Origin of the sequence: Dactylosporangium sp. NPDC050688 (assembly GCF_040654515.1) — a bacterium.
Taxonomy (GTDB): Bacteria; Actinomycetota; Actinomycetes; order Mycobacteriales; family Micromonosporaceae; genus Dactylosporangium.
Genome location: NZ_JBFAIC010000002.1, coordinates 159,055 through 216,725, shown reverse-complemented (window position 1 = coordinate 216,725; position 57,671 = coordinate 159,055). Strand labels below are relative to the sequence as shown.

The 57,671-nt window shown below is 72.9% G+C and carries 48 protein-coding genes and 2 pseudogenes (1 of these 50 running past the window's edge); 33 read left to right on the top strand and 17 right to left on the bottom strand.

Annotated features, from left to right (window positions below; all coding sequences use genetic code 11):
* Positions 1 to 2,083 carry the 5' portion of a nitrite reductase large subunit NirB gene (nirB, locus tag AB0H83_RS03375; protein ID WP_360086083.1) on the bottom strand. Its footprint begins 368 nt before the window's first position, so only the first 2,083 of its 2,451 coding nucleotides appear in the window; the start codon lies at positions 2,081 to 2,083; the stop codon falls past the left edge of the window.
* A gap of 379 nt (positions 2,084 to 2,462) precedes the next feature.
* Between nirB and AB0H83_RS03370 the strand changes: the two genes are divergently transcribed.
* From AB0H83_RS03370 to tsaE, 10 genes are all read left to right on the top strand, one after another.
* Positions 2,463 to 3,164, top strand: coding sequence for a hypothetical protein (locus tag AB0H83_RS03370; protein WP_360086081.1), 702 nt, complete (start codon positions 2,463 to 2,465; stop codon positions 3,162 to 3,164).
* Between the two features lie 189 nt (positions 3,165 to 3,353).
* Positions 3,354 to 4,703 (top strand): MFS transporter, encoded by a 1,350-nt coding sequence (locus tag AB0H83_RS03365; RefSeq protein WP_360086078.1) that lies wholly within the window; start codon positions 3,354 to 3,356, stop codon positions 4,701 to 4,703.
* Between the two features lie 161 nt (positions 4,704 to 4,864).
* The gene (gene rplM / locus AB0H83_RS03360; protein ID WP_327008163.1) at positions 4,865 to 5,308 is read left to right on the top strand and encodes a 50S ribosomal protein L13; all 444 of its coding nucleotides are present in this window, start codon (positions 4,865 to 4,867) and stop codon (positions 5,306 to 5,308) included.
* Between the two features lie 32 nt (positions 5,309 to 5,340).
* Positions 5,341 to 5,829 (top strand): 30S ribosomal protein S9, encoded by a 489-nt coding sequence (gene rpsI, locus AB0H83_RS03355; protein ID WP_360086493.1) that lies wholly within the window; start codon positions 5,341 to 5,343, stop codon positions 5,827 to 5,829.
* 83 nt (positions 5,830 to 5,912) lie between these two features.
* Positions 5,913 to 7,259 (top strand): phosphoglucosamine mutase, encoded by a 1,347-nt coding sequence (glmM, locus tag AB0H83_RS03350; protein WP_360086073.1) that lies wholly within the window; start codon positions 5,913 to 5,915, stop codon positions 7,257 to 7,259.
* A 13-nt stretch (positions 7,260 to 7,272) separates the two neighbouring features.
* Positions 7,273 to 8,031 carry an SDR family oxidoreductase gene (locus tag AB0H83_RS03345; protein ID WP_360086070.1) on the top strand — a complete coding sequence of 253 codons (759 nt, stop codon included), beginning with the start codon at positions 7,273 to 7,275 and terminating at the stop codon, positions 8,029 to 8,031.
* Between the two features lie 62 nt (positions 8,032 to 8,093).
* Positions 8,094 to 9,527 (top strand): NAD(P)H-hydrate dehydratase, encoded by a 1,434-nt coding sequence (locus tag AB0H83_RS03340; RefSeq protein ID WP_360086068.1) that lies wholly within the window; start codon positions 8,094 to 8,096, stop codon positions 9,525 to 9,527.
* Between the two features lie 75 nt (positions 9,528 to 9,602).
* A complete protein-coding gene (gene alr, locus AB0H83_RS03335; protein WP_360086065.1) occupies positions 9,603 to 10,727 on the top strand; it encodes an alanine racemase in 1,125 nt (374 codons plus the stop codon).
* Positions 10,724 to 11,815, top strand: a complete 1,092-nt coding sequence (locus tag AB0H83_RS03330) for an alpha/beta hydrolase (RefSeq protein WP_360086062.1) — start codon at positions 10,724 to 10,726, stop codon at positions 11,813 to 11,815. Before alr ends, AB0H83_RS03330 begins: the two co-directional genes overlap by 4 nt.
* A gap of 29 nt (positions 11,816 to 11,844) precedes the next feature.
* Entirely contained in the window at positions 11,845 to 12,333 is a 489-nt protein-coding gene (tsaE, locus tag AB0H83_RS03325) for a tRNA (adenosine(37)-N6)-threonylcarbamoyltransferase complex ATPase subunit type 1 TsaE (protein ID WP_360086059.1), read from the top strand.
* Here the strand turns inward: tsaE and AB0H83_RS03320 are convergent.
* Positions 12,298 to 14,367: an Hsp70 family protein gene (locus tag AB0H83_RS03320; RefSeq protein ID WP_360086056.1), complete on the bottom strand. Its 2,070-nt coding sequence runs from the start codon at positions 14,365 to 14,367 to the stop codon at positions 12,298 to 12,300. The genes tsaE and AB0H83_RS03320 overlap by 36 nt on opposite strands.
* A gap of 128 nt (positions 14,368 to 14,495) precedes the next feature.
* Between AB0H83_RS03320 and tsaB the strand changes: the two genes are divergently transcribed.
* The 6 genes from tsaB to AB0H83_RS03290 are packed head-to-tail and all read left to right on the top strand — an operon-like array spanning position 14,496 to position 20,525.
* Entirely contained in the window at positions 14,496 to 15,164 is a 669-nt protein-coding gene (gene tsaB / locus AB0H83_RS03315) for a tRNA (adenosine(37)-N6)-threonylcarbamoyltransferase complex dimerization subunit type 1 TsaB (protein WP_360086053.1), read from the top strand.
* Complete coding sequence (gene rimI, locus AB0H83_RS03310; RefSeq protein ID WP_360086050.1) at positions 15,161 to 15,604, top strand: ribosomal protein S18-alanine N-acetyltransferase; 444 nt, start codon at positions 15,161 to 15,163, stop codon at positions 15,602 to 15,604. The genes tsaB and rimI overlap by 4 nt, the downstream gene beginning before the upstream one ends.
* Complete coding sequence (gene tsaD, locus AB0H83_RS03305; protein ID WP_360086047.1) at positions 15,594 to 16,643, top strand: tRNA (adenosine(37)-N6)-threonylcarbamoyltransferase complex transferase subunit TsaD; 1,050 nt, start codon at positions 15,594 to 15,596, stop codon at positions 16,641 to 16,643. Before rimI ends, tsaD begins: the two co-directional genes overlap by 11 nt.
* A gap of 54 nt (positions 16,644 to 16,697) precedes the next feature.
* The gene (locus AB0H83_RS03300) at positions 16,698 to 16,955 is read left to right on the top strand and encodes a hypothetical protein (protein ID WP_033357626.1); all 258 of its coding nucleotides are present in this window, start codon (positions 16,698 to 16,700) and stop codon (positions 16,953 to 16,955) included.
* A gap of 58 nt (positions 16,956 to 17,013) precedes the next feature.
* On the top strand, positions 17,014 to 18,705 hold the full coding sequence (locus AB0H83_RS03295) for an ABC transporter ATP-binding protein (protein WP_360086044.1): 1,692 nt from the start codon (positions 17,014 to 17,016) through the stop codon (positions 18,703 to 18,705).
* The gene (locus AB0H83_RS03290) at positions 18,705 to 20,525 is read left to right on the top strand and encodes an ABC transporter ATP-binding protein (protein ID WP_360086041.1); all 1,821 of its coding nucleotides are present in this window, start codon (positions 18,705 to 18,707) and stop codon (positions 20,523 to 20,525) included. The genes AB0H83_RS03295 and AB0H83_RS03290 overlap by 1 nt, the downstream gene beginning before the upstream one ends.
* 28 nt (positions 20,526 to 20,553) lie before the next feature.
* Here the strand turns inward: AB0H83_RS03290 and AB0H83_RS03285 are convergent, their stop codons facing one another.
* Together AB0H83_RS03285 and ybaK are read right to left on the bottom strand one after the other, a co-directional pair.
* Positions 20,554 to 20,850: a DUF1707 domain-containing protein gene (locus AB0H83_RS03285; protein WP_360086038.1), complete on the bottom strand. Its 297-nt coding sequence runs from the start codon at positions 20,848 to 20,850 to the stop codon at positions 20,554 to 20,556.
* 5 nt (positions 20,851 to 20,855) lie between these two features.
* Complete coding sequence (gene ybaK, locus AB0H83_RS03280) at positions 20,856 to 21,335, bottom strand: Cys-tRNA(Pro) deacylase (protein ID WP_360086035.1); 480 nt, start codon at positions 21,333 to 21,335, stop codon at positions 20,856 to 20,858.
* Positions 21,336 to 21,352: 17 nt separating this feature from the next.
* On the opposite strand from ybaK, the gene AB0H83_RS03275 reads away from it, so the two are divergent.
* Positions 21,353 to 22,099 carry a hypothetical protein gene (locus AB0H83_RS03275; protein ID WP_033357622.1) on the top strand — a complete coding sequence of 249 codons (747 nt, stop codon included), beginning with the start codon at positions 21,353 to 21,355 and terminating at the stop codon, positions 22,097 to 22,099.
* Here the strand turns inward: AB0H83_RS03275 and AB0H83_RS03270 are convergent.
* Positions 22,059 to 23,276, bottom strand: a complete 1,218-nt coding sequence (locus tag AB0H83_RS03270; protein WP_360086030.1) for a methyltransferase domain-containing protein — start codon at positions 23,274 to 23,276, stop codon at positions 22,059 to 22,061. The two genes, AB0H83_RS03275 and AB0H83_RS03270, sit on opposite strands and share 41 nt — an antisense overlap.
* A 3-nt stretch (positions 23,277 to 23,279) precedes the next feature.
* The gene (locus AB0H83_RS03265; protein ID WP_360086027.1) at positions 23,280 to 24,044 is read right to left on the bottom strand and encodes a hypothetical protein; all 765 of its coding nucleotides are present in this window, start codon (positions 24,042 to 24,044) and stop codon (positions 23,280 to 23,282) included.
* 231 nt (positions 24,045 to 24,275) lie between these two features.
* On the opposite strand from AB0H83_RS03265, the gene groES reads away from it, so the two are divergent.
* From groES to AB0H83_RS03250, 3 genes are all read left to right on the top strand, one after another.
* The gene (gene groES / locus AB0H83_RS03260) at positions 24,276 to 24,590 is read left to right on the top strand and encodes a co-chaperone GroES (RefSeq protein WP_063745435.1); all 315 of its coding nucleotides are present in this window, start codon (positions 24,276 to 24,278) and stop codon (positions 24,588 to 24,590) included.
* A gap of 92 nt (positions 24,591 to 24,682) precedes the next feature.
* On the top strand, positions 24,683 to 26,332 hold the full coding sequence (gene groL, locus AB0H83_RS03255; protein ID WP_360086024.1) for a chaperonin GroEL: 1,650 nt from the start codon (positions 24,683 to 24,685) through the stop codon (positions 26,330 to 26,332).
* 110 nt (positions 26,333 to 26,442) lie between these two features.
* A complete protein-coding gene (locus tag AB0H83_RS03250) occupies positions 26,443 to 27,942 on the top strand; it encodes a molybdopterin-dependent oxidoreductase (protein ID WP_360086021.1) in 1,500 nt (499 codons plus the stop codon).
* A gap of 140 nt (positions 27,943 to 28,082) precedes the next feature.
* Here the strand turns inward: AB0H83_RS03250 and AB0H83_RS03245 are convergent.
* Positions 28,083 to 28,430: pseudogene (locus AB0H83_RS03245) on the bottom strand (WhiB family transcriptional regulator); the annotation flags it as partial.
* Positions 28,431 to 28,610: 180 nt separating this feature from the next.
* Here AB0H83_RS03245 and AB0H83_RS03240 point away from each other — a divergent pair.
* On the top strand, positions 28,611 to 29,369 hold the full coding sequence (locus AB0H83_RS03240; RefSeq protein ID WP_360086018.1) for a LuxR C-terminal-related transcriptional regulator: 759 nt from the start codon (positions 28,611 to 28,613) through the stop codon (positions 29,367 to 29,369).
* A 64-nt stretch (positions 29,370 to 29,433) separates the two neighbouring features.
* Here AB0H83_RS03240 and AB0H83_RS03235 read toward each other — a convergent pair whose 3' ends face one another.
* Entirely contained in the window at positions 29,434 to 29,826 is a 393-nt protein-coding gene (locus AB0H83_RS03235; protein WP_033357617.1) for a DUF5319 domain-containing protein, read from the bottom strand.
* 178 nt (positions 29,827 to 30,004) lie between these two features.
* On the opposite strand from AB0H83_RS03235, the gene guaB reads away from it, so the two are divergent.
* Together guaB and AB0H83_RS03225 are read left to right on the top strand one after the other, a co-directional pair.
* Positions 30,005 to 31,507, top strand: a complete 1,503-nt coding sequence (gene guaB, locus AB0H83_RS03230; RefSeq protein ID WP_360086013.1) for an IMP dehydrogenase — start codon at positions 30,005 to 30,007, stop codon at positions 31,505 to 31,507.
* 45 nt (positions 31,508 to 31,552) lie between these two features.
* Positions 31,553 to 32,671: a GuaB3 family IMP dehydrogenase-related protein gene (locus tag AB0H83_RS03225; protein WP_360086010.1), complete on the top strand. Its 1,119-nt coding sequence runs from the start codon at positions 31,553 to 31,555 to the stop codon at positions 32,669 to 32,671.
* Between the two features lie 182 nt (positions 32,672 to 32,853).
* Here the strand turns inward: AB0H83_RS03225 and AB0H83_RS03220 are convergent, their stop codons facing one another.
* Positions 32,854 to 33,267 (bottom strand): roadblock/LC7 domain-containing protein, encoded by a 414-nt coding sequence (locus tag AB0H83_RS03220; RefSeq protein WP_203845159.1) that lies wholly within the window; start codon positions 33,265 to 33,267, stop codon positions 32,854 to 32,856.
* Positions 33,268 to 33,269: 2 nt separating this feature from the next.
* The gene (locus tag AB0H83_RS03215) at positions 33,270 to 36,395 is read right to left on the bottom strand and encodes a nitrate- and nitrite sensing domain-containing protein (protein ID WP_360086007.1); all 3,126 of its coding nucleotides are present in this window, start codon (positions 36,393 to 36,395) and stop codon (positions 33,270 to 33,272) included.
* A 201-nt stretch (positions 36,396 to 36,596) separates the two neighbouring features.
* Between AB0H83_RS03215 and AB0H83_RS03210 the strand changes: the two genes are divergently transcribed.
* Positions 36,597 to 37,853: an ABC transporter substrate-binding protein gene (locus AB0H83_RS03210; protein WP_360086004.1), complete on the top strand. Its 1,257-nt coding sequence runs from the start codon at positions 36,597 to 36,599 to the stop codon at positions 37,851 to 37,853.
* Here the strand turns inward: AB0H83_RS03210 and AB0H83_RS03205 are convergent.
* Complete coding sequence (locus AB0H83_RS03205; RefSeq protein ID WP_360086001.1) at positions 37,843 to 39,186, bottom strand: hypothetical protein; 1,344 nt, start codon at positions 39,184 to 39,186, stop codon at positions 37,843 to 37,845. The two genes, AB0H83_RS03210 and AB0H83_RS03205, sit on opposite strands and share 11 nt — an antisense overlap.
* A 116-nt stretch (positions 39,187 to 39,302) precedes the next feature.
* Here AB0H83_RS03205 and AB0H83_RS03200 point away from each other — a divergent pair, with 116 nt between their 5' ends.
* From AB0H83_RS03200 to AB0H83_RS03180, 5 genes and pseudogenes are all read left to right on the top strand, one after another.
* A complete protein-coding gene (locus AB0H83_RS03200) occupies positions 39,303 to 40,985 on the top strand; it encodes a GMC family oxidoreductase (protein WP_360085998.1) in 1,683 nt (560 codons plus the stop codon).
* A 38-nt stretch (positions 40,986 to 41,023) separates the two neighbouring features.
* Positions 41,024 to 42,577 carry a glutamine-hydrolyzing GMP synthase gene (guaA, locus tag AB0H83_RS03195; RefSeq protein WP_360085995.1) on the top strand — a complete coding sequence of 518 codons (1,554 nt, stop codon included), beginning with the start codon at positions 41,024 to 41,026 and terminating at the stop codon, positions 42,575 to 42,577.
* A 61-nt stretch (positions 42,578 to 42,638) separates the two neighbouring features.
* Complete coding sequence (locus AB0H83_RS03190) at positions 42,639 to 43,574, top strand: NUDIX domain-containing protein (protein ID WP_360085992.1); 936 nt, start codon at positions 42,639 to 42,641, stop codon at positions 43,572 to 43,574.
* A 265-nt stretch (positions 43,575 to 43,839) separates the two neighbouring features.
* Positions 43,840 to 44,307, top strand: a pseudogene (locus AB0H83_RS03185) (NUDIX domain-containing protein); the annotation flags it as partial.
* A 290-nt stretch (positions 44,308 to 44,597) separates the two neighbouring features.
* Positions 44,598 to 45,557 (top strand): CDP-alcohol phosphatidyltransferase family protein, encoded by a 960-nt coding sequence (locus AB0H83_RS03180; RefSeq protein WP_360086490.1) that lies wholly within the window; start codon positions 44,598 to 44,600, stop codon positions 45,555 to 45,557.
* A gap of 1,015 nt (positions 45,558 to 46,572) precedes the next feature.
* Here AB0H83_RS03180 and AB0H83_RS03175 read toward each other — a convergent pair.
* The 3 genes from AB0H83_RS03175 to AB0H83_RS03165 form a co-directional block, all read right to left on the bottom strand.
* Entirely contained in the window at positions 46,573 to 47,877 is a 1,305-nt protein-coding gene (locus AB0H83_RS03175; protein ID WP_360085989.1) for a phosphatidylserine decarboxylase, read from the bottom strand.
* Between the two features lie 99 nt (positions 47,878 to 47,976).
* Positions 47,977 to 48,228 carry a hypothetical protein gene (locus AB0H83_RS03170; protein ID WP_360085986.1) on the bottom strand — a complete coding sequence of 84 codons (252 nt, stop codon included), beginning with the start codon at positions 48,226 to 48,228 and terminating at the stop codon, positions 47,977 to 47,979.
* Positions 48,225 to 50,144, bottom strand: coding sequence for a PspC domain-containing protein (locus AB0H83_RS03165; protein ID WP_360085983.1), 1,920 nt, complete (start codon positions 50,142 to 50,144; stop codon positions 48,225 to 48,227). Before AB0H83_RS03165 ends, AB0H83_RS03170 begins: the two co-directional genes overlap by 4 nt.
* Before the next feature lie 174 nt (positions 50,145 to 50,318).
* On the opposite strand from AB0H83_RS03165, the gene AB0H83_RS03160 reads away from it, so the two are divergent.
* The 3 genes from AB0H83_RS03160 (at position 50,319) to AB0H83_RS03150 (ending at position 53,434) form a co-directional block, all read left to right on the top strand.
* Positions 50,319 to 51,545: a PspC domain-containing protein gene (locus tag AB0H83_RS03160; protein WP_360085980.1), complete on the top strand. Its 1,227-nt coding sequence runs from the start codon at positions 50,319 to 50,321 to the stop codon at positions 51,543 to 51,545.
* A complete protein-coding gene (locus tag AB0H83_RS03155; protein WP_211273446.1) occupies positions 51,545 to 52,198 on the top strand; it encodes a response regulator transcription factor in 654 nt (217 codons plus the stop codon). The genes AB0H83_RS03160 and AB0H83_RS03155 overlap by 1 nt, the downstream gene beginning before the upstream one ends.
* A gap of 132 nt (positions 52,199 to 52,330) precedes the next feature.
* Positions 52,331 to 53,434, top strand: coding sequence for a thioester domain-containing protein (locus AB0H83_RS03150; protein ID WP_360085977.1), 1,104 nt, complete (start codon positions 52,331 to 52,333; stop codon positions 53,432 to 53,434).
* Positions 53,435 to 53,543: 109 nt separating this feature from the next.
* Here AB0H83_RS03150 and AB0H83_RS03145 read toward each other — a convergent pair whose 3' ends face one another.
* Positions 53,544 to 54,272, bottom strand: coding sequence for a PIG-L deacetylase family protein (locus AB0H83_RS03145; RefSeq protein ID WP_360085974.1), 729 nt, complete (start codon positions 54,270 to 54,272; stop codon positions 53,544 to 53,546).
* 135 nt (positions 54,273 to 54,407) lie between these two features.
* A complete protein-coding gene (locus AB0H83_RS03140) occupies positions 54,408 to 54,773 on the bottom strand; it encodes a chorismate mutase (protein WP_279327157.1) in 366 nt (121 codons plus the stop codon).
* A 190-nt stretch (positions 54,774 to 54,963) separates the two neighbouring features.
* Here AB0H83_RS03140 and pcrA point away from each other — a divergent pair, with 190 nt between their 5' ends.
* Positions 54,964 to 57,372 carry a DNA helicase PcrA gene (gene pcrA, locus AB0H83_RS03135; RefSeq protein ID WP_360085971.1) on the top strand — a complete coding sequence of 803 codons (2,409 nt, stop codon included), beginning with the start codon at positions 54,964 to 54,966 and terminating at the stop codon, positions 57,370 to 57,372.
* An 83-nt stretch (positions 57,373 to 57,455) separates the two neighbouring features.
* Here pcrA and AB0H83_RS03130 read toward each other — a convergent pair.
* Positions 57,456 to 57,671 (bottom strand): hypothetical protein (locus tag AB0H83_RS03130; RefSeq protein ID WP_360085968.1); only part of this gene is annotated, 216 nt, incomplete at its 5' end.

The following is a 57,671-nucleotide window of genomic DNA, read 5'->3' as shown; positions in this document are numbered from 1 at the left end:
CGGCGTGGCGGGGCCGGAAGCCGCCGTTGCCGCCGACGTACAGGTTCCACCCGTTGTCGGTGGCGATGATGCCGAAGTCCTTGCCCTTGGCCTCGGCGCACTCGCGGGCGCAACCGGACACCGCCGACTTGAGCTTGTGCGGCGCGCGCAGCCCCCGGTACCGCAGCTCCAGCTCGACGGCGAGCCCGACGGAGTCCTGCACACCGTAGCGGCACCAGGTGGACCCGACGCAGGACTTCACCGTGCGCAGTGCCTTGCCGTACGCGTGCCCGGACTCGAACCCGGCCTCGACGAGCCGGTGCCAGATCGCCGGCAGCTGCTCGACCCGGGCGCCGAGCAGGTCGATGCGCTGCCCACCGGTGATCTTGGTGTAGAGGTTGAAGTCGCGGGCGACCTCGCCGATGACGATCAGCTTCTCGGGCGTGATCTCGCCGCCGGGGATGCGCGGGACGACCGAGTAGGTGCCGTTGCGCTGGATGTTGGCCAGGAAGTGGTCGTTGGTGTCCTGCAGCGCGGCCTGCTCGCCGTCGAGCACGTAGTCGTTGTGCAGCGACGCGAGGATCGAGGCGACCGTCGGCTTGCAGACGTCGCAGCCGCGGCCCGTGCCGTGCTCGGCGACCAGCTGCGAGAACGTGCGGATGCCGCGGACCCGGATGATGTCGAACAGCTCCGCCCGCGACTGGCTGAAGTGCTCGCACAGCGCCTTGCCGGCCACCACGCCGCCCTCGGCGAGCAACTGCTTGAGCAGCGGTACGCAGGAGCCGCAGCTGGTGCCGGCGCGGGTGCACGCCTTGAGCGCGGCCACGTCGGTGCAGCCCTGCTCGTGGATGGCCGCGGTGATCTGGCCCTTGGTGACGGCGTTGCACGAGCAGATCTGGGCGTCCTCGGACAGCGCGGCCCGGGGCGCGTCGCCGGCCAGCAGCGCCAGGGGGCTCGCCGGCAGGGGGCCGCCGACGCTGGCCCGCAGCGCGGGGTAGGCACTGGCGTCGCCGACGAGGATGCCGCCGAGCAGGGTCTGCGCGTCGTCGGACAGGACCAGCTTCGCGTACGTGCCGCTGGCCGGGTCGAGGTAGACCACGTCGAGCAGGTCGGTGCGCAGCGCGTCGCCGAAGCTCGCGACGTCGACGCCGAGCAGCTTCAGCTTCGTGGACGTGTCCGCGCCCGGGAACGACGCGTCGCCGCCGAGCAGCCGGTCCGCGACGACCTCCGCCATCGCGTACCCGGGCGCGACCAGCCCGTAGCAGCGGCCGTCGATCTCCGCGCACTCGCCGATCGCGTACACCGCCGGGTCCTCGGTGCGGCAGCCCGCGTCGACGACCACCCCACCGCGCGCCCCCGTGGTCAGCCCCATCGTGCGGGCCAGCTCGTCGCGCGGCCGGATGCCGGCGGCCACCACGACGATGTCGGCCGGGATGTGCGCGCCGTCGGACAGGGTCAGCGCGAGGGTCGCGTTGACGGACTGGCTCGGGCGGATCGCGGTCGTCGCGGCGCCCAGGTGCACCCGGACGCCGAGGTCCTCGACGTACTTGCGCAGGACCGCGCCGCCGGCCTCGTCGACCTGCACCGGCATCAGCCGCGGCGCGAACTCGATCACGTGCGTGCGCAGGCCGAGCAGGCGCAGCGCGTTGGCCGCCTCCAGGCCGAGCAGGCCGCCGCCGATGACCGCGCCGACCTCCCGGCCCGCGGCGTGCGCCCGGATCGCCTCCAGGTCGTCCAGGGTGCGGTAGACGAACACGCCGGGTTGGTCGACGCCGCTGATCGGCGGCACGAACGCGGACGAGCCGGTGGCCAGCACGAGGGCGTCGTACTCGTACATGCCGTGGGCGGTGGTGACCTTCCGCGCCGCCCGGTCGATCGCCAGGGCCGGCTCGCCGAGGTGCAGGTCGACCCCGTCGGGCACGTCGTAGGTCAGGTCCTGCGCGGTCGCGCCGTCGAAGAACGCCGACAGCCGAACCCGGTCGTACGCCGGACGGCTCTCCTCCGCCAGGACGGTGATCTCCCACCGGTCGTCGGTGTCGCGGGCGCGCAACGCCTCCACGAACCGGTGCCCGACCATGCCGTGGCCGACGACGACGACCTTCATCGGACATCACCGAGATCGACGGCGGCCGTTGCGACCGGTCGTGCCTGTGGGTGACGCGGATGTGGCCGCACGGTTTCGGCGTTGTTACCGGCGGCGGCCGGCATGACGCCGGGACGCGAGCTGGGGATGGCGACCGCTTCGGACATGGCCAAAAGGCTGCCGCTGAGCGGTTTCGCTCCAAAGTCCCGAATGTTTCGCGCCTGCTAAGAGCGCCTCACACGACCCTTGAGCAGGAAGTTACCGTCACGGGCCGGCACGGCGTCGACGGTGATCGATCGATCTGGCCCGGTCGCGGGCGGGCCAGATCCTCCCACGATAGGGTTCGACGATCTGCTCGCGGGGGTAGATGGAGACAGACCCCGATATGAGGAGGAACCAGATGCGCTCGACCGCCAAGGTCACCATCGTGGCCATAACGGCGCTGGGCATCGGACTCGCCGGCTGCAGCAACGGCACCGGCACCCCGGGCGCCGCCGGCAGCGGCACGACCTCGGCCGGCGCCTCGGCGGCGACCTCGGGCGGCGCCTCGTCCGGTGCGCCCGGCGGCACGACCGGGACCGGCTCCGCCGCGCCCTGCCTGGTCGGCACCTGGAAGGCGACCGGCCTGTCCGGCAAGCTCAGCGGCCCCGTCACGGGCACCTTCACCGGCGGCGGCGGCACCACGCTGACCGTCGACGCGGCCGGCAAGACCCAGGTCGACTTCGGCCCGATGCAGCCGGTGACCTTCGCGTTCACCGTCTCCGGCGGCGACGTCAAGGGCAGCTTCAGCTACGGCGGCAAGGTCAACGGCACCATCAAGACCGCCACCGCGGCGACCGGCACCTGGGAGCCGACCGGCACCGTCGACTTCAGCACCCTCACCGTCACGGTCGACCTGACCAGCCCCGCCGCGGTCCGGGTCGCCGACAAGTCCTCGATCGCCGACTTCGCCGGCACCGGCACCGCCGACACCGGCGGCGCGGTCGACGCCCAGCCCGTGCTGAAGAAGAGCAGCTACGACTGCTCCGGCGGCACCACCCTGAAGCTCGGCCCGCCGCAGGGCGGCCCCGACACCGGCACCTGGACCTTCACCAAGGCATAGCCGGCCCGCCCGTCCCCGTCACCTCGGCGGTTCGCACAGCGGTTCTCACAATCACGGAACCGACGGTTCTCACAATCACGGAACCGACGGTTCTCACAATCACGGAACCGCCGAGGTGGGGGAAACGTTTCGGCGAGGACAAGTGACGGTGCGCGCGATCGAAACCTGCCGCACCTAGCTTTCAGCACCATGACTCTCGCCGTGGAAACCACCGAGCCGGGCGCGCACCCCCCGCGCCCTCGCCGCGGCCGCTGGATCACCGACTGGCGGCCGGAAGATCGCACCTTCTGGGAGGACCGCGGCGCGAAGATCGCCCGCCGGAACCTCATCGTCTCCATCCTGTCGGAGCACATCGGCTTCTCCATCTGGAGCCTCTGGTCGGTCTTCGTGCTGTTCCTCGGCCCGAAGTACGGCTTCGACCCGGCGCAGAAGTTCCTGCTCACCACCGCGCCCACGCTCGTCGGCGCGGTGCTGCGGCTGCCCTACACCTTCGCCGTGGCCACCTTCGGCGGCCGCAACTGGACCATCTTCAGCGCCCTCATGCTGCTGGTGCCGAGCATCCTCGCCGGCATCGTGCTCGAGCCCGGCGTCTCCTTCACCACCCTGCTGATCGTGGCCTCGGTCGCCGGCGTCGGCGGCGGCAACTTCGCCTCGTCGATGGCCAACATCAACGCCTTCTACCCGCAGCGGCTCAAGGGCTGGGCCCTCGGGATCAACGCCGGCGGCGGCAACATCGGCGTCCCCGCCGTGCAGCTCGTCGGCCTGCTCGTGCTGGCCACGGCCGGCGCCGCGCACCCGCGCCTGATCATTCTGATCTACCTGCCGCTCATCGTCGTCGCGGCGGCCCTCGCGGCCATCTATATGGACAATCTCACGCACGCCTCCAACGACCGGCGCGCGATGCGCGACGTCATCAAGGACCGGCACGCCTGGATCATGTCGCTGCTGTACATCGGCACGTTCGGCTCGTTCATCGGCTTCGGCTTCGCGTTCGGCCAGGTGCTGCTGGTGCAGTTCAAGTCCGACTTCGACACCCCGGTCAAGGCGGCCTACCTCACGTTCCTCGGCCCGCTGCTCGGCTCGCTCATCCGCCCGGTCGGCGGCGCCCTCGCCGACAGGTTCGGCGGCGCCAGGATCACCTTCTGGAACTTCGTCGGCATGGCCCTCGGCGCCGCCCTGGTGCTCGCCGCGTCCCGGCAGCACTCCCTGCCGCTGTTCCTGACCGGCTTCATCGCCCTGTTCATCTTCAGCGGGATCGGCAACGGCTCGACCTACAAGATGATCCCGGCGATCTTCCGGGCGAAGTACCCGGCCGACGAGAACCAGGCCCGCAGGCTCGCCACGGCGCTCATCGGCGTCGCCGGGGCGGTCGGCGCGGCCGGCGGCGTGCTGGTCAACCTCGCCTTCCGGCAGTCGTTCCTGGCGTACAAGACCGGCGACGGCGCCTATATCGCCTTCCTCGCCTTCTACGCCGTCTGCTTCGCCGTCACCTGGTTCGTCTACCTGCGCAACTCACCCCGCCGGCTGGAAGGGGTCTGAGGGGCCGTTTTGACCGCACAACAGCGGCCCGGTATCGTGGACCGCTGTTGTGCGATGACAAGGCGTCCCCACTGTTCGGGTACGCTAGGTGGTCGTGCGCCCCTTAGCGCCGCCATGAGAGCGCACCCCAGAACCGACGACGTGGAAGACAAGGTAGACCTGTGGGTACGTACAGCCCGAAGCCGGGTGAAATCGAGCGCGTGTGGCACGTCATCGACGCGTCGGACGTCGTGCTCGGCCGTCTGGCCACGCACGCCGCCACGTTGCTGCGCGGTAAGCACAAGCCGACGTTCGCCCCGCACGTGGACACCGGCGACTTCGTCATCGTGATCAACGCCGGCAAGGTGGCGCTGACCGGCAACAAGCGGCAGACCAAGGTCGCCTACCGCCACTCGGGCTACCCGGGCGGCCTCAAGGCGGTCGGCTACGAGGAGCTGCTGACCAAGAACCCGGAGCGGGCGATCGAGCTGGCCGTCAAGGGCATGCTCCCGCACAACCGCCTCGGTGCCCGGCAGATCCGGAAGCTGAAGGTCTACGCGGGCGCCGAGCACCCGCACGCCGCCCAGCTGCCCCAGCCGTTCGAGATCAAGCAGATCGCGCAGTGAGCGCGGACGAAGGACTGAGCGTGACCGACGAGATCATCGACGTGAAGGCCGAGCCGGCCGACGTCGCCACCGTTGTCGAGACCCCCGCGCCCGTCACCGCGACGGCGTCGGCCCCGACTCGTTCCCGCCGCGCCGGCCAGCCGATCCAGACCGTTGGCCGCCGCAAGGAGGCCATCGTCCGGGTCCGCCTGGTGCCCGGCACCGGCAAGTTCCTGCTCAACGGCCGCGAGCTGGAGAACTACTTCCCCAGCAAGGTGCACCAGCAGTCCGTCAAGGAGCCGCTGGTCATCGTCGAGAAGCTCGAGCAGTTCGACGTCTTCGCCAACCTGCGTGGCGGCGGCACCACCGGCCAGGCCGGCGGCCTGCGCCTCGCGATCGCCCGGGCCCTCGTCGAGAACGACCCCGACGACCGTCCCGCGCTGAAGAAGGCCGGCTTCCTCACCCGTGACGCCCGCGCCACCGAGCGCAAGAAGTACGGTCTGAAGAAGGCCCGCAAGGCCCCGCAGTACTCGAAGCGCTAACCCAGCTTCTCGGCCGGGTGCACCCTGGAGGTGTACCCGGCCGAATTGCGTTCGCGGCCGTACAGCTCAACGGAGGTATCGCAGTGGGGCGACTCTTCGGCACCGACGGCGTCCGTGGACGCGCCAATGCCGACCTGACTCCCGAGCTGGCAATGGCCGTGGCCATCGCCGCCGCACAGGCACTGTTCGAGCGCGACCACTCCCACGCGCCCCTCGCCGTGGTCGGCCGCGACCCGCGGGCCAGCGGCGAGATGCTGGAGGCGGCCGTCGTCGCCGGGCTCACCAGCGCCGGCGCCAACGTCGTGCGGGTCGGCGTCCTGCCCACCCCGGCCGTGGCATACCTCACCGGCGTGCTGTCCGCCGACATCGGCGTGATGCTGTCCGCCTCGCACAACCCGATGCCCGACAACGGGATCAAACTCTTCGCCGCCGGCGGTCACAAGATCCCCGACGACGTCGAGGACGAGATCGAGCGGCTCATCACCGAGGGCACCAAGATCCGTCCCACCGGCGCCGGGGTCGGCCGGGTCACCGACCTCGCCGACGGCGAGGACCGCTACGTGCGGCACCTGCTCACGTCGCTGCCCGCCCCGCTTGTCGAGCTGACGGTCGTCGTCGACTGCGCCAACGGCGCCGCGTCGTCCGCCGCCCCCGAGGCGTACCGCCGCGCCGGCGCCCACGTCATCGCGATCAACGCCGACCCCGACGGCCTCAACATCAACGAGGACTGCGGCTCCAACCACCTCGAGCAGCTGCGCGCCGCCGTCGTGGAGCACGGCGCCGACCTCGGCATCGCCCACGACGGCGACGCCGACCGCTGCCTCGCCGTCACCGCCGACGGCGCCGAGGTCGACGGCGACCAGATCATGGCCGTCCTCGCCCTCGCGATGCGCGACGCCGGGCAGCTCACCGGCGACACCCTCGTCGCCACCGTGATGAGCAACCTCGGGCTGAAGATCGCCATGGCCGACGCCGGCATCCGCCTGCTCGAGACGCGCGTCGGCGACCGGTACGTCCTGGAGGAGATCCGCGCGAAGGGCCTCGCCCTCGGCGGCGAGCAGAGCGGCCACATCGTGATGCCCGCGTTCGCGACCACCGGCGACGGCGTCCTCACCGCCCTGCACCTCATGGGCCGCATGACCGGCACCGGCCGCAGCCTCGCCGACCTCGCCTCCGTCGTGCACCGGCTGCCGCAGGTGCTGATCAACGTGCCCGTCGGCGACCGCGCCGCCGCGGCCAAGGCCGCCCAGGTCCTCGACGCCGCCAAGCAGGTCGAGGCCGAGCTCGGCGGCACCGGCCGGGTCCTGCTGCGCCCCTCCGGCACCGAGCAGCTCGTCCGGGTCATGGTCGAGGCGGCCACCCTGGAGATCGCCCGCGAGGCCGCCGAGCGCATCGCCGCCATCGTCCGCACGGTGTCGCCTACCCGGTAGTAACGTGCGGCCCATGACTGACGCCCGCACCGTTCTCGTCACCGGCGCCTCCCGCGGCATCGGCAAGGCGACCGCCGTCGCCTTCGCCGCGCAGGGTTGCAACGTCGTGCTCACCTCGCGCGACCAGGAGGCCCTCGACGCCGTCGCGGAGGAGATCCGCGCCGCCCACCCGTCGGCCGGGGTGCTCGCCCACGCCGCCCACGCCGCCGAGCCCGACCAGGCCGGCGCGGCCGTCGACGCCGCCATGTCCCGCTTCGGCGCGATCGACGTCCTGGTCAACAACGCCGGCACCAACCCCTACTTCGGCCCGCTCATGGACATCGACCCGGTCCGCGCCGAGAAGACCACCCGCCTCAACCAGTTCGGCCCCGTCCTGTGGAGCCAGCTGGCGTGGAAGGCGTCGATGTCGGCCCGCGGCGGCGCGATCGTCAACGTCGCCTCCGTCGGCGGCCTGCTCACCGAGCCCGGCATCGGCTACTACAACGCCACGAAGGCCGCGCTCATCCACCTCACCCGCCAACTCGCCGCGGAGCTCGCCCCCGGGGTCCGGGTCAACGGCGTCGCCCCGGGCATCGTGCGCACCAAGCTCGCCCGCGGCCTGTGGGAGAACAACGAGCAGTACCTCAGCGACCACCTGCCGCTCGGCCGCATCGGCGAACCCGACGACATCGCCGACGTGATCACGTTCCTCGGCGGGCCCGCGTCCCGGTGGATGACCGGCCAGACCCTCGTCATCGACGGCGGTGCGCAGATCCGGTCCTCCCTCGCCTGATCGCCCTCCGGCGGGTATGACAGGGTTACCCGTGTGACCCGGATCGCAGCAGGGAGCCGACTGTGAGAGCCGCATGGCGGGTGGCGCAGGTCCGCGCCGCCGAAGAGGCCCTGATGAAGACGCTGCCGGGCGGTGCGCTCATGCAGCGTGCCGCCGCCGGCCTCGCCAGGCGCTGCGCGCAGAGCCTGCCCAGGGTGTACGGCAGCCGCGTGCTGCTCCTCGTCGGCCCCGGCAACAACGGCGGGGACGCCCTCTACGCCGGTGCCATGCTCGCCGGCCGCGGCGCGCACGTCGAGGCGCTGCTGATGGACGCCGAGCGGGTCCACCGCGGGGCGGCCGCCGCGCTGCTCGCCGCCGGCGGCAGCGTGACCAGGACCGTCCCGGCCCGCGTCGACCTGGTCGTCGACGGCATCCTCGGCATCGGGGGCCGGGGCGGACTGCGCGAGCCGGCCGCGAGCCGGGTCGCCGAGGTCTCCAGCGCGCTGCGCGGCGCCCCGGTGATCGCGGTCGATGTGCCCTCCGGCGTCGACGCCGACACCGGCGCCGTCGCCGGCATGGCCGTGCGCGCCGACGTCACCGTCACGTTCGGCGCCCTGAAGCCCGGGCTGCTCGTCGGCGCCGGCGCCGTCCACAGCGGCCTCGTCGAGCTGGTCGACATCGGCCTGGAGCCGCACCTGGACGGCGACCCCGCCTGCTACGTGCCCGACGCCGGTGACGTCGCCGCCTGGTGGCCCCGGCCCGCCGCCAACGACAACAAGTACTCCCGCGGCGTCGTCGGCGTCGCCACCGGCTCGGCGCAGTACCCGGGCGCGGCCGTGCTGTCCGTCGCCGGCGCCCTCGCGGGCCCGGCCGGGCTCGTGCGCTACGCGGGCGCCGCCGCCGACGCCGTGCGCTTCCACCACCCGCCGGTCATCGCCTCGGACCGGGTCGCCGACGCCGGCCGGGTCCAGGCCTGGACCTGCGGCAGCGGCCTGGGCACCGACGAGCGCGCGTACGCCGAGCTGCGCACCGTCCTCGGCGCGCCCGTCCCCGCCTGCCTCGACGCCGGCGCCCTGACGCTGCTGGTCGATGCCCGGATGGCCGACTGGCTGCGCGACCGGGACGCCCCGACGGTCGTCACCCCCCACGACGGGGAGTTCCAGCGGCTCGCCGGCGGCGCACCCGGCGAGGACCGAGTCGCCGCGGCCGTGCACCTCGCCGAGCGGATGGACTCGGTCGTGCTGCTCAAGGGCGACCGGACGATCATCGCCACGCCCGACGGCCGGGTCTTCGTCAACCCGACCGGCACCGCGGCCCTCGCCACCGGCGGCACCGGCGACGTCCTCGCCGGGCTGCTCGGCTCGCTGCTCGCCGCGGGCCTGCCGGCGGAGCACGCCGCGGCCGCCGCCGCGTTCGTGCACGGCCTCGCCGGCCGGATCGCCGCGGAACGCGGCCCGGTCACCGCCGCCGACGTCGCCACCCACCTCCCCGAGGCCGTCGCGACCCTGCGCCGCTGACGGCCGGTGAGGTCATGATCGCACCCGGGACCGGGCCCAGGCCCGGCCCCGGGAGCACCGCTTACCCTTAGACGCATGTGGCAGGCTCAGGTCCGGATCGACCTCGACGCGATCCGGCACAACGTGGCGACCCTGCTCGGGCTGCTGCGACCCGGGACCGCCCTGATGAGCGTCGTCAAGGCCGACGCCTACGGCCACGGCCTGCTCCCCGCCGCCACCGCCGCCGTGCGGGCCGGCGCGACCTGGCTCGGCACCGCCACCCTGGAGGAGGCGCTCGCCCTGCGCGAGCACGGCGTCACCGTCCGTATCCTGTCATGGCTGCACAGCCCCGGCCGGCCGCTGCACGACGCGGTCGCCGCCGGCATCGACCTGTCCGCAGCGTCACCGGACGCCCTCGCCGAGATCGCGCGGGCCGCCCGGCAGGCGCGGCGACCCGCGGCGGTCCACCTGAAGATCGACACCGGCATGTCCCGCAACGGCGCCACCCGCGCCGACTGGCCGGCGCTGCTCACCGCCGCCGCGAAGGCCCAGGCCGACGGCGACGTCGAGATCGCCGCCGTGTGGAGCCACTTCGCCTGCGCCGACGAGCCCGGCCACCCGTCGATCCTGCGCCAGCAGCTCGCGTTCGACGATGCCCTCGACGAGGCCGCCCGGCTCGGCGTCGAGCCGCCGCTGCGGCACCTCGCCAACTCCGCCGCCACCCTCACCCTGCCGGAGAGCCACTTCGACCTGGTGCGGGCCGGCCTGGCCACCTATGGCCTGTCGCCGATCCCGGGCGCCGCGCCCGACCTGCACCCCGCGATGAGCGTCCACGCGAAGGTCGCGCTGGTGAAGGCCGTGCAGGCCGGTGAGGGCGTCTCCTACGGGCACACGTACAAGATCCTCAAGGACACCACGCTGGCCCTGGTGCCGGTCGGGTACGCCGACGGCGTGCCCCGCTCCGCGAGCAGCCGCGGGCTGGTCGAGATCGGTGGCAAGGCCCGCCGCGTGGTCGGCCGGGTCTGCATGGACCAGATCGTCGTGGACTGCGGCGACGACGACGTGCGCCCCGGCGACGAGGCGGTGCTCTTCGGCGCCGGCACCCGCGGCGAGCCGACCGCCGACGACTGGGCGGCCGCCGCCGGCACCATCAGCTACGAGATCGTCGCGCGCATGGGCAGCAACCGCACGCCCAGGGTCTACGTGGGGGAGGACGCATGACGGGCACCGACGTGGAGGTCAAGGGCAACCGCCGGCGCACGGTTGGCATCATCGGCGCGATCCTCGGGGTCGCCGCCGCCGGTGTCGCGGCCGGCGTCGCCACCGAGCGCTACATCGTCAACCGGTCGAAGCGCGCCGACGACGTCTACGCCGAGGAGGAGTTCGGCGTCTGGGACTTCGACGAGGAGCTCACCGTCACCACCGACGACGGCATCGACCTGCACGTCGAGATCGTCAACGGCCCGGCCGGCGAGCCGGACGAGCAGCGGCCCACGCTGGTGTTCGTGCACGGGTTCTGCCTCGACATGGGCACGTTCCACTTCCAGCGCAAGGCGCTGCAGGGCAAGCACCGCATGGTCTTCTACGACCAGCCCGGCCACGGCCGCTCCGGCCGGCTGCGCAAGGGTGAGTACACCCTCGACGCGCTCGGCGCCGGCCTGCGCGCGGTGCTGCAGGCGACCGCCCCGACCGGGCCCGTCGTCCTCGTCGGCCACTCGATGGGCGGCATGACGATCATGGCGCTCGCCGAGCAGGTCCCCGAGCTGTTCGAGTCCCGCGTCCAGGCGGTCGTGTTGATCTCGACCTCGGCCGGCAAGCTCGACCAGGTCAACTTCGGCCTGCCCGAGGTCGTCGCGAAGTTCCGCCGCCCGCTGCTGCCCGTCGTCGGCATCGCCGGCCCGCTCAGCTCCGGCGTCGTCGACCGGGCCCGCCAGGCCTCCACCGACCTCGCGTGGCTGCTCACCCGGCGCTACGGCTTCGGCACCGCCCGCCCCAGCCCCGCCCTGGTCTCCTACGTCGAGAAGATGAACACCACCACCTCGACCGACGTCATCGCCCGGTACCTGCGGACCCTCTACATGCACGCCCGGCTGCTCGTCCTCGGGCCGCTGCGCCGCGTGCCGGTGCTGCTGATCTGCGGCGACCGGGACGTGCTGACACCGCTCACCCACACCCGCGAGATCGCCGCCGTACTGCCCGAGGCGGAGCTCGTCGTCATCCCCGACGGCGGCCACGTCGTCATGCTCGAGCACGCCGACGAGGTCAACGAGGCGATCGAGGCGTTCCTCAAGCGGGTCATCGCCCCGTGAGCGGTCCGGAGCGTAGCGGAGGTGATGGCGTGAGCCGCACCCTGCCGACCGCCGCCGACACGCACGCCTTCGGCCGCCGGCTCGCCACGATCCTGCGCGCCGGCGACCTCGTCCTGCTCACCGGGCCCCTCGGCGCCGGCAAGACCGCCCTCGCCCAGGGCATCGGCGCCGGCCTGCGGGTGCAGGGCGCGGTGACCTCACCGACGTTCGTAATCGCCCGCGTCCACCGGCCCGCCACCGCCGGCGGCGTCACCATGGTCCACGTCGACGCCTACCGCCTCGGCGACGTCAAGGACCCCCTCGGCGAGATCGACGCGCTCGACCTCGACGCCACCCTCGAGGAGTCGGTGACCCTCGTCGAATGGGGCGAGGGCCTCGTCGAGCGGCTCGCCGACGACCACCTCGAGCTGCGGCTGACCCGCCACGACGACGACACCCGCACCGTCACCGTCGTGCCGCACGGCGCCGGCTGGTCGCAGCGGCTACGCGGGCTGCAGGACCTCCCAGACGTCGACTGACGTGCCCTCGTCGTCGGTGCAGCGGGCCAGCAGGTGCCGGCCGTCGTGGGCGAACGCGGTGCGGATCTGCCGCGCCGGGGACAGGTCGGCGCGGAACACCTCCGACTCGGTCTCGACATCCTGGACCCGGACCGTGCCGTCCTGGACGGCGGCGCGCAACCGGCCGTCCGGCGTCGACATCTCCGTCGCGAACGCGTCCGCCCGGCTGGAGCCCGTGTAACCGGCGAACCGCCGGGTCAGGTCCTCACCGACGATCCGTTCGAGGCGGGCACCGGTCGCGAGGTCCCACACGGTCGCCACGTCCCGCCGGTACCGCCCGACGGTCGCCGCGCCCTCACCGGTGGCGACGAGCCGCCACTCGCCCTCGTTGACCAGGACCGCGTCGGGGCGGTGCGCGTCGGAGAAGCTGCTGGTCATCCGCCCTGACAGCACGTCCCACACGCAGAAGTGGCCCTCGGCGTCCCAGGTGACCAGCGACAGCTGCTGGTTCGGGCCCAGCGCGACCTGCCCGTGCTGCGGCCGGCCGGCGCCGCGGCCCGGGCGCAGCTCCGTGACGAGGGCGCCGCTGTCGACCGACCGGACCTTCACGTACTCGCCCGTGCGGGAGCACTCCACGAGCGTGCGCCGGTCCGGCATCAGCAGCCAGTCGCCGCTGACCCGCAGATGGTGGCGTTTCGCCAGCTGGAACCGCTCCACCGCCGGCGACAGCCGCACGTGCGCGGCGGCGACCCCGGACACGACCATGCCGCCCGCCGGCACCCGCTGCTCCAGCAGGATCCCGTCGGCGCGGCCCGCGGTCAGGTCGTACACCCGGTCTTCGGCGGTGCGCACCTGGGCCAGCGGCGCACCCTGCGGATACGGCTCGCCCTCCTTCACCAGCCAACGCACCAGCCGGCCGCGCCCGCCCGGCACCGTCCACGCGAGCGGCTCCACCCGCCACGGCGCCGGGTCCGCCGGCAGCGCCCGGTCCTCGCGGCCGCCGGCCAGCCGGGCCGCGCCCCGCAGCACCGCCAGCTCCGGCTCCGGCGGCCGGGTCACCAGCCGGCCCAGCCCCTGCCGCAGCGCCGGCCCGACGCTCGGCAGGTGCGCGCTGCCGCCGACCAGCAGCACCGCCGCGACGTCTGCCGGCACGATCCCGGCCCGCGCGATCACCGCCCGGCAGCTGGCCACCAGCCACCGGTTCGCCGGCTCGGTCAGCTGATCCAGCAGGTCCCGGTCGATCGTGTACGGCGGGACGCCCGGCTCGACCTGGTCCGTCGCCTCCGGCGCCTGGCTGAGCTGATGCTTGAGCCGGCGCACGATGTCCAGCGCGTGGAACCCGGCCCGCACGCTGACGTCACCACCGGCCGTGAACGCCGGCTCCACCCACTGCGACAGCCGCGCGCGCAGGTCCGCGGCGAGCACCACGTCCAGGTCGCGGCCGCTGCCGGAGCTCTCCTGGCTCACCGGCACCGGCACCCCGTGCTGCAGCTGCGTCAGCGTCGCGCTCCACGTCGCGCCCAGGTCGCACACCAGCAGGTAGGTGCCGTCTGGGACCTCCAGCGCCGCCAGGGGGTCCGCGACCGCCGCCGCCGGGTCGTGGATCAGCTCGACGTCGGGGAACCCGACGACCGCCGCCGCCGACACCAGCGTCTCGCGCCGCGGGTCGTGCGTCCGGTACGCCGCCGGCACCGTCACCACCAGCCGCCCGATCCTGCCGTGCAGCCGCCCGGCCTCCGCCACGATCGCGTCCAGCGCGGCCGCCACCAGCTCCGCACCGGTGACGAGCTGGTCACCGAGCCACACCGGCGCGTTCGCGTCGACCGCCCGGCGCACCCCGTCGACGTAATGCCTGGGACGCTCGTCACGCAGCCGCTCCGCCGCGCCGCCGACCGACAGCCGCGGACGGCCCGGCGCGGGGTCGAGGCTCGCCCCAGCGGGCCAGCGGGTTCCTCCGCTCACGGGCTCACGGACAAGATGCAGCTGATCGTGCACGAGCACGGCGGCGGACATGGCCCAGGAACCCATGTCCACGACGAGCACAGGCTCAGTCATCGGCTCTCCTGACGCGAAAATCCGCGTAGATGTCGGCCGATGCTAGGCCCGGCTCGTTGCGAATCGGTAAACTGATCGAGGTTGTGACCGCGGACGTGCGTCACACGGCGGTCGGTAGAGTTGGCGCCGTGCTGGTGATGGTGGTGGACTCCTCGACGCCCGCGGTGACGGCCGCGCTCGTCCGCGTCGGCGACGACGCGGACGAGCCGCAGGTCACCGTCGTCGCTGAGCGGGTCACCGTTGACGCCCGCGCGCACGGCGAGCTGCTCGCCCCGCAGATTCAGGCGGTCCTCGCCGACGGCGGTGCGGCCCCCGGCGACCTGGCCGCCGTCGTCGCCGGCACCGGCCCCGGCCCGTTCACCGGCCTGCGCGCCGGCATGGTCACCGCCGCCGCCCTCGGCCATGCTCTTGACATCCCCGTCTACGGGGTCTGCTCCCTCGACGGCATCGGCCACGGCCGGCCCGGGCGGCTGCTCGTCGCCACCGACGCCCGCCGCAAGGAGATCTACTGGGCGGTGTATGACGACGGCGCCCGCGTCGAAGGACCCGCCGTCGACAAGCCCGCCGACGTCGCCGCACAGGTCCACGCGGCGGCCGCGGCCGGTGACGGCGCCGACCGGTATGCCGCGGTGCTCGGCCTGCCCGTGCTGCCGCCGCTGTACCCGTCCGCGCGCGCCCTCGCCGAGCTCGCCGCCGACCGCGTGCGCGCCAAGGCCCCCGGCGAGACCCTCACCCCCCGCTACCTGCGCCGCCCCGACGCGGTCGCCCCCGGCGCGCGCAAACCGGCGCTGCCGTGACCGTCGAGCTGGCCGAGCTGCGCTGGTTTCACATCGAGGCGCTGCTGCCGATCGAGGACGAGCTGTTCGGCGAGGAGCACTGGTCCGCCGGCATGTTCTGGAACGAGCTCGCCGGCGGCCACCACTACCTCGTCGCCCTCGACGGCGGCGACGTCCTCGGCTACGCCGGGCTCGCCCTCGCCCCGCCCGACGAGGCCTGGATCCAGAACATCGGCGTGCGCAAGGACGCCCAGCGGCGCGGCATCGGCCGGCGCCTCCTGGAGGCCCTCCTCGCCGAGGCGCGGCGGCACGGCACCCGCCAGGTGCTGCTCGAGGTCGCCGTCGACAACCTGCCCGCGCAGCGGCTCTACGCCGGCTACGGCTTCGAGGGCGTCGGCGTCCGCAAGGGGTACTACCAGCCGAGCAACACGGATGCACTGGTGATGATGCGTGAAGACTGAACCCCTCGTCCTGGGCATCGAGACGTCCTGCGACGAGACCGGCGTCGGCATCGTGCGCGGGCACACCCTGCTCGCCGACGAGGTCGCCTCCAGCGTCGAGGAGCACGCCCGCTTCGGCGGCGTCGTGCCCGAGGTCGCCAGCCGCGCCCACTACGAGGCGATGGTCCCGACCGTCCAGCGGGCCCTCGACACCGCCGGGATCACCCTCGCCGACGTCGACGCGATCGCCGTCACCGCCGGCCCCGGCCTCGCCGGCGCGCTGCTGGTCGGGGTCGCCGCGGCCAAGGCGTACGCCCTCGCCGCCGGCAAACCGATCTACGGCGTCAACCATCTCGCCGCCCACGTCGCCGTCGACACCCTCGAACACGGCCCGCTGCCCGAGCCCGCGATCGCGCTGCTCGTCTCCGGCGGCCACTCCTCCCTGCTCAAGGTCGACGACCTGGCCGGCCGGGTCGAGCCGCTCGGCGCCACCATCGACGACGCCGCCGGCGAGGCGTTCGACAAGGTCGCCCGGCTGCTCGGCCTGCCGTTCCCGGGCGGGCCGCCGATCGACCGGGCCGCCCGGGACGGCCAGATCGTCATCCCGTTCCCGCGCGGGCTCACCGCCGCCCGGGACCTCGCCGAGCACCGCTTCGACTTCTCCTTCTCCGGGCTGAAGACCGCCGTGGCCCGGTGGGTCGAGGCCCGGCAGCGCGCCGGCGAGCCCGTCCCCGTCAACGACGTCGCGGCCAGCTTCCAGGAAGCGGTCTGCGACGTCCTGACGAACAAGGCCGTCGACGCGTGCCTCGACCGCGGCGTGCGGACCCTCGTCATCGGCGGCGGCGTCGCCGCCAACTCCCGCATCCGGGCCCTCGCCCAGGAGCGCTGCGACCGGCACGGCATCACGCTGCGCGTGCCGCGGCCCAAGCTGTGCACCGACAACGGCGCCATGGTCGCCGCGCTCGGCGCCCACCTCGTCGCCGCCGGCGCCGCACCCGGCCGGCTGGGCCTGCCCACCGACTCGGCCATGCCGATCACCCTCGTCACGGCGGGACAGTGATATGAGCGGGACAGTGATGGGGGCGGGACCGTCATGGGAGTAGAGTCCAGCGCCGTGATCGTGCGCATGTGGGAGGTCCGGGCCCACCCGGAGGCGTTCGACGAGCTGCTGTCCTGGGTGTGCGAGGCGATGCTGCCCAAGGTGGAGGTCCACCCGATGCACATCTCCAGCGAGGTGTTCTCCTCCACCGACCACCGTCTCGTCGTCATCGCCAAGTGGCGGGGCAGCACCCCCGAGGAGTTCGCCGACCCGCCGTCGCACCTCGTCTCCCGCCGCCCGCAGGCCTGGGACTTCACCCAGGTCGACCGGTGACCACCAGCCGGAAAATGTAAGGCGCCGATCTGGCCCGCCGGGTTACCGTCGGCGGGCCATGAAACGGTTGCCGCTGCCCGAGCCCGGTGAACCCGACAGCAGATCCGCCGCCCGCTACCTGCTGTGGATCCTGCGTAACCAGCTCCCGACGATCCTGGCCGGCATCGCGCTGGGCATCGTGTGGATGGTCAGCCAGGCCCTCGTCCCGGCCGCCGTCGGCGCCGGCGTCGACGCCCTCACCACCCACGACCGCACCGCCCTGCTCGGCGCCGGCGGCGTCCTGCTCGGCCTCGGCACCGTGACCGCCGTCAGCGGCATCATGCGGCACCGCTTCGCGGTCACCAACTTCCTCAGCGCCGGCTTCCGCACCATGCAGGTCACCGCCCGGCACGCGGCCCGCCTCGGCGCCACCCTGCCGAAGAAGGTCGCCACCGGCGAGGTCGTCAGCATCGGCACCACCGACTTCGACCACATCGCCTACGCGATGGACGTCAGCGCCCGCGCCAGCGGCGCCGTCGTCGCGATCGTCGTCGTCGCCGTCCTGCTGCTCGACGTCTCCGTGCCCCTCGGCCTCGTCGTCGTCATCGGCGTGCCGCTGCTCGTCGCCGTCGTCGGCCTGCTCCTCAAACCCCTCCACCAGCGCCGCCGCGCCCAGCGCGAGCTCGCCGGCGCCCTCACCGGCCGCGCCGCCGACATCGTCTCCGGCCTGCGGATCCTGCGCGGCGTCGGCGGCGAGGACGTCGTGTCCGCCCGGTACCGGGCCGAGTCCCAGCAGGTCCGCGCCGCGGGCGTGCGCGTCGCCAAGGTCGAGAGCCTCCTCGAAGGCGCGCAGATCCTGCTCCCCGGCCTCTTCGTCGCCCTCGTCACCTGGCTCGGCGCCCGCTTCGCCGTCGCCGGCAAGATCACCCCCGGCGAGCTCGTCGCCTTCTACGCCTACGCCGCGTTCCTCGTCGGCCCGCTGCGGACCCTCACCGAATTCGCCGAGAAGCTCACCCGCGGCCTCGTCGCCGCCGGCCGCGTCGTGACCCTCCTGCGCGTCGAGCCCGAGTTCCACGACCCCGCCGCCCCCAGCCCCGTCACCGGCGGCGACCTCGACGACCCCGGCTCCGGCTTCGTCGCCGCCGAGGGCCGCCTCACCGCCATCGCCGCCGCCCGGCCCGAGGACGCCGCCGCCATCGCCGACCGCATCGGCCTGCTCGACCCGGCGTCGCAGGCGCGGCTGCTGGGCGTACCGCTGCGGCAGCACGCGACCGAGGAGATCCGGGCGCACATCGTCGTCGCCGACAACGACGACCGCCTCTTCCGCGGGCGCCTGCAGGACGAGCTCGGCGCCCGGCCCGCCGCCGTCCTCGCCGCGCTCGACGCCGCCGCCGCACGGGACATCGTCGACGCGCTGCCCGGCGGGCTCGACACCGAGATCGCCGAACGCGGCCGCGACTTCTCCGGCGGCCAGCAGCAGCGGCTCCGCCTCGCCCGCGCCCTCGCCCTCGACCCGCCCGTCCTCGTCCTGGTCGAGCCGACCAGCGCCGTGGACACCCACACCGAGGCCCTCATCGCCCGCAACCTGCCCGCCGCGCGCGCCGGCCGTACCACCGTCGTGTGCACCACCAGCCCGCTGCTGCTCGACCGGGCCGACACCGTCGCGTTCGTCGACACCGCCGGCCGGGTCGCCGCCACCGGCACCCACCGCGAGCTGCTCGCCACCTGCCCCGCCTACGCCGCGACCGTCACCAGGGAGGAGGACGGCTGATGCTGCTGCCCATCGCCACCGGCGCCGAGGTCCGCGCCTACCTGCGCCGCGTGGTGAAGGTCCACCCGCGGATGCTCGCCCTCGTGGTGACCCTGCACGTCAGCGCCGCCGTCGCCGGCCTGGTCACCCCGCGCCTGCTGGGTGACCTCGTCGAGCAGACCTCCGCCGGCACCACCACCTGGACCGTCGACCGCATCGCCCTCACCATCACCGGGTTCGTCGTGGTCGTGTCGGTGCTGGTCCGCTACGCCCGCCTCGCCTCCGCCCGCCTCGGCGAGCAGGTCCTCGCCACGCTCCGCGAGGAGTTCGTCGACCGGGTCCTCGCCGTGCCACCGTCCATCGTGGAGCGCGCCGGCACCGGCGACCTGCTCACCCGGGCCTCCCGCGACGTCGAGGGCACCTCCGACACGGTGCGCTTCGCGCTGCCCGAGGTCGTCGTCGGCGTCCTGCAGGTGGTCCTCACCATCGGCGCCGTCGCTCTCGTCTCGCCGCTGCTGTTGCTGCCCGCCCTCGTCGCCGTGCCCGTGCTGTGGTTCAGCTCCCGCTGGTACTTCCGCCGCGCCCCGGCCGGCTACCTCGCCGCCAGTGCCGCCTTCGCCCAGCTCACCGACGGCCTCGCCGAGACCGTCGAGGGCGCCCGCACCGTTGACGTGCTGCGCCTGCGCCGGCGGCGCGTCGCGCGGACGCAGGAGCACCTGCACGGCCTGTACGGCGCCAACATGTACACGCTGAAGCTGCGCACCGTCTGGTTCCCGCTCACCGAGTTCGGCTACGTCCTGCCCGGCGCCGTCACCCTCGTCGCGGGCGGCTGGTTCGTCGCCTCCGGGTGGGCCACCGTCGGCCAGGTCACCGCCGCCGTCCTGTACTTCCTCGCCCTCATCGACCCGCTCGACCGGGTGCTGTCCTGGTTCGACCACCTGCAGGTCGGGATCGCGTCCTTCGCCCGCATCGTCGGCATCCGGTCGGTGGCCGTCCCCGCCCCCGCCGCCGCGGCGGACCCGGCCGGCGAGCGGATCGTGGCACGTGGGGTGCGGTACGCGTACGTCGGCGGCCGCGACGTCCTGCACGGCATCGACCTGGAGATCCGGCCCGGCGAACGCCTGGCGGTCGTCGGCCCTTCCGGCGCAGGCAAGTCCACCCTCGGCCGGCTGCTCGCCGGCATCCACGCCCCGGGCGCCGGCACCGTCACCGTCGGCGGCGTGCCCCTCGCCGATCTGCCGCTGTCGCAGCTGCGCCGGCACGTCGCCCTCGTCACCCAGGAGCACCACGTCTTCCTCGGCACCGTCCGCGACAACCTGGCCCTCGCCCGCCCCGACGCCGGCACCGAGGAGCTGCGCCGCGCCCTCGCCACCGTCGACGCCCTCGACTGGGTCGACGCCCTGCCCGACGGCCTGGACACCACCCTCGGCGAGCCGCCGCTGTCCCCGGCACAGGCGCAGCAGCTCGCGCTGGCCCGGCTTGTCCTGGCCGATCCGCACACCCTCGTCCTGGACGAGGCGACCTCCCTCATCGACCCGCGCGCCGCCCGCCACCTGGAGCGCTCCCTTGCCGGGGCGCTGCACGGCCGCACCGTCATCGCCATCGCCCACCGGCTCTTCTCGGCCCACGACGCCGACCGGGTCGCGGTCGTCGAGGGCGGCCGGATCACCGAGCTCGGCAGCCACGACGAGCTGGTCGCCGCCGGCGGCGCCTATGCCGCCCTGTGGCGCTCGTGGCACGGCACCGACCGCGGCCCCACCGCCGACGGCCCGCCGACCGTCGCCGCCCCCACCGCCGACGGCCCACTGAGCGTCGCCGCCCCCACCGCAGACGCCCATTGAGCTTCGCCGGCCCATCCGGCGGCGGGCGTCAGTGGAACGCGGCGTAGACCAGGCCGAGCAGGATCGCCGCGATCAGGGCGACCGCGAACACCAGCAGCACGTGCCGGTCGTTGCCCCCGGTGCCCGCGGCATCAGCGGCGGGGGAGGCGGGGGAGGCGGGCAGCTCGGGGAGGTCGTGGGTTGCGGCGCGCAGGTCGTCGAGGGTCTTCGCGGCGAGCACCGTGTCGCAGCGGTCGGCGAACTCGTCCAGGGTGAGCCGGCCGACCTGGGTGTGGTGCTGCAGCGCCTCGATGACGCGTCGGCGGTCGTCGTCGGAGGCGCGCATGGGGGTCAGCGGGCCGCGATGTCGGCGAGGACGGCGCCCGTGACCTGGACGAGGTCGTCGGGGGCGAGCTCGATCTGCAGGCCGCGCCGGCCGCCCGAGACGTACATCGTGGACAGTGCCGAGGCGGAGGCGTCGATGACGATCGGCAGGCGGGACCGCTGGCCGACCGGGGATATGCCGCCTGTCACGTAGCCGGTGGCGCGTTCGGCGGCGGCAGGCTCGGCCATCGTGGCGCGTTTGCCCCCGACGGCGGCGGCCAGGGCCTTGAGGTCCAGGGACGCGGAGACGGGCACGACACCGACCGTGAGCTGGCCGTCGATGCTGGTGACGAGGGTCTTGAACAGGCGGGAGGGGTCGACGCCGAGGGCTGCGGCGGCCGCCTCGCCGTAGGAGCCCGCCCGGGGGTCGACCTCGTAGGTGTGCGGAGTGAACGCAATCTTCTGCCGCGCCAACAGTGCGGTCGCGGGGGTGCCCTTGCTCGCCACTGGCCCACAATAGCGAGATGCAGATCGGTGCCGTCCAGATGTACCTGGGCTATGGGCACATCTTCCTGGGCGCCACCAGCGGCCGTGACATGTCCGTCTTCGACGGTGACGGGCCGGTCACCGCGACCGACCGACACGTACGGGTCGCGGCGCGCCCGCAGGTCGGGCTGGTCAGGGTGCGGCTGTGGCAGGGGGCCGGGCCGCGGGTCGGCCGGCTGGTGTTCGACGGGGTGCTGGACCTGCCCGACGCCCGGTTCTGTGTGGAGGAGGCGACGGGGCTGTCGCGGTTCGTGACGAAGGTCAGCTCGGTGGAGCCGCGGGTGCTCGTCGCCGTCGACGACCCTGGGCACGCGTCGCGGATCGACGTGGTGCTGGAGCCGGAGTTCGTGCCGCGCAGCGCGCAGGTGTGGACGTCGGGCGACCCGCCGTTCCCGAAGCTGACGGTCGCGCCGACGGCGCCGCGGCACCGGGCCGACGTGTTCGCCGACGCCCTGGCCGGCCACGACTTCCCGCGCCGGCGGCTGGCCGCGGCGCTGACGGTGATGGGGGAGGAGCGGCGGGTCCGCGGCTCGGAGCAGATCGTCGCGTTCTTCATCAACGACGTCGTGGAGTGGCTGCGCTGGCTGCACGAACGGGTGACGTGGGACATGTGCCGCGAATCGGGCCGGATGCTGGCGGATCAGCTGGGCCGCCGGCCACCGGAGGAGCTGGCCGACGACGTGCTCATCGACCTGCAGCGCCGTCTGGGCCAGCAGTTGTACTGAGGCCCGTGTCGGCAACTGTACTGAGCCCCGTGTTGGCGACCCTGTCCAGCAGCAGCACGGCGGGTGCGCCGGCGACCCGGGTCAGCGCGATCACCGCCGCCCGGGTGCCGGACAGGCGCAGCGACCTGCGCAGCTCCTCCACGTCCAGCGCCGAGCCGCGTTTCAGGATCGTGAGCGAGCCGACGTCCAGCGACCGCAGGGCGCCCCGCAACCGCTTGACCGCCACCGGCAGCTGGTCGAGCACCTCGTAGCAGCGTCCGTACGGGCTGGGCACGGCCGCCGCCGTGTGCACGTACGCGATCGTCGGGTCGGCGAGGGTGCCGTCGACCGTGGCCGCGAACTCGGCGACCAGATGCGACCGGACCACCGCCCCATCGGGGTCATAGACGAAATTTCCGACAGGTCCGACGGGGGCGGACGCCAGGCCGGTGCCCGTCAGCGAAACGACCCCGGATCCCTGGAACAGCGTCGCCCGGCGCGGCGCGGTCGCCAGCGGGCCGCACCACGCCGCCGCCTCCACCACGTCACCGTCGACCGAGACCCACTCACCCTCGGCGCCGGCCGGCAGCAGCGCGTGGTCGATCCCGGGCGCGAGTTTCAGCACCGTCATCGGTACCCGCGCCGCCAGCCCGACCACGAAGTCCCACGGCGGCGAGTAGGCGCGCGGGTCGAACACCCGCCGGCCGCCGGACGTGCGCCGCGCCGGGTCGCAGAACACGGCGTCGACCCCGTCCAGCGCGACCTCGGTCGCGTCGCGGGTCTCCACGCATACCCCAGCGGCCAGACCCAGCGCGAGCACGTTCGCCGCCGCCGCCTGCGCCGCCTCGGCCGACGCGTCGACCGCGTGCACCCGCAGGCCGGCCCGGGCGAACGCGATGGTGTCCGCGCCGATGCCGCAGCCCAGGTCGGCCACGTGGGTGGCGCCCGCGGCGGCGAGCCGGGCCGCCCGCCGGGCCGCGACCGGACCTCGGGTGGCCTGCTCCAGCCCGGCGCGGGTGAACTGCATCACGGCCGCATCGGGGCCGAACTTGGCCGCCGCCTTGCGCCGCAGCGCCACCTGCGTCAGGGCCGCCGCGGCGAGGTCCGGCGGGAAGCCGGCCGCCCGCAGCGCCGACGCGGCCGCGAGCGGATCCCCGTCGGGCAGGGCCGCCGCGGCCTGGAGCGCCTGTTCGAGCATGCGTTATGAGATCCCTAGGATGCCGTTTGCCTTGCCGAGACTTTTCTTGACCTTGAACGTATAGCTGTCGCCGGCGTTCGACGAGCCCCGCACCAGCCAGTGGTCGCCCTTGTCCTCCTTGGGCTGGCTCTCCGTCCAGTTCGGCGGCGCCTTCTTGCCGCCGTAGGAGCTCGCGATCGAGTGGCTGGAGTAGGTCGCCATGCGTTGCGTGTTGCCGTTGTACCAGGCGTTGATGAAGTTGTTCACGTAGCTGGACGGGTCCGACGGGTACTCGGTCTTCTCGATCACGACGTCGGTGACGGCCTGCGGCTTGCCCAGGTTGTGCTCGTCGAGTGTGACCTGGAGCTGGTCGCCGTGGTCGTTGCGCAGGATGCAGTCGGAGCCGTCCTTCTTCACGTACTTCCAGTTGGCGTCGGCGCCCTTCTCGATGTACTGGAAGTTGGACACCGCACCGCTCGCGGCGAGCTGCTTGATGCGGCCGGAGTCGTTCTTGGTCCAGGCGGAGACGACGGCCTGGCAGTAGCCCTTGGCGTCGCCGGGGTAGGTGGGTGCCGCGGGGCTCTTGTCCGCCGCCGGCGGCTCGGAGGTGCTGGCGGAGGGGTTGGCCGGCTGGCCGCTGCCGCCGGGGCCCTCGCCGAACGCGGCGGAGTCGGTGGGTCCGGTGCCGGCGGCGGCCCCGGGCGTGCCGCCGCCGTCCTTCTTGCCGCAGGCGGCCACGGACCCCACGGTCAGGATGGCGACGATCAACGCGCCGAACAGCCTCTTCATACCGCCGAGGGTAGATCTCGGCGAGGTGTCCGGCCGCTGTGCGTCGCCTAGCCGACGGCGGGGTGATTTCGTGGCGTGTTTGGCACTCTCCTTGACGGAGTGCTAGCCAGCGACATAACCTCCGATTAGCACTCTCGTGTCGAGGGTGCCAGCCAACCGGCTGGAGCCGGCACCCGCGACGACGGCTTCACCGGGCACTCGATAGCGTAAGAATTGATACCCCAGGAGGGTATGCCCGTGACTACCGCGACGAAGGTTGCGATCAAGCCGCTCGAGGACCGCATCCTGGTCCAGGCCAACGAGGCTGAGACGACCACCGCCTCGGGCATCGTCATCCCGGACACGGCCAAGGAGAAGCCCCAGGAGGGCACCGTCCAGGCTGTGGGCCCCGGTCGTGTCGACGACAAGGGCAACCGGGTCCCGATCGACGTCAAGGTCGGCGACACCGTCATCTACTCGAAGTACGGCGGCACCGAGGTCAAGTACGGCGGCCAGGAGTACCTCGTGCTCTCCGCCCGTGACGTCCTCGCGGTCATCGAGAAGTGACCCAGACCAAGTAGAGCAGTGGCCACCGCCCCGGACCCGTGCGCGCAGCGCTGGCAGCCGGGGCGGTGTCGCTTTGAAGGGACATCACACGCATGGCGAAGATCCTGAGCTTCTCCGACGAGGCGCGCCACCTGCTGGAGCACGGCGTCAACCACCTGGCCGACACGGTCAAGGTCACCCTCGGCCCGCGCGGCCGCAACGTCGTGCTGGACAAGAAGTTCGGTGCACCGACCATCACCAACGACGGCGTGACGATCGCGAAAGAGATCGAGCTCGCCAACCCCTATGAGAACCTCGGCGCCCAGCTGGTCAAAGAGGTCGCCACCAAGACCAACGACGTCGCCGGCGACGGCACCACCACCGCCACGGTGCTGGCCCAGGCGCTGGTCAAGGAGGGGCTGCGCAACGTGACCGCCGGCACCAACCCGGCGGGCATCAAGCGCGGCATCGACCAGGCGGCCGCGGCGGTCGTCAAGGCGCTCAAGGACAAGGCGACCCCGGTCGCCAGCCACACCGAGATCGCCCAGGTCGCCACCATCTCCGCGCAGGACGCCACCATCGGCGACCTGATCGCCTCCGCGATGGAGCGGGTCGGCCGCGACGGCGTCATCACGGTCGAGGAGGGCTCCACCCTCACGACCGAGCTCGAGGTCACCGAGGGCATGCAGTTCGACAAGGGCTACATCTCCCCGCACTTCGTCACCGACGCGGAGTCGCAGGAGGCGGTGCTCGAGGACGCCTACGTCCTGGTCACCACCCAGAAGATCGCCTCCATCGAGGAGCTGCTGCCGCTGCTGGAGCAGATCGTCAAGGACAACAAGCCGCTGCTGATCATCGCCGAGGACGTCGAGGGCCAGGCCCTGTCGACCCTGGTGGTCAACGCCATCCGCAAGACCTTCAAGGTCGTCGCGGTCAAGGCGCCCGGCTTCGGTGACCGCCGCAAGGCGATGCTCCAGGACATCTCGATCCTCACCGGCGCCGAGCTGGTCGCCCCCGAGCTCGGCTACAAGCTCGAGTCGGTCGGCACCGAGGTCCTCGGCAAAGCCCGGCGCATCGTCGTGGGCAAGGAGCTCACCACGATCGTCGACGGCGCCGGCGACCAGAGCGAGGTCACCGCGCGGGTCGAGCAGCTGCGCAAGGAGATCGAGGCCTCCGACTCCGACTGGGACAAGGAGAAGCTCAACGAGCGGGTCGCCAAGCTCGCCGGTGGGGTCGCGGTCATCAAGGCCGGCGCCGCCACCGAGGTCGAGATGAAGGAGCGCAAGCACCGCATCGAGGACGCGATCTCCGCGACCAAGGCGGCGGTCCAGGAGGGCATCGTCCCCGGCGGCGGCGCCGCCCTGGTCCAGGTGCTCCCGGTCCTCGACGGCGACCTCGGCCTGACCGGTGACGAGAAGGTCGGCGTCTCGATCGTGCGCAAGGCGCTCGTCGAGCCGCTGCGCTGGATCGCGCAGAACGCCGGCTTCGACGGCTACGTCGTGGTCGGCAAGGTCGCCGCGCTCGACTTCGGCCACGGCCTCGACGCCGCCACCGGCGACTACGTCGACCTGGTCAAGTCCGGCATCGTCGACCCGGTGAAGGTGACCCACAGCGCGGTCTCCAACGCCGCGTCGATCGCGGGTCTGCTGCTCACGACCGAGAGCCTGGTCGTGGAGAAGCCGGCCGCACCGGAGCCCGCCGCCGCCGGCGGCGGCCACGGCCACGGGCACGGCCACGGCCACTCGCACGGCCCCGGCTTCTGATCCCGGCTGCTGATCCCAGTGCGGGGCCCGGTGGACCACCGGGCCCCGCACTGTATTAGGGATTGATTACCGCCCTTGGAGGGCGTTGGTCCACGGCGCAGACTGGAGCCGTGCAGACTCCCAGGTTCGCGGCGTTCGCCGGTCTGGCCGCAGCCGCGGTGGCGCTCGGCGTCGCCGAAGTCGTCGCGATCCTCACCGGCGCGGCCACCTCCCCGCTCGTCTCCGTCGGCGGGGTCGTGATCGACGCGGTGCCGGCGTCCGTCAAGGACTTCGCCGTGGCCGTGTTCTACACCTACGACAAGCTCGCGCTGCAGGTCGGCACGCTGCTGATCCTCGCCGTGTTCGCCGCCGCCGTCGGCGTCCTCGCCACCCGCCGGATCGCGTACGGGTACGCCGGCATCGGGCTGTTCGCGCTCGTCGGCGCCGCCGCCGCGCTGACCCGCCACGACGCGCCCTGGTACGCGTTCGTGCCCACCCTCGCCGGTGCCGCCGCCGGCGCCGGGGTGCTGCGGTGGCTGCTGGTCCGGCCGCCGGTGCAGACCCTCGACGAGCGCCGCTTCTTCCTGCGGGCCGCAGGCGGGACCCTCGCCGCCGCGTTCGTCGCCGGTCTCACCGCCCGCTGGTGGGCGACCCGCCGCGGCGTGCAGGCCGACCGGGCCGCCGTGCAGATCCCCACCGTGCCGGACACGGCCGCGCCGCTGCCGCCGCAGGCCGACGCGGGCCTGCCCGACCTGGCCCCGTTCGTGACGCCGAACAAGGACTTCTACCTGATCGACACGACCCTCGTCGTGCCGCAGGTGTCACCCGACGACTGGACCCTGCGCATCCACGGCCGGGTCGAGAAGCCGCTCACCCTCACCTTCAAGGAGCTGCTCGCGCGGCCCATGATCGAGCGGTACGTGACGCTCGCCTGCGTCTCCAACGACGTCGGCGGCGGGCTGGTCGGCAACGCGAAGTGGCAGGGCGTGCGGATCGCCGACCTGCTCGACGAGGTCCGCCCGAAGGCCGGCGCCGACCAGGTGGTCAGCAGGTCCGTCGACGGGTTCACCGCCGGCACCCCGACCGCGCTGCTGCGCGACGGCCGCGACGCGATGCTCGCCATCGCGATGAACGGCGAGCCGCTGCCGATCGAGCACGGATTTCCGGTCCGCATGGTGGTGCCGGGCCTGTACGGATATGTGTCGGCCACGAAATGGCTCGCCGAGCTGGAACTGACGTCGTTCGCCGATTTCGACGCGTACTGGATCAAACGCGGATGGGCGCGGAAGGGGCCGATCAAGACGCAGTCGCGGATCGACACCCCCCGCGACGGCAGCAACCCCGCCGCCGGGCCGGTCACGATCGCCGGGGTCGCGTGGGCGCAGCACCGCGGGATCTCCAAGGTCGAGGTCCGCGTCGACGACGGGCCCTGGCAGGAGGCGACGCTCGGCGCGGTGCCGTCGATCGACACGTGGCGGCAGTGGACGCTGCGGTGGACGGCGACCTCCGGCAAGCACCGGCTCACCGTGCGCGCCACCGACAACGGCGGTGACACGCAGACAGAAGCGGTGGCGCCGCCGGATCCCGACGGCGCCACCGGGTGGCATTCGGTGCAGGTGGACGTGCGCTGACCGGCCCGTGGGGGCCGGTCCGGCGCGACCCGCTACCTGGCTGCTGGGCGGGCGCGGTCCGTGCCGGCGCGGCGGCGCTGGGCCGGCACGTTGGGCGCGGGGTGGGTGCGCACCGTGCGCAGGGGCACCAGCGGCGGCGTCGGGCGCAGCCCCAGCTTCGCCTCCAGGCGTGACACGTCGACGGTGGTGCGGCCGCGGTCGGCGCAGTCCTCCCAGCCGACGGCCAGCAGCCGCAGGCGCTCGCTCTCGCTGAAGCCGCCCCACACGCCGTAGGGCTCGCGGGTCGCCAGGGCCTGCGCGGCGCACTGCGCCCGGACCGGGCACGCGCGGCAAACGTTCTTCGCCGCGGCCTCCCGTCGGCCGCGTGACGCGCCGCGCTCGCCGTCCGGGTGGAAGAACTGCGCGCTGTCCCTGCCACGGCACAGACCCAGGCGCTGCCAGTCCCACACGTCCGCGATCGGGCCGGGCAGTCGAGTCACATTCGTCATTCGCCCCTCCTTCCTAGCTTGCGGGCTGGAATTCGCGGGTCGCACAAGCTTTGTACAACGCGCGAGACCGCCGCAGGTAACGGGATGTCGCCGGTCAATTTCTCGTAGGCCAATCGCGGCGAAACCACGTCTAGATCTCGCCATTTCGTGTTTCTCTCTTTGAGAGAGAGGAGCACGACGGTGCGTACGATTTTGGTGTGTGTGCGAACACAGGTCGCGGCACAGACGGTCGCCGCAGCCGCGGCCAGGCTCGGGGTGGCACACGCGGTGCGGACCGCCGTCACGATGGTCGAGGCCCTGGCCCGGCTCAGTGAGCAGCCCGCCGACCTGGTGCTGGCCGACCCGACCCTCGCCCGGCCCGACAGTGCGGAGTTCTCCCGCCGGGTCCTGGCGGTGTCGCCGGCCTCGACGGTGGTGTTCTTCGGCACCGAGGAGCCGCGCGCGGCTGCCGCCGCGATCGCCGCCGGCGCCAGGGCGGTCATCCGGGTCGACACGGCGGACCCGGTGACCACGCTCGCGAAGGCGGTGCTGCTGGTGCTGAGCCAGGTCGGCCGCAGCAACGGCGAGCCCGTGCTGCCCGCGCGGGTCGGCACGCAGGCCCAGCCCGCCGGCGGTGTCATCCCGGCCGGCCGGGGGCTGTCCGCCGCGGCGCGGACCGCCGTGGGGATGCCCAACGCGCGCGTCGCGGGCGCGGGCGTGCCGCAGCAGCGCGGCGACGTGCCCGGCGAGCCGCCGCGGCGCCGCGTCGAGCTGACCGAGCGCGAGCTGCAGGTGCTGCGTGGCATGGCCGACGGCAAGAGCAACGCCGAGATCGGTCGGGAGTTGTTCGTCTCCGAGGACACGGTCAAGACACACGCTCGCCGGCTGTTCCGGAAACTGGGAGCACGCGACCGGGCACACGCCGTCGCGGCGGCCTTCCGTGCCGGGCTGGTGAGCTAGCGTCGCATGCCATGCCGCGTCGGTACCCCGCGCGCGGCAAACCTAAACGAGGGCGGCCGGCGGCTCAGCCGTCGTTGTCGTCCGTCGCACTCGCGAGTGCGTCATGGACCCCGTCAGCGTAACCCCGCGCGTACTCCCACGTGACGTAATGGTCCGGATCGGGATCGAACGCCGGCTCGTGCACCCGCGGCCGGCCCGACGTGAGCAGGTGCTTCAGGTTGCCCCGCAGCAGGTCCCAGTCGAAATAGTGTGGCTCGTGGCAGTCCTCACACTCGATGACGAGCCCACGGACGCCGATCGCCGTGAGCAGCGCCTGGTAGATCTCGAGGTCGGCAAGGTCCTCGAGAACATCCTGGCGCTCGGCGGCGGTCAACGGGTCGTCGGCGCCGCTGTCGTCGAGCTCGGCCGAAGGATCGGCCGGGTCACCGGCGAACGGGTCGATGGGCTCTTCGTGCACGCCTCAACGGTAGCCCCAATACCCGCGCGTGTGGGGCTCGGCGTGCAGAGCGCTGCCCGGTGCCACCCCCGGCGCAGGCCGGGGCGAGTAACCCAGGGCACGTCCGGCTATGGCGGAGGGGTGCGCCGCCGGGGCGGAAGTACGATGAGACGCACCCGCCGGACGACCGAGAGCTGGGATGCGCTTCATGGATTTCTCGCCGCGACCTGACGTTCTGCCGTTGGGCCTGACCTTCGACGACGTGCTGCTGCTGCCGGGTGAGTCCGACGTCGTGCCCAGCGCCGTCGACACCTCCAGCCGCGTCACCCGCAACATCACCCTGCGGATCCCGTTGGTCTCCAGCGCGATGGACACGGTGACCGAGGCGCGGATGGCGATCGCGATGGCCCGGCAGGGCGGCATCGGCACGTTGCACCGCAACCTGTCGATCGAGGACCAGGCACAGCAGGTCGACCTGGTGAAGCGGTCCGAGGCCGGGATGGTCACCAACCCGGTGACGTGCTCACCCGACGACACCCTCGGCGAGGTCGACAGGCTCTGCGGGCGGTATCGCATCTCCGGCGTCCCGGTCGTCGACGACGCCGGCCAGCTCGTCGGCATCGTCACCAACCGCGACATGCGGTTCGTCTCCGACCCGTCCACGCCCGTCCGCGAGATCATGACCGTCGCGCCGCTCTACACCGCGCTCGTCGGGGTCAGCAAGGACGAGGCCCGCGCGCTGCTGCGCAAGCACAAGGTCGAGAAGCTGCCGATCGTCGACAACTCCGGCAAGCTGCGCGGCCTGATCACCGTCAAGGACTTCTCCAAGAGCGAGAAGTTCCCGCACGCCACGAAGGACGAAGCCGGCCGGCTGCGGGTGGCCGCCGCCGTCGGGGTCGGCGAGGATGCCTACAAGCGCGCCCGCACCCTCATCGACGCCGGCCTCGACATCGTCATGGTCGACACCGCGCACGGGCACAACCGGCAGGTCGTCGAGATGGTCAGCCGGCTCAAGAAGGAGACCTCCGTCGACGTGGTCGGCGGCAACGTGGCCACCTACGCCGGCGCCAAGGCCCTCGCCGAGGCGGGCGCCGACGCGGTCAAGGTCGGCGTCGGGCCCGGCTCGATCTGCACCACCCGCGTCGTCGCCGGCGTCGGCGTGCCGCAGATCACCGCGATCATGGAGGCGTCCCGTGCCTGCACGCCGCTGGGTGTGCCGGTCATCGGCGACGGCGGCATGCAGTATTCCGGCGACATCGCGAAGGCGATCGTGGCCGGCGCCAGCACCGTGATGCTCGGCAGCCTCCTCGCCGGCTGCGAGGAGAGCCCCGGCGACCTGATCTTCATCAACGGCAAGCAGTTCAAGTCCTACCGGGGGATGGGCTCGCTCGGCGCGATGCAGTCCCGCGGGCAGGCCAGGTCGTACTCGAAGGACCGCTACTTCCAGGACGACGTGCTGTCCGACGACAAGCTGGTGCCCGAGGGCATCGAGGGTCAGGTCCCCTACCGCGGCCCCCTCGCCGCGGTGGCCCACCAGCTCGTCGGCGGTCTGCGCTCCGGCATGGGCTTCGTCGGCGCCGCCACCGTGGCCGACATGCACGAGCGGGGCCAGCTCATCCGGATCACCGCGGCCGGGCTCAAGGAGAGCCACCCGCACGACATCCAGATGACCGTCGAGGCACCCAACTACCACTCGCGGTAGCACACTCCCAGTAGGCCCCAACACAGAGCAAGGGCAGGAGCCGAAATGCGTGACGTGGTCGAGATCGGGCTGAGCAAGAGCGCCCGGCGTGGCTACCACCTGGACGACATCGCCATCGTCCCGACACGGCGCACCCGTGACGTCGACGACGTGTCGACCAACTGGCAGCTCGACGCGTACCCGTTCAAGATCCCGTGCGTGGCGCACCCGTCCGACGCCATCATGAGCCCGGCGACCGCGGTCGAGCTCGGCCGGCTCGGCGGCCTCGGCGTGCTCAACGTCGAGGGCCTCTGGACCCGCTACGCCGACCCGGCCAAGATCCTCGAGGAGCTGTCCGGCCTCGACGACGACTCGCACGCCACCAAGCGCCTCCAGGAGGTGTACGCCGAGCCGATCAAGCCGGAGCTCATCGGCGAGCGGGTCAAGGAGATCCGCGACGGCGGGGTCACCGTCGCCGTGCGCGTCTCGCCGCAGCACACCCTGGCCCTCGCCCCGGTGATCCTCGACGCCGGCGTGGACCTGCTGGTCATCCAGGGCACCCTCGTCTCCGCCGAGCACGTGTCGACGACCGACGAGCCGCTGAACCTCAAGGAGTTCATCGCCGACCTGGACCTGCCGGTCATCGTCGGCGGCTGCACCAACTACCAGACGGCGCTGCACCTGATGCGCACCGGCGCGGCCGGTGTCATCGTCGGCATCGGCGCCGACGAGTGGTCCACGACCGACCGGGTCCTCGGCATCCGGGTGCCGATGGCCACCGCGATCGCCGACGCCGCCGACGCCCGCCGCGACTACCTCGACGAGACCGGCGGCCGCTACGTCCACATCATCGCCGACGGCAACCTGCAGACGTCCGGCGACATCGCCAAGGCCCTCGGCTGCGGCGCCGACGCCGTCATGGTCGGCGAGCCGCTGTCGCGCAGCGAGTCCGCCCCGGCCGGCGGCGCCTGGTGGCACTCCGCCGCCAGCCACCCGAAGCTGCCCCGCGGCTCGTTCGGCGCCGCGGAGGAGTCCCTCGGCTCGCTCGACAAGGTCCTGTACGGCCCCTCCGAGGACCCCGACGGCGTGCTCAACCTCTTCGGCGGCCTGCGGCGCGCGATGGCCAAGTGCGGCTACCGCGACCTGAAGGAGTTCCAGAAGGTCGGCCTGGTCCTCGACCGCTGACCGACCCGCACCACGCCGCAGCGGCCCGGACCGATCATCGGTCCGGGCCGTTTCGCGTGCCGGTTCGCCTGCCAGTGCGGTCCGCCACACCGGGCGGCGGTGCCGGCCGAGCGGCGGGTCGCGCAACGCTCAGAGCGCAGAGCTCAGAGCTCAGAGCGCGGTCAGCGGTCCGCGGTCAGCGGTCAGCGGGGGAGGGCCTGCTGCAGCTCGGCGCGCAGCGCGGGGGTGAGCATCTCGCCGGCCTGCTTCGCCAGGCGGGCCATCTCGTAGCCGACGACGCCGATGTCGGCCTCGCGGCCGGCGAGGGTGGCGAGGATCGAGCCGTCGCGGATCGTCATGACCAGGAAGAAGCCCTGGCCCATCTCGACCACGGTCTGCTTGACCTCGTCGCCGTCGAAGATGCGGGCGGCCCCGCTGGTGACACTCACCAGGCCTGAGGTCACGGCGGCCAGCTGGTCTGCGCTGTCGCGGGGCAGATGGTCCGAGACCGCGACCAGCAGGCCGTCGGACGACACCACCACCGCGTGCGCGATGCCCGGCACCCGTTCGGTGAAGGCGTTGATCAACCAGCTCAGGTCCCGTGCTTGTTGGCTCAGGGTCACGCCGTGCTCCCTCGATGATCGTTGATCGGCACCGTGGGTACCTCATCTTCATTCGCGGCGCGGTGCACGCCGCTGTAGAACCGGGTGAGCATGCTGCTGACGCTCGCAGGGTCCGGCTCGGTGTGCGACGAGACCATGATCTGCTGCGTCATGTCCGGCACGATCCCCTGTCCGGTGTCACCCGGCAACTGTGCCAGCGGCACCCGGATCGGCAGGCCGCTGGCACTGGTGCCCGCGGTCACCGGGGTGCGCTGGGCCGGGACCGCCGGTGCCGCCGAGGGGGGCGCGTCGCCCGCGCCGGCCTTCGACCACCAGCGGGTGCCTTTCGCCGGCGGCGCCGCGTTGCCCCGCGCCGCCGCGCCGATGATGTCCTCGGCCCGGCTGGGCCCGCGCCGCAGCGGCGCCCCCGCGGGTCCTCCGTTCGTCGGGTGCTGCGCCGGCGGCCCTGACGCGGGCGCGCCGGCCGGCACTCCCGAGACGGGGATTCCGGCGCCGGACACCGGCACCCCCGAGACCGGCGCCCCGGGCACCGCCCCGCCTGCGCCGGGAGCACCCGGGCCCGACGCGCCGGATCCGTTGCCGGATCCGTTGCCGGCCCCGTTGCCGGCCCCGCCCGCCGCGGGCGCACCGGACACGGGCACGCCGCGCATCGGGCCGCCTGACACCGGCATGCCTGACACCGGTACAGCCGACACCGGCACCGCCGAGACCGGCGCACCGGACACGGGACCGCCCGACACCGGCACGCCGGACACGGGCACCCCGGGCACCTGCGGGTCCCCGGGAACGCCCTGGTCCGCGAGGCCAGAGCCCGCGGCGGTCCCGTTGGCGGGCACGGCGTCCGTGCCGGCCTGCGCCGAGGATGCGACCGGCCAGGTCGTCGCCGCGACCGGCGCCGAGGGCAGTGGCGGTGCGGCGACCGCCGGCACGTCCTCCTCGACGGGGGCGCCCGGCCGGCCGGGCAGCGCGGGCAGCACCGCCGTCGGCGCGTCCTCGGCGGAGATCACCGCGGGACCGGGGCGGGCGTCGCCCTCGGCGGCGATCGGCAGGCGCGACATGCCGGCGACGCGGTTGCCGCTGCCGTGGTACAGATTGGCGCCCTCGGGCGGGGCCGCGAGCAGCCGCGCCGGCAGGGTCACGTACGCCGTGACGCCCTCATCGGTGGCGTCGAGCCGGACCTGGACGCCGTGCCGCGCGGCGAGGTGGCCGACGACGACGAGGCCCATCCGCTCGGACGCGGCGACGTCGATGGCGATCGGGGCGGAGACGCGCTCGTTGGCGTCGACGAGCCCGGACTCGGTCATGCCGAGACCGCGGTCCTCGATGACGATCGTGGCTTCCTTGGTCTGCTTGGCCGGCCACCCTGAGACGGTGACGACCGTGTCCGGCGGCGAGAACGTGGTGGCGTTCTCCAGCAGCTCAGCCAGCAGGTGGACGATGTCGGAGACGGCGTGCCCGACCACGAAGACGTCGGTGGCGACGTCGTGTCGGATGCGCGCGTACTGCTCGATCTCCGCCATCGCGGCGAGCGCCACCGCGGACAGCGACACCGGCTGCGCCCACCGCCGGGTCGCCTCGCTGCCGGCGAGGACGAGGAGGTTCTCGTCGTTGCGCCGCATGCGGGTGGCGAGGTGGTCGAGGCGGAACAGGTTCGCCAGCTGGTCGGGGTCGGTCTCGGCGGACTCCAGCTGGTCGAGCAGCTGCAGCTGCCGCTCGACGAGGGTCTGCGAGCGGCGGGCCAGGTTGACGAACATCGAGTTGACGTTGCGCCGCATGACGGCCTGCTCGACGGCGAGGCTGACCGCGCTGCGGTGCACGGCGGTGAACGCGTCGGCGACCTCACCGATCTCGTCGGTGGATCTGACCCTGGTGGTGGTGTCGACGGTGACCGTCTCGCCCCTGGGCAGGGTCCGCAGGCGCTGGATGGCCTCGGGGAGGCGGTGCTGCGCCACGTCCAGCGCCTGTGCCCGCAGCTGCCGCAGCGAGCGCGCCATCGACCGGCCGATGAGCCAGGACAGCAGCAGCGCGACGAGCATGACCAGCACGATCACGGAGGTGGCCAGGATCGCGTCGGTGCGCTGCGAGGCGCTGCGGTTGGCGGCGCCCTCGATCGCGTCCTCGAGCAGCTCCTGCTCGATGGTGCGGATGTAGTCCAGCTCGGTGGTGCTGGCCCGCCACCACTCCTCGGGGGTCACGCCGACGGCGGCGCCCCGGGCCCGGGAGATGACCTGCTGCTGGAGCCGCGCGACGGTGCCGACGGCGGTCTGGCGCAGGTTGCGGTCGTACAGGGCGAGGTGCCGCGGGGTGGCGGAGTTGCGGAACCGCTCGACGGCCGCGACGTGGCGGGCCTGGATCTCCGAGAACGTCGCGAAGTCGTCGGGGGCGAACTTGCCCGCACTCGCGGCCGCGAAGATCCGCCCGCGCAGCTGGTCCTTGAGTTCCTTGGCCTGGGCGAGATCCATCAGCGAGGACACGTCGTTGACGGACTGGAAGTCACCGCCGATGTCGGGACGGTCGGGGACCAGCTCGAACAGGTGCTGGATGGTGGAGGTGTACTGGTCGAAGACCGCCTCCTCGCGCAGCCACCGCTTCTTCACACCCTCGCGGACCAGGTACAGGTCCTGGAAGTCGGCGCTCACCCGGTTCTGCGACTGGTTGAAGATCGGGTTGGTCAGCAGCGGCCGGGCGGCATTGGAGAACGCGGCGAGCGCGGCGTCCGTGGCGGCGTAGTGGGTTGCCAGCTCCTGACTGCTCGAAGTCGATCCACCTGTCGCGGCGCCGGTGGTCGACTTGGCGAGAACTCCGGCCGTTCGGTCCCTTTCCAGCTGCAGATAGTGGATAAGGTTGGTCAGTTGGCGGCCGACCTTGACCCCCTGGGCGAACTGGTCGAGCTTGGAGGCGTCCTGCACCGAGGTGTTGATCTGGACGCCGGCGATGACGAGGAAGGCGACGGCGGGCAGCACGAGGACGGCGGCGAGCTTCGTCGGCACGCGCCAGTCGCGGACGCGAAACAGCGACGCGTTGCGCCGCTGCGGCTCCCCTGGCCTGCGCCGCCGGTGGCTGTTCACCTTCATGACGACGGCGGGAGCCCTCGATGAAGGTGGCGAAGCGAAGGTCTGCACCCCTCACACCTTTCGCATGCGTCATCGCGCCGCCTGAGCAGCGTACGAGCCTTATCAAACCAGGGTTGCGACATCTGTCCAACCACGTCATTGTGGTGCAGGTCACATTACTCGAAGCTCGACAGCGGGGTTGAAACGCATCGACCAGACAGGAAGGATACGGCCGTCCGACCTGCCGCGCGCCCCAAGGAGTCCACCGTCGTGCCCATCCTCGGCCGCCGGCCCGCTGTGGCTGTGTCCGCCGTGGTCGCGGCGCTGCTCCTCACCGCCTGCACCAGCAAGGGCAACCCGGCGCCGAGAATCCCGGGGGAGCTCGCGGTCGGCCTGCTCGTCTCCACGACCGGGCCCAACGCCGTGATCGGCCAGCAGGCGCAGCTCGGCGCCAGGCTCGCCGTCGAGATGGTCAACAACGACGTCAAGAACCTGCCGATCAACCTGCCGCTGAGCGTGGGCGCCGGCCTGCGCAACGGCGCGAAGCTCACCCTCATCGTCGGCAACACCGACAGCGCGCCGGAGAAGGTCGAGAAGGAGGCGTCGCGCCTCGTCACCGAGGGCGCCGCCGGCCTGGTCCTCGCCGACACGCTCGAGGTCTCCGCGCTCGCCGGCCGGCGGACCGACACCATCGGCGTGGCGCTGGTCGACGCGCTGAGCACCGCCGACACGTTCGCGGACCTCAACCGGGCGGCGCATTTCCGGATCCAGCCGAGCGACCGGGAGATGGTCTCCACCGCGCTCGCGCTGCTCTACCGGGAGCGCGACACCGACAAGCAGTTCCGCCGGATCATCACCGCGTCCGGCAAGGCCGGCGGCGCCACCGGCGACGAGATCGCCAGCGTGCGGACCTCGATCGAGGACCTCAGCCTCGCCGCCGGATACGCGATCGGCGGCAAGGAGCAGATCACCCTGGGGGCCGACGGTGCCGGTGACAGCGGCTTCGTCGGCAAGGGTGACGCCGTCTTCGCGGTCGTGACCAACGCGCAGGAGGCCGCCGCGGCCGTGGAACTCGCCGGCCGGCTCAAGGGCAAGTCCCCGGTCATCGCCCTCGGCCCCGGCGTCGGCGCGCTCGACGCGATCAAGGGCAACAACGAGGTCCTGCGGGCCAGCGGCTGGTCCAGCGAGTTCGCCGGGCGCAACCCCATCGCCAGGATCGTCGGCGGCATGTTCGAGCAGGCGTTCAAGACCAAGATGACCGAGGTGGCGGCGGCCGCGTTCACCGCGACGATGCTGCTGGCCCTCGCGATGGACGCCGTGACCGAGCTGACCGCGCCGGCCATCCGCAACGCGATGCAGCAGCTGTCGCTGCCGGCGACCCAGACCGTCATGCCGTGGAACGGGATCCGCTTCGACGGCAGCGGCTACAACCAGCTCGCCGCGGGCGTGGTCGAGCAGCACGCGTCCGACGGATACCGGGTGATCCACCCGGTCGAGCTGGCCGAGACGCCGGCACTCAGTCTGTAGCGCCACCGGCGAGGAGCCGGCGCAGCTCGTCCGGGCGCTGGTAGAGGCCGTTGAGGTCGAGCACCTCGCCGCCGGGCCCGACCAGGCGGCGGGCGACCAGCGGGTGCTCGCGCCGCCAGTCCTTCTTCAGCAGCGTGTACTCGACCAGCACCGACAGCAGCACGACCCCCATCCACGGGGGCGGGGGCTGGTCGTCGCCCTCGGCCGTCTCGCCGCGGCGGGCCCGCTCGACGTCGACCGGGCGGCGCAGCAGGGTGCCGGCCAGCTCGTCGCGGTCGTCGGGGTCGCGGCCGAGGACCGTGCGCACCGCCTGGACGTACTCGCGCGCCTGCCGCTCGACCTCACCGGCGTACACCTCGGCGGGCAGGTCGCCGAAGCGGGTCCACGCGCCGTCGCCGGTGATGACCTCGGCCGCCAGCGCCAGCTCCTCCTCGGCGGTCAGGTCGTCCAGGGTGACCGCGCCGTCGGCCAGGCCGGGCCTCGGCACCTCGCGCAGGGCCCGCAGGTCGGCGGCGAGCCCGGGGTGCCGCCGCGGCACCTCGTCGAGCAGCGTGTCGCCGTGCACCGCGGGCGCGCCCCAGCGGGCCAGCCGCAGCCGCCACCCCGCGTGCAGGTCCGCGATCCGCACCGGCACCGTGCCGCCCTCAGCACCGGCGCCGTCAGGCCCGTCGGGGTGACTGCCGGTGGCGGAGGCGGCGCTGATCAGGTGGCGGCCCTCGGCGGCGGCGAACGCGGCGAACGCCGTCTCGATCGTGGCCGCCCGCAGCAGCGCCGCGGCGGCGTCCTCCACGCCGGACAGCCCGCCACCGCCGGCGGCGATGGCGGCGGCGTCGCGCACCTGCTCGACCGTGACCTGCAGCGGCTCGGTCGCGGCCAGCAGCTTGGCGTCGGGCGCAGCGCGAGCGGCCGCAAACTTCGCGTCGGCGCGGGCCGCTGCAAGCTTGCCGTCGGCCGCGGCGGCGGGCGGCCTCGCGCCGGCCGACGCGCGTGCGGTGAGCAGGCCGCGGACCAGGTCGGCGTGGCGGGTCTCCGGCAGCGCCAGCTCGTGCGCCAGCACGATGCGCAGGTGGTCGGCGGGCAGCCCCCAGACCAGGGGCAGGCCGATGCGCAAAACGCTGCCGGTGTACTGGACCGTGCCGGGACCGGCGAGCGCGACGGTCGCCGGCGGCGGCACGTCGGCGTACTTGGCCGCCTCGATGACCAGTGAGTGCAGGGCCGCGTGCCGCGCGGCGCCCACGGTGGCGGGACCCGGGCCGCAGGCGCGGGCCGGGCCGGCACCGCGCAGCAGCCGGCGACCACGCCAGGCGGGCAGGCCGCCGGGAAGTCTCGCCATGTGCCCAGTCTGCCGTACCCGGCGCCGGTGTCCGGGGAGGCGCTCCGCGCAGACTGACGCCCGCCGATGCCGAACTGGGTACTTCCCAGTAACTTACTCGTGAGTCACCATGAGGCGTGCGATATGACGTGGTGGTCATCGGTTCGGGCTTCGGCGGCAGCGTGACCGCGCTCCGCCTGGCCGAGAAGGGCTACTCGGTCGCGGTCCTGGAGGCCGGCCGGCGCTTCGCCGACGACGAGTTCCCGAAGACGTCGTGGGACGCCAGGCGTTTCCTGTGGGCCCCCGCCCTGCGCTGCTTCGGCATCCAGCGGCTGACCCTGCTGCGCAACGTGCTGGTGCTGTCCGGCTCCGGCGTCGGCGGCGGGTCGCTGATCTACGCCAACACCCTCTACCGGCCGCTCGAGCAGTTCTACGACGACCCGCAGTGGCGCGGCATCACCGACTGGCGCGCCGAGCTCGCCCCGTACTACGACCAGGCCGAGCGCATGCTCGGCGTCAGCGTCTACCACCGCATGACCCGCGCCGACGTGGCGGTCAGGGCCGTCGCGGAGAAGATGGGCGTCGCCGACACGTTCCACCAGGCCCCCGTCGGCGTCTACTTCGGCCGGCCCGGCGTCGACCCGTACTTCGGCGGCGCCGGACCGGTGCGCCAGGGCTGCGAGCACTGCGGCGCGTGCATGACCGGCTGCCGGGTCGGCGCGAAGAACACTCTGGTCAAGAACTACCTGCACCTGGCCGAGCGGCTCGGCGCCGAGGTCCACCAGCTGACCACGGTGGTGTCGGTACGACCTGAGGACGGCGGCTACCGCGTCGACACCCGCGGCACGGGCCGCCGGCGGGACCGCCGTACGTTCCACGCCGGCCAGGTCGTGTTCGCCGCCGGCGCGCTGGGCACCCAGGACCTGCTGCTGCGCATGCGCGCCGACGGACACCTGCCCGGGCTGTCTGCGAAGGTCGGCACCCTGACCCGCACCAACTCCGAGTCGATCGTCGGCGCCCGCTCGCTGCGCAAGGACGTCGACTTCACCGACGGCGTGGCGATCACCAGCTCGTTCCACCCCGACGCGTACACCCACATCGAGCCGGTCCGCTACGGCCCCGGCTCCAACGCCATGGGCCTGCTGCAGACGGTGCTCACCGACGGCGGCCCGTGGCGGCCGCTGCGCTGGTTCGGCGCGTTCTTCCGGCACCCGATCAAGCACACCCGGGTACTGTCGGTGCGGCGCTGGTCGCACAAGACCGTGATCGCGCTGGTCATGCAGTCGCTGGACAACTCCCTCAACGTCCGGCTGCGCCGGGGCTGGACCGGCCGGCGCAAGCTCACCACGGCGCAGGGGCACGGCGAGCCGAACCCGACCTGGATCCCGGCCGGCAACCAGGCCGTCCGCCTGCTCGCCGAGGAGATCGGCGGGATGCCCGGCGGCAGCTGGTCGGAGGTCTTCAACATCCCGGTGACCGCCCACATCCTCGGTGGCGCGCCGATCGGCGACTCGCCGGAGCACGGGGTCGTCGACCCGTACCACCGCGTCTACGGCCACCCCGGGCTGCACGTCGTGGACGGCGCGGCGGTGAGCGCCAACCTCGGGGTCAACCCGTCGCTGACCATCACCGCCCAGGCGGAGCGGGCCATGTCCATGTGGCCCAACCACGGCGAGCCCGACCCGCGCCCGCCGCTGGGCGCCGCATACCAGCCGGTGGCTGCGGTGCCGCCGGCCAACCCCGCCGTGCCGGCAGGCGCACCCGCCGCGCTGCGGCTCACCGCCGTACACCCGCCGCGAACGAGACAGGAGCAGCCCTGAGGCGCAGGTCACGTCGGGGCGCCGACTAGGCTCGGGGCATGACCACGCCGCCGCCGGTTCTCGTCGTCGACTTCGGTGCCCAATACGCGCAGCTCATCGCCCGCAGGGTGCGCGAGGCGCACGTCTACTCCGAGATCGTCCCGCACTCGATGCCGGTGGCGGAGATGCTCGCCAAGCGCCCCGCCGCGATCATCCTGTCCGGTGGTCCCTCGTCCGTGTACGAGGAGGGCGCCCCCCAGGTCGACGCCGAGCTGTTCGGCGCGGGCGTGCCCGTTTTCGGCATCTGCTACGGCTTCCAGGCGATGGCCGTCGCGCTGCGCGGCGAGGCGAGCCACACGGGACTGCGCGAGTTCGGCGGCACCCCGCTGAGCATCGCCGCGGGCGGTGGCGTGCTGCTGCGCGGCCTGCCCGACGCGCAGTCGGTGTGGATGAGCCACGGCGACTGCGTCACCGCCGCCCCCGAGGGCTTCACGGTCACCGCGGGCTCGCCGGCCGCGCCGGTCGCCGCGTTCGAGGACGTCTCCCGCCGCCTCGCCGGGGTCCAGTTCCACCCCGAGGTCGCGCACACCCCGCACGGCCAGGAGGTGCTGCGCCGGTTCCTCTACGACATCGCCGGCATCGAGCCCACCTGGACGTCCAACAACATCATCGAGGAGCAGGTCGAGGCGATCCGGGCCCGCGTGGGCAGCAAGCGCGTGCTGTGTGCGCTGTCCGGCGGCGTCGACTCCGCCGTCGCTGCGGCGCTCGTGCACAAGGCCGTCGGCGACCAGCTGACCTGCGTCTTCGTCGACCACGGCCTGCTGCGCGCCGGCGAGGCCGAGCAGGTCGAGAAGGACTACGTCGCCGCCACCGGCATCACGCTGAAGGTCGTCGACGCCTCCCAGCGCTTCCTCGGCGCCCTCGCCGGCGTCACCGACCCCGAGCAGAAGCGCAAGATCGTCGGCCGGGAGTTCATCCGCGTCTTCGAGCAGGCCGCCCGCGAGCTGGAGGCCGAGGAGCACGTCGAGTTCCTCGTGCAGGGCACGCTCTACCCGGACGTCGTGGAGTCCGGCGGCGGCACCGGCACCGCCAACATCAAGTCGCACCACAACGTCGGCGGGCTCCCGGAGGACCTGCAGTTCTCGCTGGTCGAGCCGCTGCGGACGCTCTTCAAGGACGAGGTGCGGGCGATCGGCGCCGCCCTCGGCCTGCCCGAGGAGATCGTCATGCGCCATCCGTTCCCCGGCCCCGGCCTGTCGATCCGGATCATCGGCGCGGTCGACGAGGAGCGCCTCGCCATCCTGCGCGCCGCCGACCTGATCGCCCGCGAGGAGCTCACCGCCGCCGGCCTGGACCGCTCGGTCTGGCAGTTCCCGGTCGTGCTGCTCGCCGACGTGCGCAGCGTCGGCGTCCAGGGCGACGGCCGCACCTACGGTCACCCGATCGTTTTGCGCCCCGTCTCCAGCGACGACGCGATGACCGCCGACTGGTCCCGGCTGCCGCACGAGCTGATCGCCAAGATTTCCACCCGGATAACAAACGAGGTCCGGGAGGTCAACCGCGTGGTCGTGGACGTTACGTCCAAGCCGCCGGGCACCATTGAATGGGAATGAATCACCCTTCACGCGGGCGTCGCCCTTGCCACCGGCCGGAATTGCCGGACAATTTATCGACGTGACTCCTGCGTTACAGCCGCTGCGGCGCATCGCGGCCTACTGCGTCATCGCCGACTCCGACGAGTTCCTCCTGGTCCGGGCCTCGGCGAAGTCCGGCACGCCTGGAGTCTGGTCGCTGCCCGGCGGCGCCGTGGACCACGGCGAGAACCCGGTGGACACCGTCGTGCGGGAGACCGCCGCGGAGACCGGCCTGTCCGTGGCCGTGCTCCGCCTGCGCGACGTCCTGGCCGACATGCGGGCCCTGCCCGACCGCGGCCTCACGATCCACACCGACCGCCTTATCTACGAGGTGACGATGCGCGGCGGCGCGCTGCGCGACCGGGTCGGCCAGCCGACCGACCTGGCCCGCTGGGTCACCCGTGAGGAGGCGGAGCAGCTGCCGCTGCGCCGGTTCACCGCCGACGCGCTCGGCCTGCGCGAGGCCGCCGTCGACCTGCGCCCGGACGGCGTGCCCGAGGTGCCGTCCTTCTATGCCGTGGCCGGCCCGGACGGGCTGCACCGCGCCCAGCGCTTCGCCGCGTACGCCGTCTGCACCGACCGGCGCAACCGGGTCCTGCTGACCCGCATCTCCGAGGGGTACCCGGGCGGCGGCTCCTGGCACCTGCCGGGCGGCGGCACGGACTTCGGTGAGCAGCCCGGCGTGGCGCTGATCCGCGAGCTGGCCGAGGAGACCGGGCAGGAGGGGCGCATCGTCGAGCTGCTCGGCGTCGCCTCGCACCGGGACGCGGCCCAGCTCGGCCCGGAGGGGTACCCGATCGACTGGCACGGCGTCCGCGCGTTCTACCGGGTCCACGTGCCCCGCTCCAGCCGCCCCGTGATCCACGACGTCGGCGGCTCGACCGCGGAGGCTCGCTGGTTCGACCCCGACGAGCTGGACGAACTGGCATTGACCGAGGTCACCGAGGAGGCGCTGCGCGGGGTCGGCCTACGCTGAGATCATGACCGCATCCCGGATGATCACCGTCTACGGACGCCGTCCCGGCGGCACCGACGACATCGGAGGCCCGGTCCGCCACGGCGAGAGCCCGACGACCGCGCTGGTCCGGCACTTCGTCGAGCAGGCGGACCTGTCCGTCGTCGTGCTGTCGGTGCTGGACGTGCACGCCGTCGTCACCCCCGACCTGCACGAGGACCGCATGATCTTCGAGGTCGCCCCGGCGCCCGGCGCCGCGGTCGGCGACTTCACCGAGCGCCCGAACCCCAACGGCCTGCCGACCGGGCAACGGTTCGCCGCGTACGGCTTCGTCACCGACCCCGACGAGCGGGTCCTGCTCACCCGGATCGCCACCGGATACCCGGGCGCGGGCAAGTGGCACCTGCCGGGCGGCGGCACCGACCCCGGCGAGCAACCCGCCGACGCGCTGCTGCGGGAGCTGTTCGAGGAGACCGGCCAGCGCGGCGAGGTCACCGAGCTGCTCGGCGTCACCCACCGGCGCAACCCCGGCGTCATCGGCCCCGAGGGCTACCCGATCAACTGGCACGCCGTGCGCGCCCTCTACCGCGTCCTGGTGCCCTCGCCGACCATACCCACAGTGACCGAGGCCGCCGGCGGCTCGACCGCGGCGGCGGCCTGGTTCGCCCGCGCGGAGCTGCCCGCCCTCCAGGCCACCGAGGTCGTCCAGTGGGCCGCCTCACTCCCACGACGTGGAAGTGATCATCGTCGTTAAGATAAATTATAGGTAAATTTCGGACTACGCTGAGTAGTCCAGTGTCAGGCCCGCAAGTGCATGTTTCTAGGCGGGTTCCTATCTGAGTTATCGCCAAGCGCGACACGATATGCGATGGTGTAGATCGCGAGGCAGTCTCGCGAAGACGGACTAGCTGGGGCAAAACGCCCTGGAATGCGACCGTGGGAACCCCGTTCCTGCATGGAGGATCAGTGCCGAGAGCACCTTGGCAGCGACGACGCACCACGGACAGCCCGCGCCCCGGTGGTGGCAGGCAGTGGGCAGGACGGCTGCGACGCAGCGGTTCGCTCGCCCGTCAGGTGCTCTTCGCCGGGCGGGTCGGCCGTCGCGGTGACGGTAACGTCGCCGGCGCCACCTCGCTGCTCATGCCCCCGCCGGACGAGACCGACACCCGCCAGGGTCGGGTCCGGCTGCCCCGGCTGCGTATGCGTCGCCGTGACGGACTGTCACGAGACGTCGTGTCGGTGGCGCCGGTCAGCCCGGCCGTGCCGCCGCTCACCGCGGCCCCCGACGACGCCCACGGCTTCAGCATCCCGCTGCTGCCCGGCGAGCGCACCGTCGCCCGCCGCATCCGCTTCGCCCTCGTCAACGCCTGCACCATCAGCAGCCTCCTGCTGGGCCTCTCCGCGATCTTCGTCGCCGTCAACCACGGCGACGTGCGCATCGCGGCCATCCTCCTCATCGCCTGCGTCGTCTTCGACGGCCTCGACGGCTTCCTGGCCCGCCGCCTCGGCGTCGCCAGCCCGTTCGGCGCGCAGATGGACTCCCTGGCCGACATGTGCTCCTTCGGCCTGGCCGCCCCGGTCGTCGTCTACGCCTGGCTCAACGACTCCGCCCCGGCCGCCGTCCTGATGCCCGCCTGCGCCCTGGTCGCCGCCTGCGCCGCGATCCGCCTGGCCCGCTTCAACGTCTCCCCGAAGGACGGCCGCTTCTTCTGCGGCGTGCCGACCACCATGTGCGCGGCGGTGCTCGCCCTGGCCACCCTCATCTCCCCCGAGATGCCCCCAGCCCTGCGCGTCGCCGGCGTCGCCGTCCTGGGCCTGGCGATGGTGTCCAGCTTCCCCTACGCGAAGCTCGCCCGCCTGGCCAAGCTCCCGCCGTGGCTCCTCGTCCTGCCGGTCGTGGGCGCCCTGGTCGACTTCCGCCTGACCTTCGTGGCGGTGGTGCTGGCGTACCTGGCCAGCGGCCCGATCCTCTGGCTCCGCCAGCGCCGCCACATCGCTGCCTGACCTGCTGTTTCCGCTCCACCAGCGCCCCGCCCCGGCTCGTTGTTCGCCGGCCCGCGGGGCGCTTCCATGTCCTGGCCGTCCGGCCCCCTGTCCCACTCGAGCCGGACGCTCGCCACCCCGGTCGTTCGCCGTGCCGATCACTCGTCGGCCTGGTCGTTCGCCGTGCCGGCTGGGCTGGCTGGCCGTGTCCGCCAGTGATCGACGGACAGGTCTGGTCGTGATGGCAGCCGGATCCGTCCGTTGATCATGGCGGGGGTGAGGGATCGCGCTTCCGTCCCGGCGGTGAGCGCCCGGCGAGCGGTGAGCGTTCGGCGAGCTGTGGGCGGGCGGTTGGCTGGTAGGGCCTCGTTGCCGACCGGTCTGTGCTGGACGGGTCCCGACGCTCGTGATCGACGGACGGGGCTGGTCGTGATGGCAGCCGGATCCGTCCTTTGATCATGGCGGGGGGACGGATGGAGTGAAGGATCGCGCTTCCGTCCCGGCGGTGAGCGTCCGGCGTGCGGTTGGCTGGTGGGGCTCTTTGTCGAACGGTCCGTGCGGAACGGGCCCCGACGCTCGTGATCAGTGGTGGCTGGTGGGGCCTTTTGTCGAACGGTCCGTGCTGGACGGGTCCCGGCGCTCGTGATCGACGGACGGGGCTGGTCGTGATGGCCGCCGGATCCGTCCTTTGATCATGGCCGCGTGATCATGGTCCCGGACGGTGGGGGCGGCAATGGTGGGGCGTCGGCGTCGGTGCCGGGTCCGGTGATCGGCCGGCCGTCGGGGGACCGGTGCGGGCCGACCTGGAGACGCCCGCGTGTCCGGGGGCCTTCGCGTGCTTCGGGGCAGCTCCGGGCCGGTGATCAATGGACAAGGCTGGTCGTGATGATGGCCAGGGCTGTCCTTCGATCATGAGGGGAAGGGCGGGAAGGAAGGACGGGAAGGCACGGACGGGAAGGAAGGCGGAAACGCCGGAGGACCGGCGGGTGGCCGAGAATGGCCGACCGCCGGTCCTCCGGAGGAGAGATGAACCGCGTCAGAGCCAGGTGGCGATCACCGTCGCGCCGCCCACGACGCGGTCGCCGGGGGCGACCGTCGGGGTGGCCTTGTCGGCGGGGAGGTACACGTCGGTGCGGGAGCCGAAGCGGATCAGGCCGAACCGCTCGCCCTTGGCGAGCAGTGAGCCGACCGGGGCGCGCTGGACGATGCGGCGGGCGATCAGGCCGGTGCGCTGGACGACGGCGACCGGGCCGTGGGCGGTCTCCAGCAGGGTGTACGCCGCGACGTTGTGCTCCGCCTCGGGCTTCATCGCGGCCGCGTAGCCGCCGTCCTCGACGAAGTAGTCGACGACCTTGCCGGCGACGGGGGCGCGGTTGACGTGGACGTCCAGGACGGACAGGAAGACGGCGATGCGGAGGAACTCCATGTCGCCGAAGCGCTCGTCGTGCAGGCGCTCGACGCCGAGCACCTTGCCGTCGCTGGCGGCGACGACGGCGCCCGCGTCCTCGGGGACGTCGCGCTGCGGGTCGCGGAAGAACGCGGCGACCGGGGCGGCGGCGAGCGCCGGGACCAGCCACAGCTTCGACTTCGGGCGGGCGGCCTTGGCCAGGGCGGCCAGGCCGAGCGCGATGCCGGCGGCGGCCACGCCGTTGGAGTCGATGTGCATGCCCCGGGTGAGGGGGACGCTGGACGGGCGCAGGGCCGGCAGCAGGTTGCTCGCCGCGGCGTGGTGGGCCGGGGTGTGCCGCAGCCGGTGGACGCGCACGGGCGGCACGTTGCGCAGGACGAGGTCGCTGCCGACACCGTACAGGGCGGCCTGCCGCTCGACCTCGTCGGCGGCGCCGTTGGGCAGGCGGGTCGCCGGGACGACGACGGTGAGGACGCCGCCGGCGTTGACGAGCTTGGTCAGGTCGGCGAGGACCGCGCGGGCGTCGTCGGCGCTGCCGGACAGCGGCTCGGCGAGGATCACCACGTCGGCGGGCTCGGCCTCGGCGAGCGACTCGACGACGCGGGTCCGGTCGGTCACCCAGCGGCCCTGCCGCTCGACGTGCTCCCGCAGCGCCGCGGCCGCCCCGAAACGCCCGCTGGCAGAAGCGCCGCCGACAGCGCCGGCAGCAGCGCCGGTGGAGCCGGGCGCGACGACGGTCAGCCGGTCCTCGGGCAGCAGCGCGTCGATCGCGGCCGCCAGCGTGGCGGAGCCGGCCGCCGCGCCGACCAGGAGGCCGGTCTTGGGTCCGCCGTGACGGGCGAGCTCGGTGGCGAGGACCCGGGCGGCGCGGTCACCGATCTGGATCGGGCGGCGGGAGACGCCGGACGCGCCGCCAACGGGGAACTGGGTCATGTCTGGAGAGCTCCTCAAGCAACGAAACGAGACGAAGGCGAAAAGACAAGGCAAAGGCCGGCGGGGAAGCACGCCCCGCCGGCCCAGCATATTCCGTGTCTAGTCGGCATCGTCCGGGTCGTGCGAGGCCGGTACCGACGACGCCGGCACCGAACTGGACGGCTTGTCCGATTTGTCCGAGCGCAGCGCCCCCAGCAGCCCCAGGAGCCCGAAGACGATCAGGCCGACGGCGACGATCCAGCCGGCGTTGAGATCGACGTTGACCGCCTGGTTGAACAGCCAGACGACCACGATGCCGAGAAAGATCAGGCCGAATGTGAGGGAGAGGCCGTCGGTGCGGTGCGGCTTCATCGGGTCACCTCCAGGTTGCCCCAGCGAACGTCGAGGTCAAGGTGGAGCTTGCCACCGCCGACACCGTCGGCCCCGTTGTCAGTGAACTCGTTGGTCTGGTTGAACCCGCCGCACGGGCGGCCGAGGACCCGGCAGTCGCCGCCCTCGACCCGGACGTCGACGGTGACGTCCACGTTCGGCGGCAGGATGATGCGGATGTTGCCGGCCAGGTCGACCCGGAAGGTGAGGTCGACGTCCTCGCCGGTGAAGTCGACCCGCGACAGGTTCGCGTTGATGTCGCCGATGTCGGTGCGGTACTCGCCGTCCAGCTCGGCGACCGTGGACGGGTTGAGGCTGATCTTCTCGATGTGCCGCGGCCCGTCGCCGCCCTCACCCCGCGAGGCGGTCGCGATCGCCAGGGCGATGCTCAGTACGACGCCCACCAGGATCATGAGCCGGGCCCGGCCGAACCACGCGCCGACGATCAGGCCGAGCGCGACGATCGTCAGGGGCACCGCGAAGTAGGTGCTGACCAGGAAGTCCTGGGTGGTCACCTCCAGCGCGGCGAGCACGCCGAGCGACAGGCAGATGAGTGAGAAGATCACCCGGCCGAGGCGGGAACGCACCTTCGGCGGCTTCGGGGGCTTCGGCGGTACTGGCGCGAGTCCGGGGTACGGCGACCCGGGCGCGCCCGGCGGGTACCCGAGCGACGCCGCATACGGGCTGCGCCCGCCGAACGGACCGTGCGGCGCGAACGGCGGCCGGTAGCCGACCGGCGCGAGGGGCGGCAGCGGCGGTAGCGGCGCCGGCGGCGGCCCGGCGGTCGGTGCCGGCGCGGGGGGCACGACGGGCCGGGTCGCGGTCGTCTGCTGTTGCAGCCACGCCGGGTGTACGGCCGGAGCCCCCGCAGACGGCGTGGGCTGCGCCTGGAACGGCGGGACGACCGGCGGGAACGGCGCCGCGGGCGCGGGGGCCGGCGGCGGCACGAACGGCCCGAGCGGCGTCCCCGGCGGCGCGCCGCCGTGCGGGTCGCCCAGCGGGGCCGGCGGCAGGTTGCCCTGGCCGCGCACGAGCAGGGCGACCACGCCGATGACCACGGCGAGACCGACCGCGGCGGCGCCGACGTTGCGCGACATCACCAGCAGGAACGCCAGCACCGCGCCGACGCCGATCACGATCGCGAGAGGCGCCGACGTCGTGGACCTGCCCCGGCCGAGCAGCGCCTCGAGCGGGGAGCCGGTGTCGCCCTCGGCGGGCAGCAGGAGCCAGCCCAGCAGGTACGCCACGATGCTGACCCCACCGGCGAGCGTGAGCACGGCGAAGATGACCCGCCAGAGTGTCGGGTCGGTGTTGGTGGCCCGCCCGATCGCGGCGCAGACGCCGGCGACGTACCGGCCCTGCTGCGGCCGCACCAGGTTGCTCCGGGTGAACCCGCTGCCGAACGGTGTCCCGAACGGTCCGTTGCCGCCGGGAGGAGGCCCGAACGGCCCGTCGCCGGGCGGCGCGCCGGGAGGGCCGGGCGGGAACCCGCCGGGCGGGAACCCGCCGGGCGGCGTGGCACCGGGCGGGACGGATCCCGGCGGGGGTGCGGCGCCCGCGGGTGGGGCGAAGCCCTCGGCGGGCGGTGGCGTGGACCCGGGCTCGTCCCGCTCGACCTTGGTCAGGTCGATCTCGGGCCGCTCCGCGGCGACGGTCGGCGCCTCGGCCACCAGTGGGTAGGTGGGTGCTTCGAAGACAGGCGTTTCGCCCGCCGGCTCCGCGCTGGCGGGCGCTGCGCTGGCGGGCTCCGCGCTGACCGGGGCGGCGCTGACCGGGGCGGCGGGGGGCGTGCTCACCGGGTCGGATCGCTCGGCGCCGGCGGCAGACCCGCCGTCGGGGAGGTAGTCGGCCTCGTAGCGGGGCGCCGCCGGCTCGTCGGCGGCAGGCGGGTTCGTCATGCCACCGATCGTCGCCGACGCCGAGCCCTGGCCGCCTCAGGCTTCGACCCTGACACCACCCTGATTTGCCGGTTCCAGGGTCGCTCGGAGTGGTCCCGGTGTCGGTCCGCATGTGACGATTTGCTGGACGCCGCCCCCGGCGCCCCCGCCCGACCACGAGCCGAAACGAGCCCGATGACCAGCCCAGTGCCCGTCCGCCGCCTCTACCGCGAGCCCGCGGACCGGGTCGTCGCGGGGGTCGCCGCCGGCATCGCCACGCACCTCGGCGCCCCCGTGGTGCTGGTGCGGGTGGCATTCGTGGCGCTCGCCGCGTTCAACGGGCTCGGTGCGCTGCTCTACGCCGCGTTCTGGGCGGTGCTGCCGATGCCGCCGCACGTGAGCTCCGGCCGGCGCAACGTCAACCAGCTGTTCTCGTTCCTGGCGCTCGGCGTCGGCCTGGTGCTGCTGGGGCTGATGGTGAAGCCGACCGGGGGCCTGCAGGCGGTGATCGGCTGGCTCGCCGCGGTCATCGCGCTCGGCGCCGGCATCATCTGGCACCAGGCGGACCCGAAGCGACGCGAGCGCTGGTCGGCGACCGTACCGGGGATGCCCTGGCTCGGCGCCGTCATGGACAACAACCGCAAGTCCTACCTGGTCCGGTTCATCGGCGGCGGGCTGCTCGTGGTGATCGGCATCATCGGCGCGTTCGTCGTCGGCGTGCCGGTGAGCGGCGCCACCCTCGCCTCGATCGGCTACGGCCTGGGCTTCGCCGCGGTCGCGCTGGCCGGCGTCGGACTCGCCCTCGCCCCGCTGCTGTACCGGATGTTCACGCAGCTCAGCACGGAGCGCGAGGCGCGGGTCCGCGAGCAGGAGCGGGCCGAGCTCGCCGCCATGGTCCACGACCAGGTGCTGCACACCCTCGCCCTGATCCAGCGCAACGCCGGCGACGTGAAGGAGGTCCAGCGCCTTGCCCGCGGGCAGGAGCGGACCCTGCGGAACTGGCTGTACAAGCCCACCGCGTCGCCGACGGAGAAGTTCAGCGCCGCGCTGGAGGAGGCGTCGGCCGAGGTCGAGGACACGTTCGCGATCGCGGTCGAGACGGTCGTCGTCGGCGACGTCGACGTGGACGAGCGGGTCGGGGCGATCGTCGCCGCCGCCCGGGAGGCCCTGGTCAACGCGGCCAAGCACGCCAAGGTCGAGACCGTGTCGCTCTACGCGGAGGTCGAGCCGGACTGCGTGAGCGTGTTCGTGCGCGACCGGGGGGTCGGCTTCGACCTCACCGCCGTGGAGTCCGACCGGCACGGGGTCCGCGGCTCGATCCTGGCCCGCATGCAACGGCACGGGGGCAAGGCGGAGATCCGCAGCACACCGGGCGACGGCACCGAGGTGCGCTTGAGCCTGCCCATTGATACGGAGAAGTGATGACTGACGAGACGCAGCGCCTGCGGGTGTTCCTGGTCGACGACCACGCGATGTTCCGCGCGGGGGTCCGCGCCGAGCTCGGCGTGCACGTCGACGTGATCGGTGAGGCCAGCGGAGTCGCCGAGGCGGTACAGAAGATCACCGCGCTGGAGCCCGACGTGGTGCTGCTCGACGTGCACATGCCCGACGGCGGTGGCCGGGCCGTGCTCGACGCGATGCGGCGCACCCGGCCGCAGGTGCGGTTCCTGGCGCTGTCGGTGTCGGACGCCGCCGAGGACGTCATCGGGCTGATCCGGGCCGGCGCCCGCGGGTACGTCACCAAGACCATCTCCCCGGACGAGCTCGCCGACGCGATCCGCCGGGTGGCCGACGGCGACGCCGTGTTCAGCCCCCGGCTCGCGGGGTTCGTGCTCGACGCGTTCGCCGCGCGCCCCGACGCCCCGGTCGCCGACCCCGAGCTGGACCAGCTGACCAACCGGGAGCGGGAGGTGCTGCGGCTGCTGGCGCGGGGGTACGCGTACAAGGAGATCGCGAAAGAGCTCTACATCTCCATCAAGACGGTCGAGACGCACGTATCGAACGTCCTGCGCAAACTCCAGATGTCCAATCGATATGAGTTGTCGCGGTGGGCGGCTGATCGCCGCCTGGTTTGAATTTTTTGACGGTAATTGCGGACAAACCGGTGTGACTGGTGTGACTGGTGTGGCCCTAGAGGTGACAAGAGGGCCCTGCGACCGCTACAAACGAGCGTCCCCCTGATTCTCGTCAAAGGTGGTCCAGTCACCGTGTCACACCTTTCCCGTCTGGCCGGTCTGGCCGCAGCGGTGTTCGTCGGGGGTGCCGTCGCGCTCAGCGGAGCCGGCGCCGCCCACGCCGACACTGTCACCGGCACCCAGGTCTACCTCGATGACCCGAAGAACGCGATCAAGGTCATCAACTCCAAGGACACCAAGGGCAACCCCAACGGCAACGAGACCGGCGCCCCGCGCCTCGGCCTCAAGGTCGCCGGCGAGTCCGAGCCCGTCCTCGCGTACTGCATCGACTTCGCGCGCGACATCACCGACCCCGCGTATGTCGAGGCGCTCTGGTCGAGCAACAAGAACCCCACGCCCACCGAGGCCGAGCTCGGCCAGGTGCAGTGGGTGCTGACCCACGGGTACCCGACCGTCGGCGCCGACGCGCTCCTGCAGGCGGCCAAGGGCACCAAGCCCGCCGGCATCGACGCCGAGCTGTTCAAGAAGCTCGTCTACGCCGGCACCCAGAGCGCCATCTGGACGATCACCGACGGTGACCTGTTCGCGCTGCGCGACACCAACGAGGGCTTCAACACCGGCAACACGCCGGAGCAGTACGCGGTGATCGTCGCCGTGAGCGAGTACCTCGTGAAGGCGTCGAAGAACCCGGCCGCCGACCCGCAGCCGAAGCTCGAGATCAACCCGGGCACCCTGACCGGTGAGACCGGCAAGAAGATCGGTCCCTTCACGGTCGTCTCCGGTGGCGGCGACGCCACCCTCACGGCGGTCGGCGGCAAGCTCGTCGACGCCGACGGCAAGCCCGTCACGTCCCTGCCCAACGGCGGCAAGTTCTACGTCGTCGCCGACACCGCGGGCACCGTGACGATCGACGCCAAGGGCAGTGGCTCCGTGCCGATCGGCCGGATGTTCGTCACCGCCAAGGAGCCGAACAAGACCCAGAAGCTGATCCTCGCGGGCGTCGCGGGCACCGAGCTCGAGGCGAAGGCCACGGTCACCGTGACCCCGCCGCCGCCGAGCCTGCCGGTCACCGGCGTGAAGCTCACCGGCGCCATCACCGCGGGCGCGCTGCTCGTCGCGGGTGGCGTGGCGCTGCTGCTGGTGGTCCGCCGCCGGCGGGTCCGCTTCACCGCGTAACGCTGTTGTTCTGAGGGCGGCCGCTTCCGGATCTTCCGGGGCGGCCGCCTTGCGTTGTGCGCGTCGCTCGTCCGGCGGCGCCGCCTCAGGCCGTGTCTCGGGTCGTGTCTCAGGCCGTGTGGAACACGGAGAACGCCTCGGCCAGGCTTCCCTCGGGCAGGCCGCCCGCGCTCGCCGTGGCCGCCAGGCGCTGGCGCATCAGGCCGTCGAGGTCCTCCAGGTGGGACGTCTGCGACACGTGGGCCCGCAGCGCCTTGAGTTTCCGCTCGTACGTGCCGGTGATGTCGACCACGTGGTCGGGGTCGGGGCCGCCGGAGTACCAGATCTCACGGACGGTCCAGGCGGGCAGGTCGAGCTCGGTGAATGTGAACGGGTTGCGCGCGTCCGGGTACACCGCGCAGGTCGTCGCCTCCCCGGCCGCCAGGTGGTCCGGGTGGCTCGGCCCGGCGATCCGGTCCCAGCGGCGCAGCGGCGAGTTGGTCAGCACCCGGTCGGGGCGGAACCTGCGGATCGCCGCGGTGATGTCGCGGCGCAGCTCGATCGACGCGGTGAGCACCCCGTCGCGGTACCCGTCCAGGAACTCCACCTGGCTGACCCCGACGACCGAGGCCGCCGCGCGCTGCTCCGCCTCCCGCAGCGCGGGCATCTGCGCCCGCGGGGTGTCGTCGAAGCCGCCGGCGTCGCCGCGCGTCACCAGCAGGTAGCCGACCTCGATCCCGGCGTCGACCCAGCCGGCGACGGTGCCGGCGCTGCCGAAGTCGACGTCATCGGGGTGGGCGAACACGCACAGGACCCGCCGGACGTCCGGCAGCGGGGTCGCTGATCTCGGGAAGCTCATGCTTCCTGTGTACAGGCTCCGCGGTGGTACGGGTGCCGCCGCCTCCCGGTCCGCCCGATGGCGCTCCCGCCGGGCGGGCCGCAGATGGCGGGCGTGGGCCGGGGCGCCTCTGGCCTGGCCCTGCCCGGCCGGGGCCTACAGGGGGCCGCGGCCGGCGCGGAGGATGAGCAGGGCCAGCTGCGTGCCGTCGGCGCCGAGCTCGGCGGAGAAGCGCTCCAGGATCTCGCGCTCGCGGGACAGCACCAGGCGGGTGCCGCCGGCGGCGACGCGCGTGGCGCCGACCTCGCGGGAGATCGCGGCCCGCTCCTTCCAGAGCGCGACCAGCGCCGCGTCGATCTCGTCGATCCGGTTGCGCAGGCCGGCGATGTGCTCGTCGGCGGCGGGCTGCTGTTCCATGGTGATGGCGGCCATTCTCTCGTCCTTGTCAGCTCTGGCTCTGGTGCCCCGCCCCGGGAACGCGAACGCCCCGGGCTCGGGAGCCCGGGGCGTCGGTAGGTTCAGCGATCAGGCGCGACCTACGGCTGCCGGACTCCCGGAGCCGTAAAAAAAGTAGGGGCGCACCTGCTCGATCACGTCGTCGAGTATGGCACGGGATTCTCGGCGACGTGAAGGGTCCCGCCGCTTTTCTGTCACACCCGCGCGGGCAAGCCTCGCGGAAGTGTCGGTGGGTCGGCATACACTCGCCGGTGCGATGCATGCTCTCTTCGATCTTCCCCAGTCCGAGCCGGCCGGCGTGACCGCTCCCGCCCCGGCTCAGCCCTCCCGTCGCCGCGACCCGGAGACGCTGCTCGACGGGCTCAACGGTCCGCAGCGCGACGCCGTGACCCACGAGGGCGCACCGCTGCTCATCGTGGCCGGCGCGGGCTCGGGCAAGACCAAGGTGCTGACCAGCCGGATCGCCTATCTGCTCGCGGCCCGCGGCGTGCACCCCGGCGAGATCATCGCGATCACGTTCACCAACAAGGCCGCCGGTGAGATGAAGGAGCGCGTCGCCAACCTCGTCGGCGGCCGCGCCCGGCTGATGTGGGTGTCGACGTTCCACTCGGCGTGCGTGCGCATCCTGCGCGCCGAGCACGACCACGCCGGGCTCAAGTCGACGTTCTCCATCTATGACGCCGACGACTCCCGCCGGCTCATGCAGCTCGTCATCCGCGAGCTCGACCTCGACCCGAAGCGCTATCCCGCCCGGGGGCTTGCCGCCCAGGTGTCCAACCTGAAGAACGAGCTGATCGACCCCGAGACGTTCGCCGCCAAGGCGGTCGGTCCCGCGGAGCGCGCCCTCGCCGAGGCGTACACGCTCTATCAGCAGCGCCTCACCGAGGCCCACGCGCTGGACTTCGACGACCTGATCATGCGCGTCGTGCACCTGCTGCAGAGCCACCCCGAGGTCGCCGAGAGCTATCGCCGCCGCTTCCGCCACGTCCTCGTCGACGAGTACCAGGACACCAACCACGCTCAGTACATGCTGGTGAAGGAGCTCGTCGGCAGCACCGGCGAGCTGTGCGTCGTCGGTGACGCCGACCAGTCGATCTACGCGTTCCGCGGCGCCACGATCCGCAACATCCTGGAGTTCGAGCGCGACTATCCCGACGCCCGGACCATCCTGCTGGAGCAGAACTACCGCTCCACCCAGACGATCCTGTCCGCGGCCAACGCCGTCATCGGCCGCAACACCGAGCGCAAGCCCAAGCGCCTGTGGAGCGACCAGGGCGCCGGCGAGCAGATCGTCGGCTATGTGGCCGACACCGAGCACGCCGAGGCCGACTGGGTCGCCCGCGAGATCGACCGGCTGTCCGACAACGCCGGTGTCCGCCCCGCCGACGTGGCCGTCTTCTACCGCACGAATGCGCAGTCCCGCGTGTTCGAGGAGATGTTCATCCGGTTCGGCCTGCCGTACAAGGTCGTCGGCGGCGTCCGGTTCTACGAGCGCAAAGAGGTCCGCGACGCACTCGCCTACCTGCGCGCCGTGGTCAACGACGACGACACGGTCAGCGTCCGCCGGATCCTCAACACGCCCCGCCGCGGCATCGGCGAGCGCGCCGAGGCGTGCGTCGAGGCCCTCGCCTCCCGCGAGCGCATCTCCTTCGGCGCCGCCCTGCGCCGCGCCGCCGAGGCCCCCGGCATCTCCACCCGCGCCGTCAACGCGATCGGCGACTTCGTCGCCCTCCTCGACGAGCTGCGCACCCTCGCCGAGACCGCCCTGCCCGAGGAGGTCCTCGAGGCCGCCATCGAGCGCTCCGGCTATCTCAGCGAGCTGGAGGAGAGCACCGACCCGCAGGAGGTCGGCCGCGTCGAAAACCTGCAGGAGCTCGTCAGCGTCGCCCGGGAGTACACGGAACGCGCCGAGGCCACCGTCGCCGTCGCCGCCGAGCAGGGCGATGCCACCGCCGCCCCGCCGCCGACCGTCGCCGGCTTCCTGGAGCAGGTCTCGCTCGTCGCCGACGCCGACCAGATCCCCACCGACGACCCCGACCACACCGGCGTCGTCACCCTCATGACCCTGCACACCGCCAAGGGCCTCGAGTTCCCCGTCGTCTTCCTCACGGGCCTGGAGGACAGCGTCTTCCCGCACCAGCGCTCGATGAGCGACCGCAAGGAGCTGGAGGAGGAGCGGCGCCTGGCCTATGTCGGCATCACCCGCGCCCGCCAGCGCCTCTACATCTCCCGTGCCGTCACCCGTTCCGCCTGGGGCCAGCCCGCCTACAACCCGCCGTCGCGGTTCCTGGAGGAGCTGCCCCCCGAGCTGGTCCGCTGGGAGCGCACCGACGCCGCGTACACCAGCTGGTCCGGCGGCGGCGGGGTCGGCGGCCGCAGCTCCGGATCCGGCCAGTCCCGCACCTCGTCCTTCGTCGGCGGCACCCCGAAGGCCGCCCAGCTCGCGGCCAAGCTCGGCCTCGACGCCTCCAAGCTGTCCACCGCCAGCGAGCTGTCCCGCGACGTGCCGTCGCTGACGGTCGGCGACCGCGTCAACCACCAGCGCTACGGCCTGGGCCGGGTCCTCGCCGTCGAGGGCGCCGGCCCCCGTGCCCAGGCCCAGGTCGACTTCGGCGACCAGGTCATGTGGATCGTCCTGCGCCACGCCCCGCTCGACAAACTCTGACCACCGGCCTGGCCCGGCGAGCCCGGCCCGGCTGGCAAGCCCGGTAAGCACCGCGGGGCGCGGTCAGGCTCGCCGGGGCACGGTCAGGCTCGCGAGGCCTGCCAGGCTTGCGGGGCAGCGAGCTTCGCGGGCATGACTGGCCCGGTGTGGCTGGCCTTGGCCGACACGGCGCGGCCCAGCCAGCCGTGCGAGCTATTGCGCGGTGTCCAGCGTCGCGCCTGTCCAGCGTCGCGCCTGTCCAGCGTCGCGCCTGTCCAGCGTCGCGCCTGTCCAGCGTCGCGCCTGTCCAGCGTCGCGCC

Coding starts and splice junctions, on each gene's coding strand:
- AB0H83_RS03205 (WP_360086001.1), bottom strand. CDS start 39,186: ATGGCGAGACTTCCCGGCGGCCTGCCCGCCTGGCGTGGTCGCCGGCTG.
- AB0H83_RS03285 (WP_360086038.1), bottom strand. CDS start 20,850: ATGCGCGCCTCCGACGACGACCGCCGACGCGTCATCGAGGCGCTGCAG.
- AB0H83_RS03225 (WP_360086010.1), top strand. CDS start 31,553: ATGCGTGACGTGGTCGAGATCGGGCTGAGCAAGAGCGCCCGGCGTGGC.
- AB0H83_RS03165 (WP_360085983.1), bottom strand. CDS start 50,144: ATGACGAACCCGCCTGCCGCCGACGAGCCGGCGGCGCCCCGCTACGAG.
- alr (WP_360086065.1), top strand. CDS start 9,603: ATGTGGCAGGCTCAGGTCCGGATCGACCTCGACGCGATCCGGCACAAC.
- guaB (WP_360086013.1), top strand. CDS start 30,005: ATGCGCTTCATGGATTTCTCGCCGCGACCTGACGTTCTGCCGTTGGGC.
- AB0H83_RS03275 (WP_033357622.1), top strand. CDS start 21,353: ATGCAGATCGGTGCCGTCCAGATGTACCTGGGCTATGGGCACATCTTC.
- AB0H83_RS03170 (WP_360085986.1), bottom strand. CDS start 48,228: ATGAAGCCGCACCGCACCGACGGCCTCTCCCTCACATTCGGCCTGATC.
- AB0H83_RS03320 (WP_360086056.1), bottom strand. CDS start 14,367: ATGACTGAGCCTGTGCTCGTCGTGGACATGGGTTCCTGGGCCATGTCC.
- guaA (WP_360085995.1), top strand. CDS start 41,024: ATGACCACGCCGCCGCCGGTTCTCGTCGTCGACTTCGGTGCCCAATAC.
- AB0H83_RS03155 (WP_211273446.1), top strand. CDS start 51,545: ATGACTGACGAGACGCAGCGCCTGCGGGTGTTCCTGGTCGACGACCAC.
- groES (WP_063745435.1), top strand. CDS start 24,276: ATGCCCGTGACTACCGCGACGAAGGTTGCGATCAAGCCGCTCGAGGAC.
- pcrA (WP_360085971.1), top strand. CDS start 54,964: ATGCATGCTCTCTTCGATCTTCCCCAGTCCGAGCCGGCCGGCGTGACC.
- AB0H83_RS03290 (WP_360086041.1), top strand. CDS start 18,705: ATGCTGCTGCCCATCGCCACCGGCGCCGAGGTCCGCGCCTACCTGCGC.
- AB0H83_RS03265 (WP_360086027.1), bottom strand. CDS start 24,044: ATGAAGAGGCTGTTCGGCGCGTTGATCGTCGCCATCCTGACCGTGGGG.
- AB0H83_RS03145 (WP_360085974.1), bottom strand. CDS start 54,272: ATGAGCTTCCCGAGATCAGCGACCCCGCTGCCGGACGTCCGGCGGGTC.
- AB0H83_RS03175 (WP_360085989.1), bottom strand. CDS start 47,877: ATGACCCAGTTCCCCGTTGGCGGCGCGTCCGGCGTCTCCCGCCGCCCG.
- AB0H83_RS03365 (WP_360086078.1), top strand. CDS start 3,354: ATGACTCTCGCCGTGGAAACCACCGAGCCGGGCGCGCACCCCCCGCGC.
- groL (WP_360086024.1), top strand. CDS start 24,683: ATGGCGAAGATCCTGAGCTTCTCCGACGAGGCGCGCCACCTGCTGGAG.
- AB0H83_RS03370 (WP_360086081.1), top strand. CDS start 2,463: ATGCGCTCGACCGCCAAGGTCACCATCGTGGCCATAACGGCGCTGGGC.
- AB0H83_RS03160 (WP_360085980.1), top strand. CDS start 50,319: ATGACCAGCCCAGTGCCCGTCCGCCGCCTCTACCGCGAGCCCGCGGAC.
- AB0H83_RS03330 (WP_360086062.1), top strand. CDS start 10,724: ATGACGGGCACCGACGTGGAGGTCAAGGGCAACCGCCGGCGCACGGTT.
- AB0H83_RS03345 (WP_360086070.1), top strand. CDS start 7,273: ATGACTGACGCCCGCACCGTTCTCGTCACCGGCGCCTCCCGCGGCATC.
- AB0H83_RS03295 (WP_360086044.1), top strand. CDS start 17,014: ATGAAACGGTTGCCGCTGCCCGAGCCCGGTGAACCCGACAGCAGATCC.
- AB0H83_RS03270 (WP_360086030.1), bottom strand. CDS start 23,276: ATGCTCGAACAGGCGCTCCAGGCCGCGGCGGCCCTGCCCGACGGGGAT.